At 31.0% G+C, this 57,671-nt stretch carries 54 protein-coding genes, 1 tRNA gene and 2 pseudogenes (1 of these 57 running past the window's edge); 29 read left to right on the top strand and 28 right to left on the bottom strand.

The features are described 5' to 3' along the window. The 15 genes and pseudogenes from R2808_RS07950 to R2808_RS07880 form a co-directional block, all read left to right on the top strand. Positions 1–1,449 carry the 3' portion of an LTA synthase family protein gene (locus tag R2808_RS07950; protein ID WP_371270427.1) on the top strand. 495 nt of this gene lie to the left of the window's left edge, so 1,449 of the gene's 1,944 nt are visible here — the last part of the coding sequence; its start codon lies beyond the left edge, outside the window; it ends in the stop codon at positions 1,447–1,449. 74 nt (positions 1,450–1,523) lie between these two features. Further along, entirely contained in the window at positions 1,524–1,958 is a 435-nt protein-coding gene (locus R2808_RS07945; RefSeq protein WP_371270426.1) for a thioredoxin family protein, read from the top strand. Between the two features lie 363 nt (positions 1,959–2,321). After that, positions 2,322–2,471: a hypothetical protein gene (locus R2808_RS07940; protein ID WP_371270425.1), complete on the top strand. Its 150-nt coding sequence runs from the start codon at positions 2,322–2,324 to the stop codon at positions 2,469–2,471. A gap of 34 nt (positions 2,472–2,505) precedes the next feature. Next, positions 2,506–2,679, top strand: a complete 174-nt coding sequence (locus R2808_RS07935; protein WP_371270430.1) for an FAD:protein FMN transferase — start codon at positions 2,506–2,508, stop codon at positions 2,677–2,679. Beyond that, positions 2,642–2,920: an FAD:protein FMN transferase gene (locus R2808_RS07930; RefSeq protein WP_371270429.1), complete on the top strand. Its 279-nt coding sequence runs from the start codon at positions 2,642–2,644 to the stop codon at positions 2,918–2,920. Before R2808_RS07935 ends, R2808_RS07930 begins: the two co-directional genes overlap by 38 nt. A gap of 48 nt (positions 2,921–2,968) precedes the next feature. Continuing rightward, the gene (locus R2808_RS07925) at positions 2,969–3,178 is read left to right on the top strand and encodes a DUF4266 domain-containing protein (RefSeq protein WP_371270424.1); all 210 of its coding nucleotides are present in this window, start codon (positions 2,969–2,971) and stop codon (positions 3,176–3,178) included. Between the two features lie 19 nt (positions 3,179–3,197). Further along, a complete protein-coding gene (locus tag R2808_RS07920; protein ID WP_371270423.1) occupies positions 3,198–4,514 on the top strand; it encodes a DUF3570 domain-containing protein in 1,317 nt (438 codons plus the stop codon). A 1-nt stretch (position 4,515) separates the two neighbouring features. Continuing rightward, positions 4,516–5,178, top strand: a complete 663-nt coding sequence (locus R2808_RS07915) for a response regulator transcription factor (protein ID WP_371270422.1) — start codon at positions 4,516–4,518, stop codon at positions 5,176–5,178. A gap of 46 nt (positions 5,179–5,224) precedes the next feature. Beyond that, entirely contained in the window at positions 5,225–6,571 is a 1,347-nt protein-coding gene (locus R2808_RS07910) for a sensor histidine kinase (protein ID WP_371270421.1), read from the top strand. 41 nt (positions 6,572–6,612) lie between these two features. Continuing rightward, positions 6,613–6,996 carry a hypothetical protein gene (locus R2808_RS07905; RefSeq protein WP_371270420.1) on the top strand — a complete coding sequence of 128 codons (384 nt, stop codon included), beginning with the start codon at positions 6,613–6,615 and terminating at the stop codon, positions 6,994–6,996. A gap of 76 nt (positions 6,997–7,072) precedes the next feature. Continuing rightward, a complete protein-coding gene (locus R2808_RS07900) occupies positions 7,073–11,395 on the top strand; it encodes a CusA/CzcA family heavy metal efflux RND transporter (RefSeq protein ID WP_371270419.1) in 4,323 nt (1,440 codons plus the stop codon). A gap of 13 nt (positions 11,396–11,408) precedes the next feature. After that, the gene (locus tag R2808_RS07895; protein ID WP_371270418.1) at positions 11,409–12,527 is read left to right on the top strand and encodes an efflux RND transporter periplasmic adaptor subunit; all 1,119 of its coding nucleotides are present in this window, start codon (positions 11,409–11,411) and stop codon (positions 12,525–12,527) included. Between the two features lie 60 nt (positions 12,528–12,587). After that, positions 12,588–13,151 carry a histidinol-phosphatase gene (gene hisB / locus R2808_RS07890; RefSeq protein WP_371270417.1) on the top strand — a complete coding sequence of 188 codons (564 nt, stop codon included), beginning with the start codon at positions 12,588–12,590 and terminating at the stop codon, positions 13,149–13,151. Positions 13,152–13,153: 2 nt separating this feature from the next. After that, a complete protein-coding gene (locus tag R2808_RS07885; RefSeq protein WP_371270416.1) occupies positions 13,154–13,864 on the top strand; it encodes a VIT family protein in 711 nt (236 codons plus the stop codon). Between the two features lie 9 nt (positions 13,865–13,873). Further along, positions 13,874–14,547, top strand: a pseudogene (locus R2808_RS07880) (DUF2461 domain-containing protein). Here R2808_RS07880 and R2808_RS07875 read toward each other — a convergent pair. From R2808_RS07875 to R2808_RS07805, 15 genes and pseudogenes are all read right to left on the bottom strand, one after another. After that, positions 14,544–14,943: pseudogene (locus R2808_RS07875) on the bottom strand (glyoxalase). The pseudogenes R2808_RS07880 and R2808_RS07875 sit on opposite strands and share 4 nt — an antisense overlap. A gap of 93 nt (positions 14,944–15,036) precedes the next feature. Further along, positions 15,037–15,906, bottom strand: a complete 870-nt coding sequence (locus tag R2808_RS07870) for an OmpA family protein (protein WP_371270415.1) — start codon at positions 15,904–15,906, stop codon at positions 15,037–15,039. A 98-nt stretch (positions 15,907–16,004) separates the two neighbouring features. Beyond that, a complete protein-coding gene (locus tag R2808_RS07865; RefSeq protein WP_371270414.1) occupies positions 16,005–16,301 on the bottom strand; it encodes a hypothetical protein in 297 nt (98 codons plus the stop codon). Positions 16,302–16,408: 107 nt separating this feature from the next. Continuing rightward, on the bottom strand, positions 16,409–17,650 hold the full coding sequence (locus R2808_RS07860; RefSeq protein ID WP_371270413.1) for a mechanosensitive ion channel family protein: 1,242 nt from the start codon (positions 17,648–17,650) through the stop codon (positions 16,409–16,411). Continuing rightward, positions 17,651–17,869 carry a DUF3817 domain-containing protein gene (locus R2808_RS07855; RefSeq protein WP_371270412.1) on the bottom strand — a complete coding sequence of 73 codons (219 nt, stop codon included), beginning with the start codon at positions 17,867–17,869 and terminating at the stop codon, positions 17,651–17,653. Positions 17,870–17,932: 63 nt separating this feature from the next. Further along, positions 17,933–18,541 (bottom strand): YqaA family protein, encoded by a 609-nt coding sequence (locus R2808_RS07850; protein ID WP_371270411.1) that lies wholly within the window; start codon positions 18,539–18,541, stop codon positions 17,933–17,935. 98 nt (positions 18,542–18,639) lie between these two features. Beyond that, entirely contained in the window at positions 18,640–19,038 is a 399-nt protein-coding gene (locus R2808_RS07845; RefSeq protein WP_371270410.1) for a hypothetical protein, read from the bottom strand. A gap of 141 nt (positions 19,039–19,179) precedes the next feature. Beyond that, positions 19,180–21,267, bottom strand: coding sequence for a protein-disulfide reductase DsbD family protein (locus R2808_RS07840; protein ID WP_371270409.1), 2,088 nt, complete (start codon positions 21,265–21,267; stop codon positions 19,180–19,182). Beyond that, positions 21,264–22,550 carry a tRNA lysidine(34) synthetase TilS gene (gene tilS, locus R2808_RS07835; protein ID WP_371270408.1) on the bottom strand — a complete coding sequence of 429 codons (1,287 nt, stop codon included), beginning with the start codon at positions 22,548–22,550 and terminating at the stop codon, positions 21,264–21,266. The genes R2808_RS07840 and tilS overlap by 4 nt, the downstream gene beginning before the upstream one ends. 27 nt (positions 22,551–22,577) lie before the next feature. Continuing rightward, positions 22,578–23,000 (bottom strand): VOC family protein, encoded by a 423-nt coding sequence (locus R2808_RS07830; RefSeq protein WP_371270407.1) that lies wholly within the window; start codon positions 22,998–23,000, stop codon positions 22,578–22,580. A gap of 101 nt (positions 23,001–23,101) precedes the next feature. Then, positions 23,102–24,388, bottom strand: a complete 1,287-nt coding sequence (gene pabB, locus R2808_RS07825) for an aminodeoxychorismate synthase component I (RefSeq protein WP_371270406.1) — start codon at positions 24,386–24,388, stop codon at positions 23,102–23,104. Between the two features lie 223 nt (positions 24,389–24,611). Beyond that, positions 24,612–26,015 carry a dihydrolipoyl dehydrogenase gene (gene lpdA, locus R2808_RS07820; protein ID WP_371270405.1) on the bottom strand — a complete coding sequence of 468 codons (1,404 nt, stop codon included), beginning with the start codon at positions 26,013–26,015 and terminating at the stop codon, positions 24,612–24,614. Positions 26,016–26,235: 220 nt separating this feature from the next. After that, positions 26,236–27,237, bottom strand: a complete 1,002-nt coding sequence (locus R2808_RS07815; RefSeq protein WP_371270404.1) for a bestrophin family protein — start codon at positions 27,235–27,237, stop codon at positions 26,236–26,238. A 130-nt stretch (positions 27,238–27,367) separates the two neighbouring features. After that, positions 27,368–27,910, bottom strand: a complete 543-nt coding sequence (locus R2808_RS07810; RefSeq protein WP_371270403.1) for an ion channel — start codon at positions 27,908–27,910, stop codon at positions 27,368–27,370. A gap of 203 nt (positions 27,911–28,113) precedes the next feature. Next, positions 28,114–28,578, bottom strand: a complete 465-nt coding sequence (locus tag R2808_RS07805; RefSeq protein WP_371270402.1) for an Lrp/AsnC family transcriptional regulator — start codon at positions 28,576–28,578, stop codon at positions 28,114–28,116. Between the two features lie 152 nt (positions 28,579–28,730). Here R2808_RS07805 and R2808_RS07800 point away from each other — a divergent pair, with 152 nt between their 5' ends. Next, complete coding sequence (locus R2808_RS07800) at positions 28,731–29,933, top strand: aminotransferase class I/II-fold pyridoxal phosphate-dependent enzyme (RefSeq protein WP_371270401.1); 1,203 nt, start codon at positions 28,731–28,733, stop codon at positions 29,931–29,933. Between the two features lie 66 nt (positions 29,934–29,999). Continuing rightward, a complete protein-coding gene (locus tag R2808_RS07795; protein WP_371270400.1) occupies positions 30,000–32,165 on the top strand; it encodes a DPP IV N-terminal domain-containing protein in 2,166 nt (721 codons plus the stop codon). Positions 32,166–32,195: 30 nt separating this feature from the next. On the opposite strand, the gene R2808_RS07790 is transcribed toward R2808_RS07795, so the two are convergent. Both R2808_RS07790 and R2808_RS07785 read right to left on the bottom strand, forming a co-directional pair. Next, the gene (locus tag R2808_RS07790) at positions 32,196–33,383 is read right to left on the bottom strand and encodes a WG repeat-containing protein (protein ID WP_371270399.1); all 1,188 of its coding nucleotides are present in this window, start codon (positions 33,381–33,383) and stop codon (positions 32,196–32,198) included. Continuing rightward, positions 33,335–34,516, bottom strand: a complete 1,182-nt coding sequence (locus R2808_RS07785) for a hypothetical protein (protein WP_371270398.1) — start codon at positions 34,514–34,516, stop codon at positions 33,335–33,337. The genes R2808_RS07790 and R2808_RS07785 overlap by 49 nt, the downstream gene beginning before the upstream one ends. A 165-nt stretch (positions 34,517–34,681) precedes the next feature. On the opposite strand from R2808_RS07785, the gene R2808_RS07780 reads away from it, so the two are divergent. The 5 genes from R2808_RS07780 (at position 34,682) to R2808_RS07760 (ending at position 37,823) form a co-directional block, all read left to right on the top strand. After that, entirely contained in the window at positions 34,682–35,878 is a 1,197-nt protein-coding gene (locus R2808_RS07780) for an alanine dehydrogenase (protein WP_371270397.1), read from the top strand. Between the two features lie 132 nt (positions 35,879–36,010). Further along, a complete protein-coding gene (locus tag R2808_RS07775; protein ID WP_371270396.1) occupies positions 36,011–36,397 on the top strand; it encodes a DUF4258 domain-containing protein in 387 nt (128 codons plus the stop codon). A gap of 60 nt (positions 36,398–36,457) precedes the next feature. Continuing rightward, positions 36,458–36,532 (top strand) — tRNA-Val (locus R2808_RS07770). Between the two features lie 33 nt (positions 36,533–36,565). Continuing rightward, positions 36,566–36,757 carry a GIY-YIG nuclease family protein gene (locus R2808_RS07765; protein WP_371270395.1) on the top strand — a complete coding sequence of 64 codons (192 nt, stop codon included), beginning with the start codon at positions 36,566–36,568 and terminating at the stop codon, positions 36,755–36,757. A gap of 112 nt (positions 36,758–36,869) precedes the next feature. Next, on the top strand, positions 36,870–37,823 hold the full coding sequence (locus R2808_RS07760; RefSeq protein ID WP_371270394.1) for an isopenicillin N synthase family dioxygenase: 954 nt from the start codon (positions 36,870–36,872) through the stop codon (positions 37,821–37,823). A 58-nt stretch (positions 37,824–37,881) separates the two neighbouring features. Here R2808_RS07760 and R2808_RS07755 read toward each other — a convergent pair whose 3' ends face one another. Beyond that, entirely contained in the window at positions 37,882–38,190 is a 309-nt protein-coding gene (locus R2808_RS07755; RefSeq protein WP_371270393.1) for a hypothetical protein, read from the bottom strand. Positions 38,191–38,617: 427 nt separating this feature from the next. Further along, complete coding sequence (locus R2808_RS07750) at positions 38,618–39,004, bottom strand: hypothetical protein (RefSeq protein ID WP_371270392.1); 387 nt, start codon at positions 39,002–39,004, stop codon at positions 38,618–38,620. A 988-nt stretch (positions 39,005–39,992) separates the two neighbouring features. Here R2808_RS07750 and R2808_RS07745 point away from each other — a divergent pair. Further along, complete coding sequence (locus tag R2808_RS07745; RefSeq protein ID WP_371270391.1) at positions 39,993–40,238, top strand: hypothetical protein; 246 nt, start codon at positions 39,993–39,995, stop codon at positions 40,236–40,238. Between the two features lie 298 nt (positions 40,239–40,536). Here the strand turns inward: R2808_RS07745 and R2808_RS07740 are convergent, their stop codons facing one another. From R2808_RS07740 to gyrA, 5 genes are all read right to left on the bottom strand, one after another. Further along, on the bottom strand, positions 40,537–40,692 hold the full coding sequence (locus R2808_RS07740) for a hypothetical protein (RefSeq protein WP_371270390.1): 156 nt from the start codon (positions 40,690–40,692) through the stop codon (positions 40,537–40,539). A gap of 77 nt (positions 40,693–40,769) precedes the next feature. Next, positions 40,770–40,850 (bottom strand): hypothetical protein, encoded by an 81-nt coding sequence (locus R2808_RS07735; RefSeq protein ID WP_371270428.1) that lies wholly within the window; start codon positions 40,848–40,850, stop codon positions 40,770–40,772. A gap of 1,518 nt (positions 40,851–42,368) precedes the next feature. Beyond that, positions 42,369–42,575 carry a hypothetical protein gene (locus R2808_RS07730; RefSeq protein WP_371270389.1) on the bottom strand — a complete coding sequence of 69 codons (207 nt, stop codon included), beginning with the start codon at positions 42,573–42,575 and terminating at the stop codon, positions 42,369–42,371. 428 nt (positions 42,576–43,003) lie between these two features. Next, complete coding sequence (locus R2808_RS07725; RefSeq protein ID WP_371270387.1) at positions 43,004–44,110, bottom strand: hypothetical protein; 1,107 nt, start codon at positions 44,108–44,110, stop codon at positions 43,004–43,006. A gap of 41 nt (positions 44,111–44,151) precedes the next feature. Continuing rightward, a complete protein-coding gene (gene gyrA / locus R2808_RS07720; protein WP_371270386.1) occupies positions 44,152–46,698 on the bottom strand; it encodes a DNA gyrase subunit A in 2,547 nt (848 codons plus the stop codon). A gap of 247 nt (positions 46,699–46,945) precedes the next feature. On the opposite strand from gyrA, the gene R2808_RS07715 reads away from it, so the two are divergent. The 4 genes from R2808_RS07715 (at position 46,946) to R2808_RS07700 (ending at position 51,481) form a co-directional block, all read left to right on the top strand. Beyond that, positions 46,946–49,495, top strand: a complete 2,550-nt coding sequence (locus tag R2808_RS07715) for an ATP-dependent Clp protease ATP-binding subunit (protein ID WP_371270385.1) — start codon at positions 46,946–46,948, stop codon at positions 49,493–49,495. Positions 49,496–49,567: 72 nt separating this feature from the next. Next, positions 49,568–50,935 (top strand): 30S ribosomal protein S6--L-glutamate ligase, encoded by a 1,368-nt coding sequence (gene rimK, locus R2808_RS07710; protein WP_371270384.1) that lies wholly within the window; start codon positions 49,568–49,570, stop codon positions 50,933–50,935. A 1-nt stretch (position 50,936) separates the two neighbouring features. Continuing rightward, positions 50,937–51,125, top strand: coding sequence for a hypothetical protein (locus R2808_RS07705; protein WP_371270383.1), 189 nt, complete (start codon positions 50,937–50,939; stop codon positions 51,123–51,125). Next, positions 51,122–51,481 (top strand): DUF1304 domain-containing protein, encoded by a 360-nt coding sequence (locus tag R2808_RS07700; RefSeq protein WP_371270382.1) that lies wholly within the window; start codon positions 51,122–51,124, stop codon positions 51,479–51,481. Before R2808_RS07705 ends, R2808_RS07700 begins: the two co-directional genes overlap by 4 nt. Here the strand turns inward: R2808_RS07700 and R2808_RS07695 are convergent. Together R2808_RS07695 and hutH are read right to left on the bottom strand one after the other, a co-directional pair. Beyond that, on the bottom strand, positions 51,450–52,271 hold the full coding sequence (locus R2808_RS07695) for a hypothetical protein (protein ID WP_371270381.1): 822 nt from the start codon (positions 52,269–52,271) through the stop codon (positions 51,450–51,452). The genes R2808_RS07700 and R2808_RS07695 overlap by 32 nt on opposite strands. A 17-nt stretch (positions 52,272–52,288) precedes the next feature. Beyond that, on the bottom strand, positions 52,289–53,794 hold the full coding sequence (gene hutH, locus R2808_RS07690; protein ID WP_371270380.1) for a histidine ammonia-lyase: 1,506 nt from the start codon (positions 53,792–53,794) through the stop codon (positions 52,289–52,291). 167 nt (positions 53,795–53,961) lie between these two features. Between hutH and gcvT the strand changes: the two genes are divergently transcribed. Then, a complete protein-coding gene (gene gcvT, locus R2808_RS07685) occupies positions 53,962–55,044 on the top strand; it encodes a glycine cleavage system aminomethyltransferase GcvT (RefSeq protein ID WP_371270379.1) in 1,083 nt (360 codons plus the stop codon). A 101-nt stretch (positions 55,045–55,145) separates the two neighbouring features. Then, entirely contained in the window at positions 55,146–55,865 is a 720-nt protein-coding gene (locus R2808_RS07680; RefSeq protein WP_371270378.1) for a YebC/PmpR family DNA-binding transcriptional regulator, read from the top strand. Between the two features lie 68 nt (positions 55,866–55,933). On the opposite strand, the gene R2808_RS07675 is transcribed toward R2808_RS07680, so the two are convergent. Next, on the bottom strand, positions 55,934–56,413 hold the full coding sequence (locus R2808_RS07675; protein ID WP_371270377.1) for an Lrp/AsnC family transcriptional regulator: 480 nt from the start codon (positions 56,411–56,413) through the stop codon (positions 55,934–55,936). 42 nt (positions 56,414–56,455) lie between these two features. Then, positions 56,456–57,671, bottom strand: a 1,216-nt coding sequence (locus R2808_RS07670; RefSeq protein ID WP_371270376.1) for a M14 metallopeptidase family protein, incomplete at its 5' end; no start/stop codon positions are given.

The following is a 57,671-nucleotide window of genomic DNA, read 5'->3' as shown; positions in this document are numbered from 1 at the left end:
ACATTTAAAGCTAAAATATCGTTTAAGCAAAAATTAATTGCTTTTTCGGTTTCATTATTACTTTGTTGTTTTTATATCTTTTTTATAAAAAATAGTCAAGCAGAGTGGTCAAATAATCGTTATAGTAACGAAATTTCAAAAGCAGGAATTTATTCATTTTTTTCAGAGTTTAGAAATAACCGACTTGATTATGCTACATTTTACCCTACCATTTCAAACCAAAATGCTTTTAAAAAAGTAAAATCTAATTTTGAAAGTCAACATTTTATTTCAAATGAAGCAACTACTATAAAGCGAATAATTAACGATTCTAATGCTGAAATAAAACCAAATGTAGTATTTATATTGATGGAAAGTATGAGTGCTAGTTTTATGCAATCGTTTGGAAACACAGAAAACATAACGCCTTTTTTAGATAGTATTGCGCACAAAGGAATGCTTTTTAGAAAATTATTTGCAACAGGTAACCGAACTGTTAGAGGAATGGAAGCCGTTACACTTTCATTTCCGCCCACACCAGGACAAAGTATCGTAAAACGACCTAATAATGCTAATTTGTTTACTATTTCTAATGTTTTTAAACAAAAAGGTTATACCTGTAACTTTTTTTACGGTGGCGATGGTTATTTTGATAATATGAATGCTTTTTATGGTGGAAACGGTTTTGCCATTTTTGATAGAGGTAGAGGAAGTATTTTAAATGATGCTATTCATACAACACGAACTAATATTGAAAACAATGAAGTAACTTTTGAAAATGCTTGGGGAATTTGCGACGAAGATATTTACAATAAAATGATTAAAGAAGCTGATAATGAGTTTGCAAAAAAACAGCCTTTTTTAAATTTTATTATGACAACCTCAAATCATAGACCTTATACATATCCAGAGCCATCAATCGATATTCCGTCAGGAACAAATAGAAAAGGGGCTGTAAAATATAGCGATTATGCTTTAGCCCAATTATTTAAAAAAATAAAAACTAAACCTTGGTTTTCAAACACTATATTCGTATTTATTGCAGATCATTGTGCTAGTAGTGCAGGAAAAGATGAAATTGATGTGCAAAATTATCATATACCAGCAATAATATATTCTGAAAAATATATAGAGCCACAAACTGTCGAAAAACTTTGTAGTCAAATAGATATATTTCCTACTTTGTTTTCTACAATGAATTGGTCTTATACATCAAACTTTTTTGGGTCAAATGTACTTTCTGCTAAATATAAACCTCGTGCACTTATTGCTACATATTTAAAATTAGGATTATTGAAACCCAATAATACGGTTTGTATACTGTCTAATAACAAATCAGTAAAACAATACAAATGGAACGAAACAAATAATGAGCTTACACCTATAGAACTTAATAAATCGTTTAAAGAAGAAACAATTTCGTGGTACCAAACTGGCGATTTTTTATTTAATCAAAATAAATTAAATTAAAATTATATTAAGAAACCGTTTTTTATATACTTTATTATTTTTAAAAACGTTATTTTTATATAAATTTTTAAAAAATGAAAAAGATTTTAACTTTAATGCTGTTTAGTTTTGTATCAATAAGTTTTTCACAAAACTGGAATTACAATTTTGACCAAGCAAAAGAGCTAGCAACTAAAGAAAATAAAAATATTATTATGATATTTTCAGGTTCCGATTGGTGTGCACCTTGTATTCGATTAGATAAAAACATTTGGCAATCGGAAGAATTTAAAAAAGTAGCCGATGAAAAATGGGTTTTAGTAAAACTGAATTTTCCCAGAAAAAAAGCCAATCAACTTTCCGAAGAACAAACAGGACACAACCGTGCATTAGCCGAAAAATACAATAAAGAAGGTAGTTTTCCATTAGTAATTGTACTACAGCCTGATGGTAAAGTATTAGGAAAATTAGGCTTTAAAAATGTTAGTCCTTCCGAATATATTGAAATGATTGAAACAGTTATAAAATAAAATTACAAATTAAATAGCGTGCGAATAATAATAATATTTTTTTATAATTGGTTTTAGTTTAGTTTCCCAAGCACAGGTTTTGCATAAGAAAAAAGCTGTGCTTTTAGAAAATCCGTTTGAAATTACTGTTGTAGCTAACGATACGATTCAAGGTGAAAGACTTTGTAATTTAGCCATAATAAGTAAAGCGAGTAGAAAATTTAATTTCCGATTGGATTTCTACTACCGAAATTTCCAATAGTAAATCAAAATGCAGGAATTCAAGCTGTACAAGTTTCACTACCGAAAGTTTTAATTTAGTCGAGCGTGCTTTGACAAATTTCAAAACTTACCAATGGTGCTTTTGATGTAAGCTATGCTTCAATGGATAAAATTTGGAAATTCGATGGTAGTATGCAACAAATGCCGGTGACACCAGAAGCTATAAAAGCATCGGTTGCTCGTGTAGGCTATGAAAAAGTTATTTTAGATAAAACTAACAATACTATTTATTTGCAAGAGATAAAGGAATGAAACTCGGTCTTGGAGGAATAGGCCAAGAGGTTACATTGCAGACAATATTAAAAATTTACTTCAACAGCAAGGCTGTAGTTCGGGTGTTGTAAATGTTTCGGGCGATATTACCACTTGGGGCTATCAAATAGATGGAAAACCATGGACAGTTGCTATTGTAAACCCTATGAATAAAGAAAAAATATTTTGCTACGTTTCCTCTTATTGATAGTGCTGTAGAAACATCAGGAAGTTACGAAAAATATGTTACTTTTAATGGAAAGCGATATTCACATATTATCGATCCGCGAACGGGTTATCCAGCATCGGGTTTGGTAAGTGTTTCAGTATTTGCAAAAAAAACAGAACTAGCCGATGCTCTAGCCACTTCTATTTTTGTAATGGGTAAAGAAGTAGGTATCGATTTTATTAATCAATTGCCTAGTAGAATGTATTGTAGTAACCGATAAAGGCGAAGTATTTACATCAAAAAATATAGATATTAAAAACGAATAATAATGAAAAAATTAGTAATAATCTTTTTGAGTTGTGTAGCATTACAATCGTGTAATACTGTAAAAGAATACGACAAACAATACATTAACGACCCCGAAATGAAACTTTCAGCAAAAACAGTAGAACGCTTTGAAACTAATTTTCAAGTATATAGAGAAGCGGCATCTGGTGCAAATGGAGGAAAAACAGGAGGAGGTTGTGGTTGTAATTAAACCCTAAAAAAACAAATTAATGAAAAGTAAATTAAGCTATATTTTTATTTTAGTAACTTTTGCTTCTTTTGCTCAAGAAACAGATACTACCGAAGTTGCTTATAAAAAACGAGTACTAGAAAGTACAGAAGTCGATTTTTTAATGAGTTATTATAAACAAGATGGTGTGCATTCTGCTGTTTCGGGAGGAAGTGGAATGGAAGAACTTACCGACATTACCCCAACCATTGTAGTAGCCATGCCTTTAAATGACGATGATGTGTTGACTGTTGATGTTGGAATTTCGGCATATTCTTCGGCTTCGTCAGGAAATATTAATCCGTTCGATAGTAACACACCAAGCCCTTGGCAAGCAAGCTCTGGTGCTTCGGCTTCCGATGTGTTAACCACTTTAGTAGCAGGTTACAGCCATAGTTCAGATGATAGAAACACAATTTGGAAAGCGCACATTTCGGGTTCGGTAGAATACGATTATTCTTCAGTTGGATTTGGTGGTGGTTTAACCAAATTGTTTAACGATAAAAATTCGGAATTTAATGTTTCAGCAAATGTTTATTTAGACACTTGGCGACCAATTTATCCGAAAGAGCTACAAGATTTTGCCGATAATGGTTTATCGGGAGGAATCTTCAATTATTTTACAATAAATTCAACTTCCATATTACCATATAATCCTGATGCTTTTGCATTTCACAATAAAAAGAACCGTAATTCCTATTCGTTATCATTAAGTTTTAGTCAAGTTTTAACTACAAAAATTCAATTTTCATTATTTGCCGATGTTTTACAGCAACAAGGTTTATTATCAACGCCTTATCAGCGAATTTATTTTGCTGATAAACCCGATTATTTCGTTAACGAATTTCAGTTAGCAGATGATATTGAACGACTACCCGACAATCGATTTAAGTTACCTATTGGTACACGATGGAATTTTTATATAAACGAACGCTTAACGATACGAACCTATTATCGGTATTATTGGGACAATTGGGGAATTGACTCGCATACGGCAAGTTTAGAAATTCCTGTAAAATTATCTGATCGATTTACGGTTTATCCAATGTATCGTTATTATACACAAAATCAATCGAAATATTTTGCACCCTACGAAGCGCATTTGTCAACTGAAAAATATTATACTTCCGATTACGATTTGTCGAGCTTTAATTCTAATCAATATGGATTAGGTGTAACTTATACCGATATTTTTATGAGTAGCCATATTTGGAAATTTGGTATTAAAAGTATCGATTTGCGTTATAATCATTACAGTCGTTCCGATGGTTTAGATGCAAATATTGTTTCATTTGCCATAAAATTTGTACAACAATAAAATGAAAATATTATTAGTTGAAGACGAAATAGGGATTCAAAACTTTTTAAAGCAAGGTTTAGAAGAAGAGGGCTATAGTATTACAACAGCTTCAACAGGAAAAGAAGGTTTACAATTTTTTGAAAACGAAGCATTCGATTTAATTTTATTAGATTGGATGCTTCCAGAATTTACAGGAATTGAAGTTTGCATAAAAATTAGAGAAATTAACAAGCAAATTCCAATTTTATTTTTAACCGCAAAAGATACCGTTCAAGAAACGATAGAAGGTTTAAAAGCAGGCGCAAACGATTATATTAAAAAGCCTTTTAGTTTTGAAGAATTATTAGAACGTATTAAAATTCATTTTAGAAACAACAAAGAAGAAGCTATTTTAACGCTAGGAAAAATTCAATTAAACAACGATACATTTCAAACTTTTGTAGCTAATGAAGAAGTAAATTTAACACAACGCGAGTTCGAATTGCTTCGGTATTTAATACAAAATAAAGGAAAAGTTTGTTCGCGAACTAGTATTATAGAAGACGTTTGGGATATTCATTTTGAATACGATACTGGTGTAATAGATGTGTTTATGAATGCTATTCGAAAAAAATTAAACTTATCAAAAAACGAAGAATTAATTAAAACAATACGAGGAGTAGGATATATTGCTAATGGTTAACAATTTTTCATTTTCTTTTAGAAATAGAATTGCGTTTTATTATATTTTGAGCACAGCCATTCTCATTGGTTTAGTGTTTTTTGTTATTTACGAATTGGCAGAAATAAATGTAAATGCACATATTAATGAAGAAATTAAAATAGAACAGCAAAAACATTTACAAGATGTTTCTTTCGATGATAATGAAACCTACTTAATTCGTGTAAACCAATGGAAAGCTAGAGAACATAACGAAGCCGATGTTAATCCTGTTTTTATTCAGTTTTACGACACCAATAAAGAACTCATTGATAAATCACCAAATTTAAAAGACAACAATTTACAATTACAACCCGAAGCTACAAACAATACTTTTTACGATACTACATTAAGCGGAAAACCAATTCGACAAATACAAACTACAATAAAAAACAACACTACTACTATTGGTTATATGGTTGTGGCAATGTCGTTAAGCGATGCCGATTTATTAAATGTTTTAAAGAAAATTTTATTAATTTCATTTCCGCTAATTGTAATTATCTTGTTTTTACTGGCTCGTTTTTTTGCGGGTAGAAGTATAGCACCCATTAATACTATAATAAACACTACAAACTCTATTACAAAAGATAATTTACAAGCTCGTATTCCTTTGCCTCAAAATAAAGACGAATTGTATTTGCTTTCCGAAAAAATAAATTCGCTGTTAGATCGAATAGAAAGTGCCATTGAACGCGAAAAACAATTTACTTCCGATGCTTCTCACGAACTACGAACACCTTTGGCCGTAATTAAAGGAACACTTGAAGTTTTAGTGAGGAAACCAAGAACAACAGAAGAATACAACGAAAAAATTAACTTTTGCGTAAAAGAAGTAGATCGATTAAATTATTTGGTTGACCAATTGTTATTATTAGCTCGATTTGAAAATAACAAGCAATCAATAAAAAACGAAGAAGTATTTTTAGAAGCACAAATTTTAGATGTTATTTCTACTTTTTCAACCCAATTAAAAGAAAGAGAAATAAAATTGTCAACAAATTTACTTTCAAATGCAACCATACAATCCGATAGTTATTTAATTTCTATAATTTTAACCAATCTTATTTCGAATGCTATAAAATATTCGAACCCAAAAGGAACAATTACCATTTCATTATTTACAGAAAATAATCAGTTACAATTGCATATTTCAGATGACGGAATTGGAATTTCAGAAGCTAATTTAGCTAAAATATTTGATCCATTTTATCGCATTCAAAATACTAAAACAGCAACAATAAAAGGCACAGGCATTGGTTTATCTATTGTAAAACGCCTTTGTTCTTTATTACATATAAAAATTACTATTTCGAGTACTATTGCTGTTGGCACAACAATAAAACTTATTTTTAACGATACAAAATCTAAGTAAATATTAAGAATTTATCGTTATTTTTATAGTAAATTTGTAAAATGAGAAAAGCAATTGTCTATATACTAATAATTACTTTTTTGTGTGCTAACACAGCAGTAGGACAGTTGTTTAAAATCCCCAATTTGTTAGAACACTATAAAGAACACAAAAAAGACACAACAACTAATAGCATCTCATTCACAACATTTCTAAAACTTCATTACTCAAAAACATCAAAAGAACATCATGGAGAGCATCACGATTTGCCATTTAAAACTTTTGATAATAATGGAACTGTTTTATTTGCCATTTCATTGTTTAAACTTCAGATTGAGATGGTAAAAACAATGATTTCGTGTAAAAATAAATTCTTTTATAACATTTCTATTAAATCAAGTTTGATTAAATCCATTTGGTTACCACCAAAAATAGCTACCATTTAATTTTATAGTATTTTTTATCGCTGTATTTGTTTAACTATGAAACAAATACCTATTATTTACATTAATTAAAATTAAAATGTTAGCAAAAATTATAACCTTTAGTTTAAAAAATAAACTAATAATTTTACTTTTTACATTTACACTTTTTGGGTTTGGATTGTACTCATTATCTAAACTATCAATAGGTGCAGTGCCTGATATTACAAATAATCAAATTCAAATTATAACCACTTCTCAAAACTTATCTACACAAGATATTGAGCAATACATAACAGCTACAATTGAGTTAGAAATGGCAAATTTACCAAGCTTAAAAGAAATTCGTTCGGTTTCAAAATTTGGTTTATCAGTAGTAACTGTTGTTTTCGATGAAGATATGGGAACATATTTGCCGCGCCAATTAGTAGCCGAAAAAATTAAAACAGCCAGTGAAAAAATTCCTGAAAGTTTTGGCTCTCCAGAAATGGGGCCTATTACTACAGGTTTAGGCGAAATTTACCAATATACTTTAGAAGTAAAACCAGAATATGAAAGTAAATATTCAACTACCGATTTGCGAACCATTCAAGATTGGATTGTTAAACGGCATCTTTCGGGAGTAGCGGGTGTTGTCGAAATTAACACTTGGGGTGGCTATTTAAAACAATATGAAATTGCCATTAATTCGGCCAAGTTAAATGCTATGAATATTTCAATAAATGAAGTTTTCGAAGCTATTGACAATAATAATAGCATAGCAGGCGGAAGTTATATAGAAAAAGAAAGCCAAAGTTTTTTTATTCGAGGCGAGGGAAATATAACTTCGTTGGCCGATATTGAGCAAATCGCAGTTAAAACAGCAAATGGCATTCCTGTTTTTATAAAAGATGTAGCCAAAGTAAAATTTGGACACGCCAACCGATTTGGAGCTATTACCGCAAACGGAAAAGGCGAAAAAGTTTTGGGTCAGGTTATGATGCTAAAAGGAGCTAACTCTAAACAAGTAATAGAAGATGTTACCAATAGAGTAGCCGAAGTGCAAAAAATATTACCTAAAGGCGTTTATATAAAACCTGCGTTAGAACGAAGCGAATTGGTTGCTAAAACCACTTTCACAATTGCCGAAAATTTAATTTTAGGTTGCTTAATTGTTATATTTATAGTTGTTTTATTATTAGGAAATTGGCGTTCAGGTTTGGTTGTAGCATCAGTTATTCCATTGTGTTTGCTTTTTGCCATTACGTTTATGAATATTTTTGGAATTGATGCTAATTTAATGAGTTTAGGAGCAATCGATTTCGGAATTATTATAGATGGAGCTGTAATTATTGTTGAGTTTATCGCTTTTCAAATTACTGCTAAAACGGAAAATTTACAGCACTTAAATAAAAAAGACCAGCAAACTGAAATTGATGCGATTACCCAAAAGAGTACTTCAAAAATGATGAATTCTGCTGTTTTTGGGCAGCTAATTATTCTTATTGTATTTATCCCTATTTTAACATTATCTGGAGTTGAAGGAAAAATGTTTAAACCAATGGCACTTACGTTTAGTTTTGCACTTATAGGTGCTATGTTGTTGTGTTTTACTTATGTTCCAGTGATTTCGTCTTTGGTTTTAAAACCACAAAAAATAAATCCTAAATCAATTTCAAACCGATTAATAACGGTGTTAAACAATTGGTACAAGCCTGTAATTACTTGGGCGTTACAAAACACTAAAAAAGTAATGGTAAGTGCTATTGCCGTTTTTGTTTTATCGGTTTTTATTTTCAGTAGAATGGGAGGTGAGTTTATACCTACTTTAGACGAGGGCGATTTTGTAATTCAACCCGTTTTAAAAACAGGAACATCATTGGGTAAAACCATAGAAATTACCACAAAAATTGAAGATATAATTTTAGATAATTTTTCAGAAGTGGAACAAGTGGTTTCTAGAATAGGTGCTGCCGAAGTACCTACTGACCCAATGAGTATGGAGGAAAGCGATATTATTGTAAAGTTGAAACCAAAATCGGAATGGGAAAACGCAGCTTCAAAAGATGATTTAGCCGATAAAATTAAACAAGCCATAACTACTGAAATCCCTAATATGGAACTCGAATTTACACAACCCATAGAAATGCGATTTAACGAATTAATTTCGGGAACGCGTTCTGATGTGGCAGTTAAAATTTTTGGCGATAATTTAGAAATTTTGGCAAAAAAAGCCCACGAAATAGAAGAAGCTATAAAAAATGTTGAGGGTGCTGCCGATATTATTGTAGAAAAAACAGAAGGTTTACCTCAAATGCTTGTAAAATTCAACCGAAGTAAATTAGCTCGTTACGGATTAAATACAAAAGATGTAAACAATTACGTTTCATTAGCTTTTGCAGGAAAAGTTAGCGGACAAGTTTTTGAAGGCGAAAAACGATTCGATATGGTCGTTAGATTAGACAATACAAACAGAAAAAGTATTGATGATTTAAAAAATTTATTTATTTCATTACCTAACCAGCAACAAATTCCATTGCAAGAAGTAGCAGAAGTAACTTATACAACTGGTCCAGCAAAAATATCGAGAGATAATACTAAAAGACGAATTGTAATTGGTATAAATGTAAGAAATCGCGATATGCAAAGTGTGGTTAACGACATACGAAAAATTATAGCCACAAAAATAGATTTACCACCAGGTTACGAAATTACGTATGGTGGTCAGTTTGAAAACTTACAAAGTGCAAAAGCTCGTTTACTAATTGCGGTTCCTATTGCATTATTGTTAATTTTTATTTTACTCTATTTTGCTTTTCATTCGGTAAAAGAAGCTTTAATGATTTACTCGGCAATTCCTTTGGCAACCGTAGGCGGAATATTCTTTTTAGCACTTAGAGATTTACCGTTTAGTATTTCGGCAGGAGTAGGGTTTATTGCTCTTTTTGGTATTGCAGTACTCAACGGAATTGTACTTATAGAACACTTTAACGAAATGAAACAAAATACATTTAATAATATTGACGAAATGATTATAAAAACCGCAACCGATCGTTTACGTCCTGTATTATTAACGGCTGCAGCGGCTGCTTTGGGTTTTTTACCAATGGCAATTTCGGCTTCTGCTGGTGCCGAAGTGCAGCGACCTTTGGCAACTGTTGTTATTGGCGGATTAATAACCGCTACAATTTTAACAATGGTAGTTTTGCCAGTGCTATTTAAAATAGTAGAAACAAAAAGTATAAAAATAAGAGTGAAAAAGAAAACAGCTATTGTAGGGTTTTTGTTGTTTTCTGTTTATTCAAATGCACAAGAAATTCCAAACGAATTGTTTCAATTGCAGCAAGTTGCATTAGAAAATAATAATGTTTTAAAAGCGAAACAATTAGGCATTTCAAAAGCAGAAGAAACTACAAAGTTGGCTTTTACATTAGATAAAACGTCTGTTTATTATGCTTACGATCAAAATAATTTAGCTATTAATAACGAGCCACTAAAAGTTTTTGGTGTACAACAAAATTTCGATTTTCCGACATTATATAAAGCTCGAAAAAATTATTATAAGGCTAATGTTGCTGTAGAAAATGCAAATTTTGAAATTGAAAAAAACAATTTATTTTATCAAGTTGCTTTAGCCTATAACGGAGTTGTATATTGGAAAAATAAGAAAAAGTTATACCAAAAATTAGATAGTTTGTACCAAAGTTTTTCTAAAGGAAGTAACCGCCGATTTGAATTAGGCGAAACCAATTATTTGGAAAAAATTACAGCCGAAGCCAAATATCGCAAAATTGAAACCGAGTTATTTCAAATTGAAAAGCAAATTTTAGCTCAAAATGAACAATTACAAGCCATTTTACAAACAGATTCTACAATTGCTATTTCAAATCAGAAATTAGATAAAATTAATACAACTGAAACTTTAAATGGTAATATCTACAACTCCTATTATCAAAGTATTATAGAATTAAATAAAACAGATATTTCGTTACAGAAACAAAATTGGCTACCTAGTATCAGTGGCGAATATTTTCAAGGAAAAAACACAGGTTTATCGTCATCGTTATACGGATTTCAAGTTGGGTTAACTATTCCGATAGTTTTTTCAGGAACGGCAAAAAAAGTAAAAATTGCGCAATTAGAAGTACAAAAATCAGAGGCAGAGCAACAAAACGCACAACAAAAAATAACACATTTTATACAACAAAAAAATCAAGAATTAGAAAGTTATACAAAAGCTATTCAATACTATGAAACATCGGGTAAAAATTTATCTAAAGAGATTTTAAAAGTTGCCGAAATGAGTTATAAACATGGTGAAATCGATTTTTTTCAGTATGTGCAAAGTTTAGAAAATGCTATTTCAATTGAAGTCGATTATCTTGATAATTTGATTCAGTACAACCAATTATTACTACAAAAAAACTATCTTATTTTTAATTAATATAAAAGAACAGATGAAAAATATAATTTATATACTCTCATTTTTTACCATTTTATCGTGTAAAACTAATAGTGAAGAAGAAATAATAGAACCTGAAATTTCAGATGAAATTCAGATTACGCAAAAGCAATTTTCTAGCAACAATATGACTACTGTAAAACTGCAAGAAGTTGATTTTGCCGATTATATTAAAGCGACAGGAAAAATTGATGTTGCAACACAATATCGGGCTAAAATAGCCTCAATTTTAGGTGGTTATGTAATACAATCTTCCGTCATTATTGGCGATAAAGTAAAAAAAGGACAAGTTTTGGCCACTTTAGAAAATACCGAAATAGTTGATATTCAAAAGGAATTTATTGAAATAGCAGAACGTATCAATTTTTTAAAATCGGAATACAATCGGCAAAAAACTTTGTTTGATGAAAAAATTACATCGCAAAAAAACTATTTAAAAGCAGAAAGCGAGTATAAAGAAGCATTGGGAACGTATAATTCGCTTCGTGAAAAACTCATTATAATTGGATTAAATCCAAACGCAGTAGCAAAAGGAACTATTAGTAAAACACTTTTTGTTACCTCACCTATAAATGGAATTGTAACGCAAAATAATGCAAGTTTAGGAGCTTTTATTTCGGGCGATAATACTATTGTAGAAGTCGTTGATCCGTCGCAATTAGTAGTAAATTTAGCTATTTTTGAACGCGATGTAATGCGATTAAAAGAAAATCAACCCATTTTGTTTAAGGTAACCGAAGTATCTAACGAAACGTTTTCATCGGAAGTTTTTCGCATAGCAAAAGTAATTAACGAAGAAAACAGAACAGTTACGGTTTATGGTAGTTTACAAGATTCGTTAAAGCAAAAACTAGTAGCGGGAATGTTTGTGGAAGCTAAAATAATCGCAAATAATCGCAAGGTTTTGGCTTTACCAAACGAAGCAATTTTTGAAGAAAATGACAAAAAAATGATACTTTTAGTCGATAAAAGTGATAAAAACAGTATAATTTTTAAAAAACAAGAAGTATTTACTGGAATTAAAAATGAACAGTTTACCGAAATTTTACCTGAATCTAAAGTTTCTGCTACAAGCGAAATATTAGAAAAAGGTGTTTATGATGTAGTGGAATAATGCAATTCAAAACAAAATCTAAAGTTAATTTTTTTATCTTTAGTTTCTAAAAATAATTTTATGCAAAAAATTCTATTTGTAGATCGAGATGGAACGATTATAAAAGAAACCGAAGACGAACGTATTGACTCGTTTGAAAAGTTAGCTTTTTACCCCAAAGCACTTCATTATTTGGCTAAAATTTCAAAAAAACTCAATTTTAAAATTGTAATGGTTACCAATCAAGATGGTTTAGGAACCGACTATCTACCTTATGAAAAATTTAATCCAGTTCAAGATTTTGTGGTAAAATCATTTGAAAATGAAGGTGTTATTTTTAAAGAAATTCTAATAGATACAACTTTCCCTAATGAAAATGCTTCAACCCGTAAACCTCAAACTGGTTTAATTACGCATTATATAGAAAATCCAAAATACGATTTGAAACATTCTTTTATGATAGGCGATAGGCTTACAGATGTAGAATTTGCCAAAAACTTCGGAGGGAAAGCGATTTATATAAACGATAAAACCCATTTGGGAACAACTGAAATTTCGGTTAAACAAGAAGAATTACAACCTTTTATCGCAATAGAAACCAATAATTGGAAAAAAATTTATAACTTTTTGAAGAAAAAATCTTAATCATGGATAACCAAACTTCAAACGATTATTTAGACAATCATTATATTAGTAAAAGTAATTGGCTTCGTGCCGCTGTTTTGGGTGCAAACGATGGAATATTATCTACATCGAGTATCGCAATAGGTGTTGCTGCAGCATCTAATTTACGAGAGCCTCTAATTTTAGCTACTTTAGCAGGTTTGGTTGCAGGAGCATTATCAATGGCTGCAGGCGAATACGTTTCGGTAAGTTCGCAAACCGATATTGAAAAAGCCGATATTGAACGTGAAAAAAAAGAATTAGAAGAAATGCCAGAGATTGAGTTACAGCGATTAGCAGAAATTTATGAAAAAAGAGGTTTAAAAAAAGAAACTGCTTTACAGGTAGCTAAAGAGTTAACCAAGCACGATGCCTTAGCAGCACACGTACGAGATGAATTAGGCATAAATGAAATTTCTCAAGCAAATCCATTGCAAGCAGCATTGGCATCGGGAGCTTCTTTTGTTTTTGGAGGAGTTTTACCATTTTTAGTTGCATTATTTGCACCACAAAATAATATGGTTTATACACTTTATATTTCGGCTATACTATTTTTAGGGATAATGGGTGCTTTTGCTGCAAAAGCAGGAGGTTCTAGCATTTTAAAAGCTGTACTACGCATAACTTTTTGGGGCACTATTGCGATGGGATTAACGGCTCTTGTAGGTCGCCTTTTTGGTGTTAATATAGCCTAAAACATAACAATTATGACAATTAATAAAAATATATTCGATTTTTTAAAAGAATTGCATCAAAACAACAACCGAGAGTGGTTTGCTGAAAACAAAAAGCAATATGAAGTTGCTTTACAAAATTCAAAGCTCTTTTTTACAGAAATAAATACCGAATTATCGAAAAATGATAGTATTGAAAAAATGAATATGTTTCGAATTTATCGCGATGTTCGCTTCTCAAAAGATAAATCGCCTTATAAAACCAATTTTGGCGTAAGTTTTTCGCGAACCAAACCCATGCTTCGTGGTGGCTATTATTTACACATAGAACCAAATAATAGTTTTGTTGGCGGTGGTTTTTGGGAACCAAATAAAGAAGATTTGCTTCGAATTCGTAAAGAATTTGAACTTGATGCTTCGGAAATACGAGATATTATTGCCGATAAAAATTTTAAAAAAATGTTTGGAGAATTAGCAGGAGAGGAGTTAAAAACCGCTCCGAAAGGCTTTGATAAAGAACATGCTGATATCGATTTAATTCGCAAGAAACAATTTCTAGTGATGAGAAAACTATCGGATAAAGAAGTTTTATCGTCAACTTTTCAAACGGGGGATTTCTTGCTACTTTTGCAGCCATGCGTCCATTTTTCGATTATATGAGTTCGGTTTTAACGACTAATCTTAATGGTGAAAGCTTGTACTAGTAATTACTTTCTAAAAGTTGCACCTGATTTTTCAACCTCTCTATTAATAAATTCATCATTCTTTTATTAAGTTGCGATGAATTTTGAATATATTCTTTATATTCGGAAATGGTAAATAAGCCAATGATTATTCCTTTTAAAGAATTTCTAAATTTTATATCGCGCTGTATGCTATTTTCAATATACTGCAATTTTTTTTCGGGCGATAACAAATAGAATGTCCCTTTTTGTTTAGTGGCATAATTTTTAAAAACCGCTATAAATAAATCGTTTTGAAATTTTAGAATTGGGCGTAGGGTTGTATTTTGAAATTTTTTCTTCAGAAGTAGAATTATCTAATACTTTTCCAATACTTGTTCCTCGTATTTCTAAAATAGCTTCATCTTTAGTTTTCATAATTTATAAATTATGGTAAGTGTGTATTAAAGATAAAAAAATAACCCTTGAAATTTTTCAAGGGTTATTAAAGTTATTAAGAACTTTTGTTAATTATTTTAATTTAAAAGTAACTCTTCTTACTAAAGCTCTACCTATAGAAGATTCGCCAAATTTGTCGTCTTCTCCTTTTCCATTAACAGACATTCTACTGCTATCTACACCTGCTTTAGTTAATAAATCTTTAACCGCATTTGAACGTTTGTTCGATAAATTTACATTGTAGCTATCGTTACCTATTACGTCTGCAGTACCAATTAACTCAACCGATTTAGAAGGATTAGCTTTTAAGTAATCTGTCATAAAATTAATTGCATCGTAAGATGAAGTAGTAGGAGTAGCTGAGTTGAATGGGAAATAAACATTTATATAACCATTGTTAATCATATCTTCAAAAGAAACACCTTCGTTAGCTGAAGAAACTACAGGTTCGTTTTTGTTTACTAAATTATTGATATAACTTTCATACGAATCTGGAATACCATTTTTGTTGCTATCTAAAGTTTTTCCTTTAGTATCTACTAAGTTTCCACTTGGAGTATTTGGTTCTTCGTCTAAATAATCAGCTACGCCGTCGTTATCAGAATCTTTAATTTTTTCTTCTAATTGTGCTAATCTATTTTCTAAATCAGAAGTTTCTTTAGATTTGTCTTCAAAATACCAATCTGCGTGGTTTTCTTTTTTACCTAAATAAATTGAAAGACCAATTGTTGCATTATATAAAGTACCATTAAAACCTCTATCTTCAATTACATTACCATATATACTATTGTTTCTTCCATCAAAAGTATAATGTTGACTAATATTATTAATCATAGTAAAATCAGCATTTAAAGCTACACGTTTTCCTAATTTAACTTGAGCTGTTAAACCTAGAGGAACATTAAGCATTTCGTCTTTACCTTTAAAGTTGTTAGTTTCCATAAATGAATAACCAAAACCAGCGTGTAATTGTAAGTTAAACCATTTTGCAAATTCTTCGAAGTTTAAAACTCTACCCGCATTTACAACACCTTGTAAACCTACTCTAGTGTAAGTCCCTCAAAATCCATTGGGCTGTGTTTGCCTTCGTAACTATCGTAGCCAAAATCTGCTTTTAAACCAACTTTAGTATTAAACATATAACGAACCCCTGCATCTATATGAAATAGACTAAAGTCTTTAACATAATTATTAACTGTAAAAGGTTGCGTTGGGCGGCTTAAACCTCCGTTTAAATCTACAGACCATCTGTTGTATTCTTTTGCTACACCATCTTGTGCATTTGCAGCTGAAAAAGTTAATGCAACAAGTGAAAGACTTAAAATGATTTTTTTCATTTTTTATTTATTTAGTTCTACTAATTTAATTAGCTGCAAAATTATGCAAAATTGTTTTTTAAAAAAACAAAAAGATATTTTTTATTTTAATTAAAAATAACACTCGCTTAATTTTTTATTTGGTGTGATAAATTAAATTCGAATATTTCTAAATCGAAATATTTAACCGAAGCAATGATATGGTCGAATATATCAGCCATTATGTGCTCGTAGTTTTCCCAAACTTTATCTTTTGAAAAGCAATAAATTTCAATTGGAATACCTTTTTCAGTTGGTTGCAAATGACGAACCATAAGCATCATTTCTTTATTTAAACCTGGATGCGATTGTAAATATTGCATAATATACTTTCTAAACAAGCCTAAATTTGTAAGATTTCTTCCATTTAGTAATAAAGTTTTATCAATATTGTTAGTTTCGTTGTAATTATCAATATCGGTTTGTCGGTGGTTTAAATAGGACGTTAGTTCTTGTATTTTGCTATAATAATTTAATTCTTCGGGTTGTATAAATTTAACCGACGACGATTTAATTAAAATATAACGCTTTATACGTCGGCCGTCTGAGTTTTGCATGCCACGCCAGTTTTTAAAACTATCCGATATAAGGCTGTATGTAGGTATTGTAGTTGTAGTGTTATCAAAATTTCTAACTTTTACAGTAGCTAAGTTAATTTCGATAACATCGCCATCGGCACCAAACTTGTCAATTGTTATCCAATCACCAATACGAACCATATCGTTAACCGATACTGTTATACTGGCAACAAAACCTAAAATAGTGTCGCGAAATACTAATATTATTATTGCCGAAATAGAACCAAATGCCGTTAAAAAGGTAATAGTTTTAATGTTAAATAATATTGACACAAAGGAAAATACTCCAAACATCCACAATACAATAGTTACCACCTGAATATAGCTATCTATGGGTTTATCTTTGTAACGAGGTTTGTGTTTTAAATAATCGCGTAGTGCTCTAAAAACACTTCTTATTATCCATAAAAACAATAAAATAATGTAGATTTTGAGTCCTTTTTCTAAAAATTTATCACTTGTAGAATACTTATCTAAAAGCACTGGAACCGTTAGGTATATAAAATAAAGTGGAAACAAGTGAGCAATGTATTTGGCAGTATTATTGTTTACCAAATAATCATCGAAAGAGGTTTTTGTTTTGTTTGCAACAGTAGTTATGGCTTGTGTTAAAATTTTTTTAGCAATAAAATCAATTATGTAAGCTATAATAATGATAACAATAATATTAGTAAACAAGCCTAAATTAGCAACGGTTTCTTTGTTAAAACCTAAATCGTGAAAAAATGTATCGGCCCAATTTAAAAATTCCATTTACTTTAATTTACTTAAATACTTTTTTTCAATATAAAATGTACCAAAAGGAACAGAGGCTATACCAATTATAAAATAGTCTTTAAATGAGTATTTATTTTCGAATTTAAAATAAGTAGCTAATACAATATAAAAAATAAATAGCATACCGTGTGTAATTCCTATAGGAAAAAGTAGTGTTTTATATAATTCAAAATGTAAAGGTTTAATTACAAGCATATTAAAAAACAGAACAAGTAATGAAACACCTTCTAAAAAAGGCTATAATTTTAAATAATTTTATCATGATAAGGCAGAATATATGGCAAAACCATAAATAACGAAACGAAGTATTCTAAGCGATGCAAATATAAAAAATTGTTTTTGTGGAAAACGAATCATACCTGCAGCTAAACAGGCTATTGCAAATGGAAGTGGGAGTAAAGCACCAACTGCTATTAAAAATCCACCCCATTTTTGCATATTACGTATATGTTTAGACATTCGCCCTTCTAAATAATTATTAATTTTAGGGAGCAATAATAATGTTCTACCTTTATAATACGAAATAATACCACCTGCTAACGATAAAATAGCCAATAACGTTAAGTAGAGTAGTGGGTGTTCGGTGCTTTTTGTCCAAGCAATAAAAATATCTGGAGGTAATAATCCTAATATACTTTCTGAAATAAAAAATAATGTAAACACAAAAGTATCACTAAAATTTTGTGTTACATACAAAAGCATATCATTAACACTAATAACTTTATAATTAATGTATAACAATATTGCTACAATAACAGCAAGCGGAAGCAATGCTTTTTTGGTATTATCCCAAATAAAAGTATAAAAACCAGTATATTTATAATACTGATGCAATAATTTTGCTCGCGATTTTTTTGGTTTAGACATAGATTTCTTTAAAAACACAAAACTATAAACTAGAAACAATAAAAATCGTTAAGAAATAGATAAAATTTAAGTTTAGTTTTATATTATGTAAAATAGAATTAAAACTCTAAAAAGGATTGATTGTAAGCTTTTAAATCGAGAATGTTATTTTTTTTCGATTGATCGGCAATAAGCGATAAAAAGTAAGCAAAGCTTTCCAAATTATTTTCAGAACCAATTGTAGTTTCTAATTCATTTTCTTCATCAAACGAATCGTCTTCTGGGATTGAAATTAAAAAAGCATTGTTGTTTTGTAAATGTTCATAAGCTAATCGTAATGCTTTTGTAACAACAGGATTTTTTTCTTCTAATGAATATTCGCGTATTTCTTTTAATTGATTAATAATTTCGTTAAAATCAATTTTTTTTGAAGTGTTTAAATTTTCTTGAATTTTACTAATTAATTGTAATGCTTTTTTATTTTCCATTATATAAACGATGCTTGATAATTTTTGCAAAAATAGAATTTTAGTCGGTTTTGTTCAAATAAAATGAAATTAAATTTGTAATTTCTTAATGTATATTATTTGAATTATAATATACATTATGTAAAATAAAGTTTTGCAAAACCAAAATTACTATCTGGTTTTATAGGATTATTAAAATTTTGAAATACTTGCTTTCAACCATTCTAAATAATCTTCTTTATTGGTATTGGCAATTGGTTTCTCGGACAAATCCTTACCTTCAGTATCTAAAATAACATATAAAGGTTGCGAATTACTTTTGTATCGTGTTATTTGAAAATCGGTCCATTTATTACCAATAGTCACGATTTCTTTTCCAGTAGTTTTCGAAATGTATTGTTCTTTTTTAGGTAATTCAATTTTTCGATCACATACTAATGAAATAATCACCAATTGCTCTTTTAAGATTGGTAAAATTGCATTATCCGACCAAACTTTATCTTCCATTTGACGACAATTGGCACAAGCATCGCCAGTAAAATCAAGCATAACGGGTTTATTTACTTTTTTTGCAAAAGCTAAGCCGGCTTCATAATCATCAAAAAGGATTAAACCATGTGGACCAATATGTGCATGTTCAGGAATAACTTGATTTGGAATTGAATTATTACCAAAACCACCTTGACTTTCAGCATAATGAATTGGTGGAGTTAAACCACTTAACAATTTTAACGGCGCGCCAAATAATCCTGGTATCATATAAAATGTAAAAGTTGATACTAAAATTGCCATTAGCAATCGACCCACTCCTATTTTATCAGCTTTTTGATAATCATGAGGTAGCATATATTTTCCAAATAAATACAGAGCCCAAGCACCAAAAACAGCAATCCAAATTGCAATAAAAACTTCGCGTTCTAGCCAATGTTTTTGTAACACTAAATCGGCATTTGATAAAAATTTAAAAGCAAAAGCTAATTCCAAAAATCCTAAAGAAACTTTAACCGTATTTAGCCAACCGCCCGATTTTGGCAACGAATTTAACCAACCTGGAAACATAGCAAATAACATAAAAGGCAAAGCAATTGCTAAAGAAAATCCAAACATTCCTACTATTGGTGCTATGCCGCCCTTACCCGCAGCTTCTACTAATAAAGTACCTACAATAGGACCTGTACAAGAAAATGAAACCACAGCCAATGCCAATGCCATAAAAATGATACCTAATACTCCGCCTTTACCCGCTTGATTATCTAATTTTGTAGCCCATGAACTCGGTAATACAATTTCGAAAGCACCCAAAAATGATAAGGCAAACACTACTAATAGCACAAAAAAAGCTACATTAAACCAAACACTAGTTGATAATTCATTTAAAGCTTCAGCACCAAATATGGCGGTAATAACTGAACCTAAAGCAACATAAATGGCAATAATTGATAAACCATAAATAACAGCATTTCGAACACCTTCTGCTTTTGTTTTACTTTGTTTTGTAAAAAAACTTACCGTCATTGGAATCATTGGGAAAATACAAGGCATTAAAAGCGCTGCAAAACCACCAATAAAAGCCAATACAAAAATCCCCCATAAACTACGTTTTTCTTCTTTATTTGAAGTGATTTCGTTGCTAGAAGATGAAGTCATTTTAGTTGAATCATCGATAGTTAACTCTGATGAATTTTCTGCTTTTGTAGTATCAACTGTAGATTCAAAAATAAGTTCTTTTCCATCAGTAGATATTTCTGGAGAAGTAATTGATTTTACTTCTGAAGATTCATCTTTTTTAGGAGTTTCAACCTCTTTTTGTGGTGCTACAGTTCCTTCTTTTTTAATTTCAGGTAATGTAAAAGTAAACGTTTTATCTTGCTGAATACATTGCTCTTTGCAAGCTTGATATTCAACATAAACTTTAACTTCTTTTAAACTAGTATTGGTAACTTTTATTACTTGTTTAAATGTAGCTTTATTTTCAAACAAATACTCGTCAATTTCAAAAATATCATTATACACTTTTTGATATTGGCTTTCTATAGTTTTACCAATTAATTTATAGTTTCCTGCTTGATTTTTATATTCAAAAACAGAAGGAAGCGAGCCACCATCGGGTGTATATTGCGAAAACATATGCCAATGTTCATCAATTGTAGCTTGCATCACCAATTCAAACTCATCGTTTGATTTTTGATTGATTGATGTTTTCCATTTTACTGGATCTAAAAGTTGTGAGTGCGCAACAAAATTTATGAATACGCAACTTAATAAGAATAACTTTTTCATGTATTTACTACTTCTATTTTAAGTATTTGTTGTGTGTTTTCATTTGCCAAAAATCGTTGATCTACGCGCTTACCTATTACCCAAACAATTTCATTATTAGCGGTTAATAACCATTGATTTTGTTTATCATAAAGAGAATATTTTTCGTCTTTAAAAAATTTACTCAGTTTCTTTTTTCCTATCATTCCATTTGGATAAAAATAATCGCCTTCTTCCCATTTTCGAAGATATAAAGGAAAATGTAATTTATCACTATCCACAAAGATACTATTTCGATTAGATTTTCCGATGGTATTAACATTTTTCAAAGTAATATTTAAGGGAAAATTAAGAGATGAAGTTGTTGTTGAAATGCTAAAGATTTGATTTTCGTTATGGACTTTATAGACTATTAATTCGTCTCTATTTTTTAAAATCGTATAATCGTTATTTTCAATAATTTTACCCGTTTGTGAAATTGTTACTAGCCTGTAAATATCATCCCAATTAGTAAATCCATAAGGCTTTAACCATTGAAACAAATACGTTTTCCAATTGGGCAAAATCAATAATTTATTGAGTGCAATTTGAATACTATTATTATGTTTTTCAACAATTTGTTCATAAAGTTGTTCCGAATGGTTATTAACAAATTGTTGATTTTCTAATAAAAAGTTTTGTGTTTTTTGAAAATTTTCTAAAAAAGTAGGATGCAACTCTTTTAATACAGGCACTATTTGATGACGAATTTTATTACGCAAATATTTATCGGATGCGTTACTGCTATCCTCCTTCCACTCTAGCCTATTTTCATTGGCATACGAAATAATTTCGGCTCTAGAAAAGGGTAATAACGGACGAATAATATTTTCATTTTGTTCTGGAATGCCCGTTAAACCATCTATTCCTGTTCCTCTACTCAAATTGATGATAAAAGTTTCTAAATTATCATCGGCATGGTGTGCTGTGAGTAAAAAACCATTTCCTTTTTTTTCAATTTCTTCTTGAAACCACGAATAACGTAATTCTCTAGCTGCTAATTGAATGGATAACTTGTTTGCAATAGCATATTTTTCAGTTTCAAAAAACTTAATTATGTACGGAATTTGCTTTTGCTTACAAAATGTTCTAATAAAATATGTTTCGCTATCACTTTCTTCTCCACGCAACTGAAAATTGCAATGTAAAATTGTAAATTTCAGTTGCGATTGAAGTAATAAATCAACCAAAACCATACTGTCAATACCGCCACTTACTGCAATAAAAATTTTGCTTTCGCATAAGAAAGGAAAATTGTTTTGCATATGATTTTGAAATTTTGCTAACAAAACTTACGATTGACAGTTAATCATCCATTCGATTCCAAATTTATCTCGAAACATACCAAAGTAAATTTTAGGTGCACTTTCGGTAAATGGCACTTCTATGTGTCCATCTTGAGACAATTTATTAAAAATTCGTTCGGCATCATCTTTATTATCAGATTGTAACGCAATTTTACTTCTTGTTTCCAATTCGCTATGTTTTCCTAATTTTTCTGGTGTATCGCTACCCAATAATAATCCGTATTCGCCAATTGGCAAGGCAATGTGCATTAATTTTTCGGTTTCGTGTGGCGCAATAAAATCACCTTCAAAATTAAGATCTTTATAACGCATTACGTTTGTAAACTCTCCTCCAAATACTGATTGGTAAAATGTAAAAGCTTCTTCGGCATTGCCGTTAAAATGAATGTATGGGTTAATTGATAACATATTTTTAGTTTTAAAAGTTAAATGTCAAAAGTCGAAAGTCGAAAGTTGAAAGTTGAAAGTTGAAAGTTGAATGTTTACACTAATTTCCTTTCACTTTTTTACTATCGCAATACCTCAAACATGGCTTTAGCTTTTAGTAAACATTCTTCATATTCTTTTTCAGGGATTGACTTTGCCGTAATGGCGCTTCCTACCGAAAACGAAAGATACTCATTTTTATTATTATACAAAATACTTCGAATAACTACATTAAAATCAAAATCATTATCTGGTGTAAAATAGCCAACTGCTCCACTATACAAACCTCTTTTCGTTTCTTCTAATTCTTCAATAATTTGCATGGCAGAAATTTTTGGTGCACCTGTCATACTTCCCATTGGAAAAGTAGTTTTTATTATTTCAATTGGAGAAATTTCATGACTTATAGTTGAAGTTATAGTTGATATCATTTGATGTACTTGTTTGAAAGTATATACTTTACATAATTCTTCAACTTCTACACTTCCTTTTGCAGCAGTACGAGATAAATCGTTACGAACCAAATCAACAATCATAATATTTTCGGAACGTTCTTTTTCATTTTGCTCTAATTCCTTCTTTATCAAATTGTCTTCTTCTTCAGAAAATCCTCTTCTTGCTGTGCCTTTTATGGGTTGCGAAATTACTTTTTCACCTTCTTTTCGCAAATATCTTTCTGGTGAAGCACTAAGCAAATAATAGTGTTTATTTTTTAAAAAAACCGCAAAAGGTGGTTCGGAAATAGCATTTAATTTTTGATAAACTTCTATTGGATTTATATTAGCATTTTCTGCAAAAAATTCCATACAAAAATTGGCCTCATAAATATTTCCTTTATGAATATGATCCAACATTTTTTGTACTTTATCTAAATACTTTTCTTTTGGAATTTGTTGGTTTATTTGAACTTTAGATTCAACATTCGTAAATGTTGAATCGTAATTATTAATCGAATCAAAATCATCATCAATTTCATCATCAATATAGTTGAGATACTGAATTTCTAATTGATTTCCTTTTATTAAAAATAATTTTTTGGGTTGAAAAAAAAATAAATCGGGAAACTGTAATCCATCAAAATTTGAAGAATTCAGTTGTTCTGTATCATTTTTTAAATCGTAAGACAAATAACCAAATAACCAGTCTTTTGTTTGCGATTGGTATTGCTGTAAATCATCAAACGCATTGAAATAATCGGTTTGAATTGCTGTAAACGCTTCAACGGCAACTAACATATCATAACTACCATAGTTTTGAATATGATTGTTAGTATCAAGCACAACTACTTCCCTACTTTGGCTGGCCCAATGAATGATGCTCTGTTTAAAGGTTTTTAGATTTTGTATTTGTTTTAAAACTTTTGTTCTCAAACTTAATAATATTGTTTAACAAAGAAACAAAAGTTTTAAAATGTCGGCAAGAAAATTATGGATAACTTATAGCCCCGATAGAAATGACACCTTGTAAAGTGGATAGCGAGATAATGGATGGCAAATATGCACTTTGCAACCGCTTCATAATATCTATAGTATTAAAAACAAAAAAGTTTATTGAAACGAATCAATAAACTTTTTTAAGAAATGTATGTTTTTTTTACAAATGCAACGGTCTATTATCAGTAGCCGCTAAAGCAGCTTCTTTTACTGCTTCGGCAAATGTTGGATGCGCATGACTCATACGTGAAATATCTTCGGCACTGGCACGGAACTCCATAGCGGTTACCGCCTCAGCAATTAAATCGGCACAACGTGCACCAATCATGTGAACACCTAAAACTTCATCCGTTTTAGCATCGGCTAAGATTTTTACAAATCCATCAATATCGCCACCAGCTCTAGCTCTACCTAAAGCTCGGAAAGGAAAATTACCAGCTTTGTAAGCCACGCCATCTGCTTTTAGCTGCTCTTCCGTTTTACCCACTGCCGCAACTTCTGGCCATGTATATACCACACCTGGAATTAAATTATAATCGATATGGGGTTTTTGTCCCGCTAAATATTCGGCAACCATAACGCCTTCTTCTTCGGCTTTGTGAGCTAACATAGCACCACGAACAACATCGCCAATGGCATAAATATTTGCAGCTGTAGTTTGTAAATGATCATTTACAACCACTTGCCCTCTTTCACTTACTTGAACACCTGCTTTTTCTGCTTGTAATCCTTCAGTAAATGGGCGACGTCCAACAGCAACTAAACAGTAATCGCCTTCAAGCACTAATTCTTTACCTTTTGCATCATCAGCTTTAACAGTAACTGCATTTCCGTTGCGCGTTACTTCTTTAACTTTGTGCGAAGTGTAGAATTTCATGCCTTGTTTTTTCAATACTTTCGTTAATTCTTTAGACAACGCACCGTCCATACCTGGAATAATTCGATCCATGTATTCTACTACTGAAACTTGCGCTCCTAATCGAAGATATACTTGCCCTAATTCGATACCGATAACGCCACCACCAATAATTACCAAATGCTTAGGCACTTCGGGTAATTTTAATGCTTCGGTTGACGTAATTACACGTTCTTTATCAATAGTAATAAAAGGTAATGACGAAGGTTTTGAACCTGTTGCAATAATGGTATGTTTTGATTCAATTACATTTGAAGTACCATCATTTTTAGTGATTTTAATTGAAGTTGCACTTTCAAATGAACCAACGCCTTCAAAAACTTCAATTTTATTTTTATCCATTAAAAACTTAACACCACTACATGTTTGATCGACCACAGTTTGTTTGCGCTCAATCATTTTTTGTAGATTGATTTTTACATCGCCAGCTACTTCAATACCGTGATCGGCAAAGTGTTGCAACTCTTCATAATGATGTGAAGATGCTAATAAAGCTTTAGAAGGAATACACCCTACATTTAAGCAAGTTCCGCCTAAAGTACTATACTTTTCAATGATAGCAGTTTTAAATCCTAATTGTGCACAACGAATAGCTGCTACATAGCCGCCTGGCCCCGAACCGATAACGGTTACATCAAATTGACTCATATTGTATTTTATTATAGTAGTTATTTTTAAATTGAGTACAAAAGTACTGTTTTTTTGTTTAATGTTTTGTTTTTTAGCAATTAGCTTTTAGTAATTAGCGAAATAGTCAATTACGAATTGAGAATTACGTTGAGTGGGATTCCTACGGAATGACAAGATGAGGGTAACGGTTTGTAGCAGTACGCTAACTTGTTACCCCGTAGGAATATGGATTTTGTTGTTACATTTGCGTATGGCTTCGTACTTCAAAAGGTTTTGGAATATCGGCATCGTTTTCACCCAAGTTTTGTCGCAAATCTATTTCGATACCACGAGCAATAGCCGAAATAGGCACATCGTTTGCTGAGCCTTCAAATGGGTTTTCGCCTACTCTACCAATACGATTCATGGTATAAAAAACCCACATCACCATTACCGAAAAAGGAACAGACAACCACACCATCCAATCGGGACAAATAAAGTCATTTTTTTGAGCTAATTTGGTAGCAATTTCACCAAATTGAGCTGTCATAGCTAAAGGTAAAATCAATAAAAAAGTCCAAGTAAAATAAGCCATCATTGAGGCAAACTGCCGTGGATAAGGAAAATTTTTAATTCGTTCCGATTTTCCTTGGTGGGTAGTTAATTCTTCTAATGTATTTTCTAATTCTAAGAATGAAAATTCCCACAACAAGCCTTCTTCTTTTAATTCACGTAAATGCTTTGATTGTAAGTATAACAAAGCAGTTTGCTTATTTGTTTTGGCTGAAATATATTGAAATTCTTCTTCAGATAAATAATTTTTAATAATGGTATAAAAATCTTCATTAAACTCAGGAACATAAATCATATTTGCCCATTCTTTATTGGTATGTTCATTCATTATATATTCCCACATACGAGGTTGGCGCATGGCATAACGAAGGGCAGTTAACCAGGCAATATGGCGGTGAATTAAGGTTTTTTTAATTTCAAATAATTCGGCATCAGAACGCTTTACTTTTGCGTGGTCATTGTTTATAAAATCTTGCACCATAATACCAAAAGTTCGTGAACTATTAACAATACCACCCCAAATTTGACGGGCTTCCCAAATACGTGAATAAGCAGCGTTGCTTTGAAAACCAATTATAAACGCAACAGCAGTACCAATCAAAGCAACGGGTGTAAACGGAAACTGAATGATATTGTCGGAATACACATAAAGTGCGGTTTCGGCAACTGAAATGAGTATGAAATACATTGTTTCAACTCTTGTCCATAATACCATTTCTTTGAGAGGAAAAATCTTTTTGATGTACATTTTTAAATTTTATTTAGAAAAATATTGTATTAATTATTGATTAATAAATTTTACTGTTATTTATAAAACATTATTCTTTTTTATTTTTAATCAAATTGGGTGCGAAATTACTAATTAAAATACCTGTTAAAACAACGGTATAAAAAGTACCGATTAAACCCATTAAAGCTGTGATTAACTTGGTATAATGTGCAGTTGGAGCAATATCACCAAAACCAATTGTAGTTAAACTTACGGTAACAAAATATACCAAATTAGTAAAATTAACTGAAGCATTTTGGGTTAATTCAATGTTTAAACATTCGGGATTTTTATAAAATAAAAACTGAAACAAAAATGCAAAAACTTCAATTAACAATAAAAAACCACAACCAGCAGCAGATAAAACATCGGTAGAAAAAACCACAGGATTTATTAAAAAAAAGAAAATTTGATAAAAAATAAAGGCAAAAAAAATTGTATAAACACAACTAACAATTAGTAAAAACAGAATTTTATCTTGAAATAATTGTACTGAAGCAGGTAATGCAATAACAGCAAAAAGTAAAATATTTTTAATAATTCTTGCTCTTTTACTTTTTTCAGAAAAAACTCCTACACTTGTTATTCCCAAAATAATCATGTTAATTGGCCATATTACTCGCAAATAATAATCTAAATCTGTTACGAAAATTCCGATAAACAAATGCTGTAATAATCCAAATAACAAAAATTCGTATTTATGAGAAAAAATACTACGTCTGAATTTATTAAAATGTTTTTTCAAAATAATTATACTAAAAAATGAATGCAAAAATAGAAAATTACATTATTCTTTTAAAAATCCCAAGTAAAAGCAGTTGTATTTTTTACTTCGCCAATCATAAAAGTGCTGTGGGTGCTGCCAATATCTTTAATAGTAGTCAATTTTGTAACCATAAATTCGCGGTATTCTTCCATATTTTTAACCAAAATTTTAAGTATATAATCATAATCGCCACTCACATGATAACACTCTAAAACTTCGTTTAATTTGATAATTTCTTTTTCAAAATGCTTAATGAAATCGATGTTATGTTGTGCCAATTTTACGTGACAAAACACCACAAAATTTTTGTCAATTTTGTTTTTATCCAATAAAGTTACATAGTTTTTTATTATTGCTTCTCGCTCCAATTTTTTTATGCGCTCAAAAACTGCGGTAACTGATAAATTCAATTTTAAAGCCAATTCTTTATTGGTCAATTTGGCATTATTTTGAATTAAATTTAATAATTTTTTATCTGTAGCGTCTAACTTCATGATTAATTTTTAGGTAGAAGTTTCAAAATTAATAAATATTAGAAAAATAATCTAATATTTTTAATATTTTAGAATAATATTCTATTTTAAACGATATCTATTGAAAAATAATTTACAAATTATGATATTTGCTTAAAACTAATCTAAAAAACATGAGCAAATTTAATCCAGCTGATCACATACAAGATTTACAATACTTTGGCGAATTTGGTGGTGTAAATCCATCAATTTCAGACAGTTCAACCTATACCTTTTTATCTGCAAAAACCATGTTCGATACCTTTGAAGGAAATGCAGAAGGTTGCTATTTGTATTCACGTCATTCATCGCCATCCAATTTATATCTTGGGCAAGCATTAGCTGCTATGGAAGGTACTGAAGCCGCAAATGTTGCTGCATCGGGTATGGGTGCTATTACGCCAGTTATCATGCAATTATGTGGTGCTGGTGATCATGTGGTGTCGAGCCGTACAATTTATGGTGGAACGTATGCGTTTTTAAAGAATTTTGCTCCAAAATTTAACATTCAAACCACTTTTGTTGACATTACCAAACTAGAAATTGTAGAAGCCGCAATAACACCAAATACCAAAGTTTTGTACTGCGAAACAGTGAGCAATCCTCTTTTAGAAGTGGCTGATATTGCTGCTTTAGCAACTTTAGCTAAAAAACACAATTTAAAATTGGTTGTCGATAATACATTTTCACCGCTATCTGTTGCGCCAGCAAAATTGGGTGCCGATGTTGTTATTCATAGTTTAACAAAATTTATCAATGGAAGTAGTGATACCGTAGGTGGTGTAATTTGTGGTACGCAACAGTTTATTGACGATTTACGCAATGTAAACAATGGCGCAAGTATGCTTTTAGGGCCAACAATGGATAGTTTACGTGCCGCTAGCATTATGAAAAATTTGCGCACGTTACATATTCGCATGAAACAACACAGTTATAACGCATCTTATTTGGCTGAAAAATTTGAAAATGATGGCATAAAAACAGTTTATCCAGGATTAAAAAGCCATCCAAGTCATGAGGTTTATAAAAATATGATTAATCCAGAATATGGTTTTGGCGGAATGCTAACAATAGATGTCGGCAGTCTTGATAAAGCTAATGAATTGATGGAATTAATGCAACATAACAATTTAGGATATCTTGCAGTTAGTTTAGGTTTTTATAAAACATTATTTAGTGCACCAGGAACGTCTACTTCTTCAGAAATTCCATTGGAAGAACAAAAAGAAATGGGCTTAAGTGATGGATTAATTCGTTTTTCAATTGGTTTAGATAATGATATAGAACGAACCTATACTAAAATGAAAGCTTGCATGCAATCGTTAAATATTTTATAATTAAAAGTCGGTTTTTAGCCGACTTTTTTTGTTTTTACCTATTTTTGAAATTCTAAATTTAACAAAATGAAAAAATACAGCTTACTTCTTCTTTTATTTAATTTGGCAGTTTTTGCTCAAAATTTTACTATTGAAGAAACTGTTTTTGGTCCAAGAAAATATGCTCCAGAAACACTACAAATGTTGCAATGGAAACCAAACAGTCATTCGCTAGTATATTTAAGTAATGATTTTCAAAAACTATTAGAAAAAAGCGAATTATCAAATTGGCAAGAAAAAACGATTTTAACTTTAGATGAATTTCAAAAAATAGTTTTACAAAAATTTCCATATGATGAATTTAATCTAAGAAATTTACCTTATGATTTTAAATGGAAAAATCAAGATGTAATTGAAACTCAGATTAATGGTAAAAATCATAATTATTTTATCGAATTAGATGTAACAAATAAAAAAATAATTCATGAAACTGCTTATCTTTCACAAGGTACAGAAGCTATAAAAGCAGGTAATAAAGTAGCTTGGCTTGACAATAACAACATTATTATTACTGATGAAAATGGATTTAAAGCGGTAACAACCGATACTGACAAAGGTATTGTAAACGGAAACAGTTATGTTCATCGTCAAGAATTTGGAATTAATAAAGGAATGTGGTGGAACGAAACCGGTGATAAATTGGCGTATTATCGTAAAGACGAAACCATGGTGGGCAACTACCCTATTATAAATTGGAACGAACGCGAAGCTGTAAACAACGATATTAAATATCCAATGGCAGGTATGACTAGTGAACAAGTAACATTGGTGATTTATGATATAAAATCAGATAAAAATGTAACTATTAAAACTGGTGAACCCAAAGAACACTATTTAACCATGATTTCTTGGGAACCAAGTGGTAAACATATTTTTATTGGTGTACTAAATCGTGAACAAAATCATTTAAAATTCAATAAATATAATGCAGAAACTGGTGATTTTGTTAAAACATTATTCGAAGAAAAAGCAACAACTTGGGTAGAACCACAACACGATTTAATTTTTGTTCCTAACCATCCCGAAGAGTTTATTTACCAAACTGATTATAAAGGTTTTAATCAAATGTATTTGTACAATACTGATGGAAAATTGTTGAAAAACCTTGGCTATAATGATGTGATAGTTTCCGAATTTTTAGGATTTGACGAAAAAGGCGAAAAGATTAATTATATTGGAGTTACCAATAATGGTTTAGATCGTCAATTGTTTCAAGTCGATTTAAAATCTGGAAAAACAATACAAATTACATCAGTTTCGGGTATGCATAATGCAAACCTTTCTTCAGACGGTTTACTGTATTTTGATCAATATTCTAATACTACAACACCAAATAAAATTACCGTTCAATCAACTAAAAATAAAAAAGCTGCTTATACTTTAGTAGATGCCAAAAATCCATTTTTAGGTAAAATTGATTTGCCAAAAATGGAATTGGTAACAATCACTTCGGCAGATGGAAAAACACCTTTAAATGGACGTATTATTTATCCTTTAAATTTTGATGCAAACAAAAAATATCCAGTAATGGTTTATGTTTACGGTGGTTCGCATGCTCAGTTGGTTCAAAATAGATGGCTAGCTGGTGGCGGTTATTTCGATTATTATATGGCACAAAATGGTTATGTGGTTTTCACACTTGATAATCGTGGAAGCGACAACCGAGGCAAACATTTTTGTGAAGTAAACCACCGTCAATTGGGTGTTAATGAAATGGCTGATCAAATGAAAGGCATTGATTTCTTAAAATCAAAATCGTTTGTTGATACTGATAGAATTGGTGTTTTTGGTTGGAGTTTTGGTGGCTTTATGACTACTACATTAATGACGAATCAACAAGATACATTTAAAGTAGGTGTTGCTGGTGGTCCAGTTATCGATTGGAAATATTATGAAATAATGTATGGTGAAAGATATATGGATATGCCTCAAGAAAACCCAGAAGGTTACGAAAAAACATCACTTTTAAACAAAGCAAAAGATTTAAAAGGAAAATTATTGATTATTCATGGTGCACAAGATCCTGTTGTAGTACAACAAAACAGTATGAATTTTGTTGAAGAATGTATTAAAGCTGGAAAGCAAGTAGATTATTTCTTATATCCTAATCATGAACACAATGTACGTGGAAAAGATAGAATACATATGTATCAAAAAATTGCTACTTACTTTGATGATTATCTGAAAAAATAAAAGAATAAAGGTTGGCTTTAAAGCCAACCTTTATTCTTTAAATTCTATTGCATTTTGTCCAATGTAAAACCAATTTTTTGGATTATCTAAATATACTGGAATTATTGTAAACGCATCATCAGTATATGGCTGTATTGAAAATCCATCATTTAATTTACCCGCATACTTAGGTTCTATTAGTATTTTTGTTTTTATAAAATAAAACCCGGTTTTTGTATTGTTCTCTAAATAAATTACTTGGTTTCTCCCCGTAATTTTATCATATTTAGCGGGGATAATTTCCGTTCCATCTTCGAAAACGAGCCCTACTTTACCGTTTTTAGTAAATGTTAAATAATTTTCTTCGGTTCTTGTTTTAGAATTATACATTTTAAGTAAAACAGTAGGCTCGGTATCATATTTTGGTGTAATTTCATTTTTTGATTCAACATTTACAAAACCATATTTTCCATTTTTAACTGTAAAAAGTAAATTATTTCGAAATCGATAAACAGGATAAACTCTGTCGTATTTTTTAGCTAAATTATCTAAATTAAAATCATCTTTTGTGCTATTAACTTCTACTGTTTCAATATCTTCTATTTCTGATGTGGCTACTTCTTGTACTAAATATGTTTTGGTTGCTTCATCTTCAGATACAGTAACTATTTTGTATTGTGTTTCGGTGTCGTTTACAACTTTAAATTTTAAAGAATTGTTACGATAGTCTATATAATGAATTTGGTCGTACATAACAGGAATTAAAATAGTTCCTGTATAATCTATTATGCCTATTTTATTAGTTTTTTCAACTAAAAAAGTATCGTATTTTGCATATTCAATTCGGTTATAAATAGCAGGTATAATAAAGCCTACATTGGGTTTATATAAGCCATATTTTTCAGTATTATTTTTAACAATAAAGTTGGGATAATAAAAGTCGATGTATGAAAATTCTATTGGAACAACTATTTTACCATTTTGGTTTATTATTCCACATTTAGCATTTTGATAAACTTGTGCATACGTATCGCTATTAGTGTTAAAAACGGAAACACTATCGTATTTTGGTTCTATAATTATTTTTCCTTCGGTAGTAGCATAACCCCATACATTTCCTTTTTTATACGGAATAGGTTGTGCATTAATAAAGCAGCTACAAAATAGTACAATTAACAATCGAAAAGACATTATTTCGCTATTAATGTATAAGTCTGATTTGTTTTTTCTATGGTGCATATTTTTTTAAGTGTTCCCAAATCTTTGGTTAGCATTAATTGTTCTTTTATAAAACCATTGGGCGAATTAATATTTTTTATATCAGGGTAACTTTCATCTACTATTAGTTTTATAATTGAAAATTCATCGGTTCGTCCTGTAAAATAAACCGTTTCAGCTCCATTTTTAGACATTTTTTTATACGGATTATAAGTTGTACAAATATCTTCTATTGTAAACGACTCGGCATTTGTAATTTTTAATTCTGTTCCATTTTTTTCGCAATCATAAAGTACTGCATCGTTTAGATTATAGTATCGGTATTTTTTTATTTTACTTTGTCTATCGTTATATATCATTAAAACACTGGTGTTTTCGCTATTAATTAATTCTGTAATAGTGTCGTTAACTATAATTTTTCCTTTTTTGTCATAATACATTCTGTTGTTAGTTACGCTGTAAGTAAAATCGATAGTTTTAGAAAAATTTTTATACTCAATTTTTGTAGTTAACGAATCTTTTTGTTGCTTGCATTTTAAATACGCTTTATTTTTTTCGTAAAATGTTGTGCAAACATCGCTTAACAAATAGTGGGTAGATTCATTTTCTTTTTTTAATTCGTCTGCCGTAAACTCTACATTATTGTAAGAAAAAGCAATAACATTTTCATTTTCGGGTAAATTATTTAAAAATCCTATTTTTCGCAAATTATCGGTTAATTCGTTAGTTGCAAACGCTGTGCTTGTCCAAATTTTTAGGTTTAAATTTTCATTTCCAAAAACCCAACCCTGAACTTTTTTGTCAAAAATTGTTTTTGAACTCGCATCTTTGTAAAAAAAACCTTTGGGAAACGCTTCATTTATGGTTAAATATTCTAAAGAATCTTTATAACGAATAACCACTACTCCATATTCTTTAAAATAAGAAAAAACTTTAGCATTTTCATTGCTGTCGTATAAAAGTTTGTTTGCTACAAAAATAGTTTCGTTATTTAGAAAACTTAGTTTAAATTTTACACCATTACTAGTGTTTTCTAAATTTTTTTCTTTTAAAGATGTTAAAAAAATATCCGAATTATAATTAACTTTAAAAACTTCATTTTGAGCCAATGCAAGTTGTGTAATAATAAGAAAAATAGATAGTTTTTTTAGCATTTTTTCAATTTGTAATAGTTACGGCTTTTAAAACAACGAATATACACAATAATTAAATGAAATTTAGCTTTTTATTGACTTCTATTTATCATAAAACTTAAAAAGATTTTCTTTTTAAAATTCAAAAAAATTACTAAATTGGCACATCTAATAATTCTATAAAATATGCCAATATATAGTCCGTTTTCTAAATCGCAGCTATTGCCACAAGAAGAAATGCTTGAAGTTGCTAAACATAAAAGTGAATTATTTATTGGTGTACCACAAGAAACTTCCTATCAAGAAAGGCGTATTTGCTTAACTCCCGAAGCTGTAGCCTCGTTAACATCTCACGGACACAGGGTTTTAATAGAATCGAAAGCAGGCGAAAGCGCTAGTTTTTCAGACAAAGAATATAGCGATGCTGGTGCCGAAATTACAAACGACACCAAAAAAGTTTTTGCTTGCCCTATAGTTTTAAAAGTAGAACCACCTACGCTACCCGAAATTGAAATGATGAATCCACAAACCATTGTTATTTCGGCCATACAACTTAAAACCCAACGCAAACAATATTTTGAAGCGTTAACAGCAAAACGCATTACGGCTCTAGCTTTCGAATTTATTAAAGACGAAGACGGTTCGTATCCTGCTGTAAAATCGTTATCCGAAATTGCCGGAATAGCATCTATACACATAGCGGCCGAAATGATGATTAATCAAAACATTGGAAAAGGATTGTTATTTGGCAATGTTACAGGTGTGCGCCCAACCGATGTAGTTATTTTAGGCGCAGGAACAGTTGCCGAATTTGCAGCTCGTACAGCACTAGGGCTTGGTGCAAATGTAAAAGTTTTCGATAATTCGATAAGTAAACTTCGTCGCTTACAAAATTTATTAAACCAACGTATTTTTACTTCTACCCTACAAGAAAAAACATTATTAAAAGCGCTTATGCGTTGCGATGTTGTTATTGGCGCTATGCGCGGAAAAAATAGAGCTCCAGTAATTGTAACCGAAACTATGGTAGAAAACATGAAAAAAGGAGCTGTTATTGTAGACGTTAGCATTGATACTGGCGGCTGTTTCGAAACTTCCGAAATTACAACACACGACAAACCAACTTTTATAAAACACAATATTATTCATTATTGCGTGCCTAATATTCCGTCGCGCTACTCTAAAACAGCATCAACTACAATAAGCAATATTTTAACACCTTACCTAATTCAAATTGCAGACGATGGTGGCTTAGAAAGTGCTATTCGCTGTAACAAAGGACTCAAAAACGGAATATACTGCTACCACGGATTATTAACAAACAAAGCCATTGCCGATTGGTTCAACATCGATTTTCGCGATATTAATTTATTAGTGTTTTAGAGCATTCCCTCTTACAAAGTATAATTTTTGCAAGAGGTCGCGTTATTCGCTATATCTTTTTTGTAAACAAAAAAGGATGCCGCTACTACCGCTAATGCAAAATATAATAGTATTTTTGCAAAAAATATTACTATGAATATACGCATTCGTGTAGCTTATTATTTGTTAGGGCTATTTATAGGAGTTATAGGTGTTGCTTATTTTTTAACCGAAAAAGCCGAATCTCGTGGTGTTGAGTTTTGTTACTTTCCAAATTGTAGAGTACTACAAGATTTGCGAAAAAAACCATTGCAAATTTCTACCGAAGCACAAAATACACTTACTGCAAATTGGGTAACCTTAGACGATATTAAAAAAACATTGCGCTACGGCGATGTCGATTTTTCAAAAAGCAACAAACCATTTAAAAACGGTAAACTATATATAATAGAAGGTAAAAACACTAATAATGAAGCTATTATAGTAACCATGGTAAACTACACCAATAAGGCTTTACTTGATAAAATTGAAAAAAAATAGTTTTTATAAAATAATTGCTTGTAAATATAAAAAATCAGTGTATATTTGCATTCGCAATAAGGGCGATTAGCTCAGTTGGTTCAGAGCACCTCGTTTACACCGAGGGGGTCGGGGGTTCGAATCCCTCATCGCCCACAGATATAGAATTATAAAAAACGCCAAGTTTCCTTGTGCGTTTTTTTTGTTTTTAGATTTAGCGAGATTACTTTATTTGAGAAAATTGGAGGTTGCTTTAAATACTTTATTTTTTATGTTTATATTTTGCATTCTCTAGGTTTCGATAAGTATTACATTGGGCAAACAAATGCTATTCAAAATCGATTAAACCATCATAATTCTGCATGTAATAAAGTATTTTAAAAAAAACTTTCACTAAAGCTATGCTTTATTTATAATTAACAAGGTTTTTTAGTATTTGGATTTTCTACAATAAAATTGTATGTTTGATATATAATTATTTAGTATAATAAAAATGCAAAAAATACCTAGTGTTGACTTGCGTGATTTCCTATCGGATGACCCGGTACGCAAACAGAAATTTGTAAATGAAATCGGAAAAGCTTATGAAGAAATAGGTTTTGTAGCCTTAAAAGGGCATTTTTTAGACGATAAATTAGTTGATGAACTGTACAGTGAAATTCGAAACTTTTTTAATCTTCCAGTAGAAGTAAAAGAAAAGTATGAAATTCCAGGTATCGGTGGCCAGCGTGGTTATGTTTCTTTTGGCAAAGAGCATGCTAAAGGTCGTTCTGCGGGCGATTTAAAAGAATTTTGGCATTTTGGCCAGTATGTTTCTGAAGGTTCAAAATGGGAAGGAGAATATCCCGACAATGTTGAAGTTAAAGAATTACCAAAGTTTAATGCCGTAGGAAAACAAGCTTACCAAATGTTAGAAAAAACGGGTATATACGTGTTACGAGCATTAGCCCTTCACATAGGATTGGATGAGTTTTATTTTGATAATTATATTAAAGATGGAAATTCTATTTTACGTCCTATTCACTACCCACCTATTACAGATGAGCCTAAAGATGGTGCTGTTAGAGCTGCCGCACATGGCGATATTAATTTAATTACATTATTAATGGGTGCGCAAGGTAAAGGTTTACAAGTACAGAATCATAATGGCGATTGGATTGATGCTATGGCGCAACCCGATGAATTAATGATTAATGTAGGCGATATGCTTTCAAGACATACCAATAACAAATTAAAATCTACTATCCATCAGGTAGTTAATCCGCCTAGAGAACTTTGGGGTACATCGCGCTACTCTATTCCGTTTTTTATGCACCCAGTAAGCGATATGAAACTTGATTGCTTATCACAATGTATAGATGAAAACAATCCAAAATTATATGATGATATTACTGCTGGCGAGTTTTTGCACGAACGATTAGTAGATTTAGGTTTAATTAAAAAGTAATTCTATTTGTGTTTATAATTAAAAAAGGCTGTTTTAATAAAACAGCCTTTTTTAATTATTAGATAAGCGGTGGTTCTATAGGGTCAATATCATCAGATTCATTATTTTTTTCCTTTTCAATATTTTCTTCTTTATTAAACATTAGACCAACCATCATTATTAATGCCGATAGTACAATAACTTGTACAATAAGTGCTTTATTTACAATAGGAATTTTACTTGCTTCGGGAATACTTAAGAAAAGTAAAATGGTAATTAATCCGCGCGGTGCAATAAACAATAAAGGCATTAGTTTTACTTTAAATAATTTTAATTGAATAGCTCTTACAATGTAAATTACAGCTAAAATACCTAATGCAATACTCAATAGTATATGGATTTAAAATTTCTTCTGTTTTCATTAAAAACCCGAATAACAAGAAAAATAACGACCGAATTAAAAGCAGCTTCTACGACCAACTCTTTAAATTTTGTTACCTCTTTATCTAAAACTCTTGGTTTAAGTTTTTGAATAAGTTTAAATTGTTCCAATTGGTCAAAGTTTCCAATAAATAATCCAAATAAAATAATAAAAATTAAAGCCGGAAGATGATAAATCTCGGCAATAGCAAAAATGAGTATTATAAGTAAAACTATTGGTGCAAACTTTACGTGATGATCTATTCTACTTAGTAAAAAGCTAAAAATACAGTAGCAATAAATGAAATATAAACAACATAATAAGTACTTGCAACCCAAAATTTCCAATAGTATCTAAATTAATAACCGAATTTTAAAAGTTACAAAATTAAAGGCTAAAACACCAAAATATCGGAAAGATCACTTTCATAAATTGCAAATTCTTTATTAAAAACATTTAAATTTCCTACACTAGAAATGGCAATAGCACTACTTATAATACAAAGCGGAATGGCATTTAAAATACCATCTTTATAACTAGCATCTAAAAAATAATAAAAAAAATGTCCTATTGCTAACGCAGTAACAATAAGTGGTATAATAGCCGTTACAAAAGTTTTGGTTACAAAAGGTAATTTGCGTTTGTCTAAATCGAGCTCAAGCGAACCTTCTAAAACAATAAGTACTAAACCTACTGTTCCTAAAATGGGTAAAAGCGGATTTAATTCGGGAACAATTATATGGAAAATATCGGTTGCTTGCCGCACACCCCAACCTAACAATAGTAAAAGTATTACCGATGGAATTTTCGTTTTGCTCGAAGTTACTGTAATGATAGGCTAACAATAATAATACACAAATGGTAATAATTATAGCAAAATTCATATGTTTTGATTTTAGCAATATAAAAAATGTTTTCTAATTTTAAGTTTTAAAAAAGTAACATTTTTTATATTTTTGCAGTAACAATTTGTTTATGATAAACCCTTCTATAAACGGCTGGATTGATAAATTTTTAAACGAAAATTTAAACAATTTTGTTCCTTACGAAACTGATTATAAAGAAATTTTATGACGATACCCGAACCTCGGGTTTTATTTACGGTTATACAGTTTATATTCCGGTTACAAAGAGAAATTTTTAGAAGGAAATTCGCAAATAGAAATAACTAAAATAGCTTTACTTAATGCTTTGTTCGGCATTTTTAGATTGGTAAAAAAATCTGATGATTTTTCTGTTTTTCTTACTGATGCTGTAGCATTTTACAAAACTATCCAGCATGAAAATTATTTCTTTCTAAGCAAATTATTACCATCGGGTTCTATAAGCAATAAACTAGAAGAAATTATTAATAATAGATATACAAACTAATGCTAATATTATTAGCAAAACTTTTCGCACATTATAACAAATGCGTTACTTTTTATTGATGTTTTGGCGTTTCATTACTATTTAATTCATAATAAAATAAATACTCCAAATACATTAAAGATTTTGAAATGTGTTGTTTAAATTTAGTTGTTTTAGCATTCTTAAGTTAAATTGAATAAAAGCGAATACGATGAACTTTTAATTAAATTATTTCAAAACTCGCTGCGTTATACTAAATTTTGCCAATTGAAAAAACCTACACTAAACGATTTAAATTGGAATAATTTTACACATATTGTTGAAAAATTATATTTGCTTGATTTGGTTGAAATGGCTTATGGAGTGATGAAGAACTACAAACGGAAGAACTTTCCTTTTTAAAAACAATTGCTCAAAAAATGCAACTAAATAACTACGATGTTACCCAAAGTTGTAAAAATATAGACGCTTTTATAGCGACTTACAAAAGTGAAATTCCATACTTTAATTATTCGAATCCTGTAAAACATTTCTATTTACAAACTAATAAAACCGTAACCAAACTGGTAAATAGAAACAAAAAAAGACTTGTAAAAGAAATATCGAGTAAAGAATTACCGGTTTTGTTGGTAAAATCTACTTCCGGAGAGCTAGATGAAAACTGAAAAGAAAGCAAAAAACAGCTACTCGATATTTGTAAAACAATTCCATCGTTAACTATTTTTTTACTTCCATGGCGGATTATTGTTACCAATATTATCAAAATATATTCCGCAATTGTTACCTTCTGTTTTTTAATGAAAATTTAGAAGATTAAGTTAACTTATAAATTTCATAATATTAGCCAAGATACTTTCAAAATCGATATTTAAATCAATTAATTTCTCCGGAATGAATATCGAAAACCACCGTGAACACTAATTTTTCCATCGGCAAAAGCCTTTTGTACTGCCGCAGTTTTAATTACATTAATACATTGTTCTTCAACATTTGTTCAACTAGCCTATTATAGCGCTTACCTTCGTCTTCAATTGCGTTTAATTCATCTTTATGAATACGATATACATCGCGAATATTTTGCAACCAAGGATTAGTAATACCTAAATCTGCCGATTGCATAGCGGCTTTTACACCACCGCAATAATAATGTCCGCAAACTACAACGTGGTTAACTTTTTAAATGCGTTACCGCATATTCAAATTACCGACATTGAATTTAAATCGGCATTTGGAACCACATTTGCTATGTTTCTATGCACAAACATCGCCTGGTGCAACGACCCATTAATTCTTCGGCGGGTTACACGACTATCGGCAATACCAATATATAATATTTCGGGGCTTTGTCCTTCAGATAGACATTAAAATAATTGGCATCTAAATCTAATTTAGATTTTACCCAATCTTTATTTTTTTTTCAAAATTTTCTCAATATTCACGGTTTCGTTATTTAGTTTGTATTGGTTTGGTAAAAAAAATTCTATAAAACTATGTGGGTTTTCCACGTTTCCTCTTTCCGAAATTAGATAAATATCACTGCTTTATTTCTGGCTTGTATAATAAAATCTTCTTAATACTTCTAATTACATCATAATCTAAATAGGTTGTTTTGCTAATATTTAATTCTAAACGAATATCATGCGGTAAGTTAAACAATTCTTTTGAATTGCCGCTTTGTTTAAAAATGTAATTTCTTCTGCCAAAGTCATTTTTACAATTGGTTTATTTTCATTCTCTTCAATATGCAAAAAATGGGAATTTTGATAGCTTTTTATAGCAATTACCACTAAACCTGCGCCCAAACCTAGCGCGACACCTATTAATAAATCGGTAAAAACAATTCCTACAACTGTTATTATAAATGGAATAAATTGCTTCCAACCTAATGTGTATTACTTTTTTTGAACAAACTTGGCTTGGCTAACTTGTATCCTACAATTAATAAAACAGTCGAGAAAGTGAATTTTTTATTTAATATAGCAGGGAAATTAAAAATTACCGACAAAAGCAATAAAAATCCGTGTATAATGGTTGATAGTTTTGTTTTTCCGCCCGATTGCATGTTGCATTGAACTACAACAATAACCTCCAAGAGGCAAACCTCCTATTGATCCGAAATCATATTTCCTATACCTTGAGCAAAAAGTTCTTTATTTGCAGGCGTTACATTTTTTCTTGGATCTAACTTATCGGTTGCTTCAACACTTAAAAGTTTCTATACTAGCTACAATGGCTAATGTAAAAGCAGTTACCCAAACTTTATAATTGCCTATAACATTTAAATTTGGCGAACTAAATTGGTTAAAAAATCGGAAACATTTGAATTGGAACACTTACTAAATGTGTTGCACCAATAGAAAGCACATCGTTATTCATAGTGGCTAGGTAAAAACAATACCTAAAACAACTACAACTAGCGGACCTTGTATAACTTTAAAATTTTCCTTTTTAGAGAGCACATTATCCCAAAAAATAAGAATAATCAAACTAATTAAACCAATTAAAGCAGCTCCGATTAATGTGTTCTAAAGTATTAAATAATTCTAAGAAATGTATTGCTTCCATCGTGTTCAAAAATTCTAAATCCTTAAGCCGATTGTCTGTCGTAGCCAAAAAAGTTAGGTATTTATTTCTTTTAAAATAATAATAATACCAATACCCGTAAGCATTCCTTTAATTACAGACGATGGAAGTAGCCAATAATACCTGCTTTTGCGAAACCTAAAATAATTTTGAAAACTCCTGCAATTACTACTGCTAATAAAAAGTTTTCATCCACCTAAATCTCAATATTGCTACAAAAACAATCGCAGCGACCAGCTGCAAAATAATAACTCTACCTTTGAACCACTTAAAGCGCCCACTAGTACACCACCAATAATACCAGCTATTACACCAGAAAATAATGGTGCACCACTAGCTAAAGCAATACCTAAACATAACGTAATATTACAAAATACGACTATACTCGCTGGTAAGTCATTTTTTAAATATTTAAACATAAAGTATTTATAAAGTTATTAATTACATAAAAAATGCGACTGTAATTACAATAAATTAGAGAAGTAAAAATAGATGCTAAAAAGTACCTTACATGATTCGTTAGTATACAAAATGGGGTATAATGTAAAGATGTACAAAAAATCTGAAAAAATATAAGGTTCATTGTGTACTACTTTTAACTCGTTAAAAATTATAGTATTTTCCTCTTCTTCAGATACATTATAAAAATATGAAACATCTACATCTTTATGTAACACACTTATAATAGTAGGCGTTGCTAAAAACGAGATGAATAAAAAAAGCGTTATTTTTATAAAAATATTCATTGTTACAAATTTACAAATTACAACTTTAAAAAAGAGTAAAATGTTACAAAAAAAAACAGCACTTATAAAGTGCTGTTTTTATATATATATTAATGAAATTATTACTTAACTGTTGCTGCTTTGTCTTTTTGACCCACAACTTCATAACTCATTTTTAAAAGGTTTTTTGTGTTTTGGTCATCAGGGTTTAGAGAATAAGCTTTTTCAAAACTTGGTAATGCTTTTTCAAAAACTCCTTTTCTTTTTGCCATTAACTCATCGTATTTTGTTTTATTATCTAAATTGTTATTAATTTCATCTACTAACTTTTGATCGTCTTTTAACAATTCGTAAGCTTCATTAAAATAAATACGAGCTTCTTCATTTTTAACTTCTTGATCGTTAGGATTTAATTCTCGAGCTTGAGCTAATATTTTTTTAGCTTTTTCTAAATTTCCGTTACTCGAAGCTAAAATGCCTAACATTCTGTAAACTTCTGGTTTTTTTGTTACTACTTTTTCATCTCTAGGTTTTTCATGTGTTCCTAAAGCAATTGCTTTTACGCGAGCATCTCGGTTTGGAAAAGTTTCTTCCTCATCAGAAACTTTGCTTTTTGCATAATAAATTGTACCATTATTAAGGTAATCGCTATCTTTTAACTCGTCGTATAATTTTTCGGCTAATTTATAATTTTTTGATTGAACTGCCGATATAGCTGCATTTTCTAATTCTTGTCCTTGCCCTTTTGGATCAAAAGTATATAGTAAATAGAAAAAACCTGAAGCCTGTTCAAATTGCGAAGCATTGTACGCTTGATTTCCTATTGTTTTTAATTGGGTTATAAATTGATTTTTTTCTTGTACTAAATCATCATAATATATTTTCTTACCAACTTTGGTTTCATATGCCATAGTAGCGTCTATAACTTCTCCGTATTCTTTAACAAAACTAGGTGTATATAGTTTTAATTGATCCATTGGGGTAGCCTTATCGCCTTTAGCATAGAGCTCTAAAGTAGGATACATTACTTTATAAAATTTAGCATAAACGGCTTGGTCTTCGTCTAAACTCATTCCTTCTAAAGAGGCTAAATTACTTTTAAATTCTGCTAAATCTTTTTCGGAAACCGATTCTTTTCCGTAAATTTTCTTTAATGTTTTTAACTCATCTTTTTGAGCAAATGTTGTTAGCGAAATAAAGGTAACAACAAGTAATACTATTTTTTTCATTTTTCTAAAGTTTTAAAAAAGCCCAAATTTTGGGCTTTTATTTATTCTTGAGTTTCGTTATTGTTTTCAGAAGAATCAAATTCTGTACCATTTTCTTCTTCCGTTATCGTTTCGTCTTGTTCTTCTTCGCGAAGCACTTTTGTTACCGCTGCAATAGAGTCGTTTCCTTTAATATTTATTAATCGAACACCTTGTGTAGCTCTACCCATTACACGTAAATCGTCAACACGCATACGAATAGTTAGACCTGATTTGTTGATTATCATTAAGTCATCTTCATCGGTAACGGCTTTAATAGCTATTAATTGACCTGTTTTATCGGTAATATTTAAGGTTTTTACGCCTTTTCCACCACGATTTGTAATACGATATACATCTTCGCCATCGTCATCTACTAATTTGGTTCGTTTGCCATAGCCATTTTCGGTTACTACTAATACTTGCGATTCGTTTACTTCATCTTTATCAATAGAAATCATTCCGATAACTTCATCAGCATCATCGGCTAAAGTTATACCACGAACTCCAGAAGCTGTTCTACCCATTGGTCGTGTTTTTTCTTCTTCAAAGCGAACAATTTTTCCTGATTTTCCAGCTAATAAAACTTGGCTATTTCCAGTGGTTAATTTTGCTTCTAGTAACTCATCATCTTCGCGAATCGTAATGGCGTTAATTCCATTTTGGCGCGGACGCGAATATTGTTCTAAAGGTGTTTTTTTAACGATACCTTTTTTAGTAGCCATAATAACGAAGTTATTATTTATGTAGTCTTCGTCTTTTAAATCTTTGGTACAAATAAAGGCTTTTACCTTATCGTCTTGTTCTATGTTAATAAGATTTTGAATAGCTCTACCTTTACTAGCTTTTGTTCCCTCTGGAATTTCATATACACGCATCCAGAAACATTTTCCTTTTTGGGTAAAAAACAACAAATACTGATGATTTGTAGCTACAAATAAATGTTCTAAGAAATCTTGATCGCGAGTGGCAGTTCCTTTTTGTCCAACTCCTCCTCTATTTTGTGTTTTATATTCCGATAAAGAAGTTCGTTTAACATAACCTGCGTGCGAAATGGTAATAACCACTTGTTCATCGGCAATTAAGTCTTCAATACTTACATCGCCACCTGCATATTCGATTACAGAACGGCGTTCGTCGCCATATTTTTCTCTAACTTCTACCAATTCTTCTTTAATAATATCCATTCGGCGTTCTTTTCTTGCCAAAATGTCTTTTAAATCTTTTATGGTTTCCATTAACTCGTCATACTCACTACGTAACTTGTCTTGTTCTAGTCCTGTTAATTGGCGTAAACGCATTTCTACAATAGCACGTGCTTGAATTTCTGATAATTCAAAACGTTCCATTAATTTAGTTCTTGCTTCTTCTGCATTTGATGAAGCTCGAATTATTGCAATTACTTCGTCTATATTATCGGAAGCAATAATTAATCCTTCTAAAATATGAGCACGTTCTTCTGCTTTGCGCAATTCAAACTCGGTACGGCGCGTTACTACATCGTGTCTATGCTCTACAAAATGATGAATTAAATCTTTTAAATTCAACATTTCTGGACGACCTTTTACAAGTGCTATGTTATTTACACTAAAAGACGATTGTAATTGTGTATATTTATATAAGGTATTTAAAACAATATTAGGAACCGCATCGCGCTTTAATTCATATACAATTCGCATTCCTTTTCTATCGGATTCATCGCGAATTGTAGCAATACCTTCAATTTTTTTATCGTTTACCAAATCGGCCGTTTTTTTAATCATTTCGGCTTTGTTAACTTGGTATGGAATTTCGGTTACAATAATAGCTTCGCGCCCATTAGATTCTTCAAAATTAGCCTTAGCACGCATTACAATACGGCCACGCCCTGTTTTAAATGCTTCTCGAACACCTTCATAACCATAAATAATACCGCCTGTAGGAAAATCTGGAGCTTTAATATGTTCCATTAACTCGTCAATCTCGATATCATTATTGTCAATATAAGCTAATGTTCCATTAACAACTTCAGTTAAATTATGAGGTGGCATATTTGTGGCCATACCTACTGCTATACCCGAAGTACCGTTAATTAATAAAGTAGGAATTCTAGTAGGTAATACCGTTGGTTCTTTATATTCGTCAGAAAAGTTTAATTGATGATCTACAGTATCTTTATCAATATCGGCTAGCATATCTTCCGATATTTTTTGCATACGCGCTTCTGTATAACGCATTGCCGCAGGGCTATCGCCATCTACAGAACCGTAATTTCCTTGGCCATCAACCATTAAATAACGTAAGCTCCATTCTTGAGCCATACGCACCATAGTATCGTAAACTGAAGAATCGCCGTGAGGATGATATTTACCTAAAACTTCACCAACTATTGTGGCCGATTTTTTATAAGCCACGTTTGAACGCACGCCTAAAGTGTGCATACCATATAAAACTCTTCGGTGTACTGGTTTTAAACCGTCTCTAACATCAGGAAGCGCACGTGACACAATTACCGACATCGAGTAATCGATGTAGGCTGATTTCATTTCATCTTCAATGTTAATAGGAATTAACTTTTCTCCGTCAGACATAAGTATCTAAATTTATCTTAATTAATTAAACGTGCCAATATACGGCTTTTTACTAATTTATTAAGCCTATATTTAAAAGAAATTAGACGAGTTATTAACAATTTTTATTGAAAAAAATATTTCAGCATTTAAACCTTTCACTATCAAAATATTATTTTTTGTCAATTCGTCAGTTACCTTACAAAAGGTATGTTTTTTGTATAATATAACGAAAACTTATTATCTTTACATTTAAGATTATTATATTATGGATGAAAATTTTTCGCCACGAGTAAAAGATGTTATTACATATAGCAAAGAAGAAGCCCTGCGCCTAGGTCACGATTTTATAGGTACCGAACATTTAATGTTAGGGCTGCTTCGCGAAGGTCAAGGTAAGGCTATGAACATATTAAACAATATGGCAGTTGATTTTGATTTGTTACGAAGAAAAGTTGAAGTTCTAAGCCCTGCAAATACAATAGGCGTTCAGAGTAACGATAAAAAAAATCTCCATTTAACGCGCCAAGCAGAACGCGCTATAAAAACTACTTTTTTAGAAGCTAAACTATTCAACAGCAACATAATTAGTACAGCTCATTTATTATTATGTATTTTACGCAATGAAAATGACCCTACAACAAAGTTATTAAACAAATTAAAAATAGATTACGAAACTGTTAAAGAACAATATATTACTATGTTAGCAAACGAAAACGATTATATAGAAAATTTACCAAAAGCCGAGTCGTTTAGCGATGATAACGACAATGAAGACACTCCAAAAGAAGGCGGTTTTAATCCGCCTGCACAGGGAAATAAATCAACTAAGAAATCGAAAACACCTGTTTTAGATAATTTTGGTCGCGATTTAACCGAATTAGCCGAAGAAGGAAAACTAGACCCCGTTGTAGGTAGAGAAAAAGAAATTGAACGCGTTTCGCAAATTTTAAGCCGAAGAAAAAAGAACAATCCTTTACTTATAGGAGAACCCGGTGTAGGAAAATCTGCCATAGCCGAAGGTTTAGCATTAATGATTGTAAAGAAAAAAGTATCACGCATTTTATTTAATAAACGTGTAGTTACTTTAGATTTAGCCAGTTTAGTAGCAGGTACAAAATACCGTGGCCAGTTTGAAGAACGTATGAAAGCCGTAATGAACGAGCTTGAAAAAAATGACGATATTATTCTATTTATTGACGAAATTCACACTATAGTTGGTGCAGGTGGCGCAACAGGTTCATTAGATGCGTCTAATATGTTTAAACCTGCACTTGCCAGAGGCGAAATTCAATGTATTGGCGCTACTACTTTAGACGAATACCGCCAGTACATTGAAAAAGATGGTGCTTTAGAACGACGCTTTCAAAAAGTTGTAGTTGAACCTACTTCTGTTGAAGAAACCATTACTATTTTAAACAATATTAAAGGTAAATACGAAGATCATCATAACGTAATTTACACCCCAGAAGCCGTTGAGGCTTGTGTAAAATTAACAAGCCGTTATATGACCGATCGTTTTCTTCCAGATAAAGCTATTGATGCGTTAGACGAAGCAGGCTCTCGAGTACATATAACAAATATTGATGTTCCTAAACAAATTTTAGAACTAGAACGCGAATTAGAAGATGTTCGCACCAAAAAAAGTGAAGTTGTTAAAAAACAGAAGTATGAAGATGCCGCTAAACTTCGCGACGACGAGAAAAAGATTGAAAAAGATTTAGCTATTGCCCAAGAAAAATGGGAAGAAGAATCAAAAAACAATCGTGTTACAGTTACCGAAGATAATGTTGCCGACGTGGTTTCAATGATGACAGGAATTCCTGTTAATAGAATTGCTCAAACTGAAAGTAATAAATTAGCTAAACTACCCGAACTAATTAAAGGTAAGGTAATTGGTCAAGATGAAGCGGTTGGTAAAATTGCTAAAGCCATTCAACGAAATCGTGCAGGATTAAAAGACCCTAATAAACCTATTGGCTCTTTTATCTTTTTAGGACAAACAGGCGTTGGTAAAACTCAATTAGCAAAAGTTTTAGCAAAAGAACTATTCGATTCGGAAGACGCTTTGGTTAGAATAGATATGAGTGAATATATGGAAAAATTTGCTATTTCACGTCTAATTGGTGCTCCTCCAGGTTATGTAGGTTACGAGGAAGGTGGACAACTAACCGAAAAAGTTCGTAGAAAGCCTTATGCCGTTGTACTATTAGATGAAATTGAAAAAGCACACCCCGATGTATTTAATATGTTGCTTCAAGTTTTAGACGATGGGCATTTAACCGATAGTTTAGGTCGAAAAATAGATTTTAGAAATACTATTATTATTATGACATCTAACGTTGGTGCACGTCAGTTAAAAGATTTTGGTCAAGGTGTTGGTTTCGGCACATCGGCAAAAACAGCGCAAGCCGACGATAATGCTAAAGGAATTATTGAAAATGCACTTAAAAAAGCATTTGCTCCAGAATTCTTAAACCGAATTGACGATGTAATTGTATTTAACCCATTAGAAAAAGAAGATATTGATAAAATTATCGATATTGAAATGGAAAAATTATATGCTCGCATTAAAGACTTGGGTTATACGCTTAAACTTTCTGAAAAAGCTAAAGATTATATTGCCGATAAAGGTTTTGATAAGCAGTTTGGTGCTCGCCCATTAAAACGAGCCATTCAAAAGTATGTTGAAGATGCTTTAGCCGAAGAAATTATTACTTCTAAAATTCATGAAGGCGACGAAATTTTTATGGATTTAGATGAAAAAGCAGAAGAACTCACAATAGCAATTCAAAAAAAAGAAAATCCTGCTAATTAGCAGGATTTTTTATTTACCAACATATAATTTCAAAAAAAGTAGTACATTAGAATTAAATTTCAAAACCAATAAATGAACGAAAAAGTAATTATAGGAAGCGAAGAATGGTGTTCTTTCCCTACGCTAGGTATACCAACGGTTAAAGCTCGAATCGATTCGGGTGCAAAAACGTCGTCGCTACACGCAATTAATATTAAAACTTTTCAAAGAAATGGAGAAGAATGGGTAAAATTTGATATTAATCCTATTCAAAATAACACAAAAGCTACTATACACTGCGAAGCAAAATTAGTTGACCAGCGTATTGTTAAAAGTTCGAGTGGTTTTCGCGAAAAACGCTATGTTATTAAAACCAAACTAAAAATTGGGATAAAAGAATGGGATATTGAAGTTACCCTTACCAATAGAGATTCTATGGGGTTTCGTATGCTTCTAGGACGAGAAGCTATGGTAGGCAGAATTTTGGTTGACCCAGAAGCAAAATACCGTTTAGGACAACCCACAACCGAAGAACTTAAACAATATTATTATGCTGAAACGGATACCAAAAAAGGATTAAAAATTGGATTACTAGCTAGTAATCCAGAATTGTATAGCAACAAACGTATTATTGAAGCTGGCGAAATGCGTGGGCACGAAATGCACTTTTTAAACTTAAAATATTGCTATATGAAGCTCGATGCTGAAACGCCCGAAATTCATTATCGTGGTGGTAAAGTTTTAGAAGGATTTGATGCAGTAATTCCACGTATTCGTCCAAGTATGACGTATTATGGTTGTGCCTTAACACGTCAGTTTGAAGCTTTAAAAGTTTTTGCATTAAACAATGCGGCTGCCATTACACAATCGCGCGACAAACTTTTTTCGTTACAATTGTTATTAAATAATGGTGTTGATATTCCTACTACAGGTTTTGCAAATTCGCCTTTAGATACGGACGATTTAATAAAAATGGTGGGCGGCTCGCCTTTAATTGTAAAACTTTTAGAAGGAACACAAGGAAAAGGCGTGGTTTTAGCCGAAACCAAAAAAGCTGCCGAATCGGTTATTAATGCTTTTAAAAGTTTAAATGCCAATATTTTAGTTCAAGAATTTATTAAAGAAGCTAACGGAAAAGATTTACGACTTTTTGTAGTAGATGGCAAAGTAGTTGCCGCTATGCAACGCGAAGCTGCGCCAGGCGAATTTAGAGCTAATATTCATATGGGCGGTTCGGCTTCGGTTGTAAAAGTTACTTCTGAAGAAAAGAAAATTGCCATAAAGGCGGCAAAAGCAATGAATTTAAAAGTAGCTGGCGTTGATATTATTCGTTCATCAAAAGGACCATTATTATTAGAAGTAAACTCTTCTCCTGGTTTAGAAGGTATAGAAGGTGCTACTCAAAAAGATATTGCGGGTGAAATGATTAAAGCAATTGAAAAAAACTTTAAATGGAAATAATATGAAAAGCAAATATAGTGTACCTTTAGCTTTATTTATACTCGGAATGCTTATTGTAATTGTAGGTGCTTATATTCGATTACTAAAATGGGAATACGCAAATGTTTTTCTTGTTATAGGAATGATGTGCGAAGCTGCAGGACTAATTCTTTTAATTAGAATTTTATTGAAAAATTTAAAAAATAAATGATACTAATTGCCAAAGTTTTAATCGTAATCATAGCACTACTCCATAGCTATTTCTTAGTTCTAGAAATGTTTTTATGGACCACTCGTGGGCCAAAAGTGTTTCGTAATTTTCCTAAAGATTTATTTGAACCAACTAAAACCTTAGCTGCTAATCAAGGTTTGTATAATGGATTTCTTGCCGCTGGATTATTATGGTCATTATTCATTTCAGATGAAATGTGGCAAAAAAATATAGCGCTTTTCTTTTTAGGTTGTGTTGCTATTGCAGGAATTTATGGTGCTTTAACAGCAAGTAAAAAGATTTTTTATATTCAGGCTTTGCCTGCTATTGTGGCGATTGTTTTTTTAACCTTTTAGTAGTCTTAATTATAACTCCAGTGCTTTTACTTAATTCCTCTTTAAGTTTCTTGGAAATAAAAATTCCATTTATTCCAAAAATATTTAATTTAAATAAATCATAATCTGGAAAATTATTTGTCAAAAATATTTCAGAAGCAAAAACATATACTTCATTGTCTTGATTTAATTTTCTAAAATTCTTAATCTCATCAAGACTATTAAATTCAACTTTTTCTCTAGTATCAAATTCTAATAATCCTTTTTGAGCATAAAAATTACTTTTTTTAAAATCAATAAAATTTTCAATACTAGCATCATTTACAAGAAAAAAATAATTAATACTATTATTTTCATTTTGAGTAGCTTGAAATTTAAAAGTATTATATTTTCCAATATTAAATTTTGTTATTAACTGTCTGGTTATATCATTAATTAATAAGCCATATTGTTCAAGAAAACTACCTTTAATGAAGTCAGTAAATTTAGAAGATTTGAATAATTCCATTTGACCTATTTCAGGTAATTCTTTAGGAATATTATTATCTTTTAATAAATCATGAAAATCATTTACTGAGCCAAACTTTGGAATTTCAATTTTTAATTCTGACTTTTTATCCCAATTTTCAAATAAAATGTTCATGTTTTTAACTGCTGGACTAATCCAGTTTTTTATTTGATCACCGGTTTTTTTATTTCCTACTAATTCTAATTCAAAAAAATCATCTGATTCATTTTGATTAAAAAAAAAGGAATTTTCTTGTTCTTTCCAAGTTTCGGCAACTTGCTCAAATATTGACTTTGATTTCATACTCAATATATTTTCAACTACAAAATCTCCTCATCCACTTGAAGCGTCTGCAAATAGCTGATAGATTTTTCAATATCGTAATGTAATAATCGGTCAACTTCTACAACTGGTACTTCTTCTCTGTACGATTTTAAGAACATTTCGATAAACGCACTCGATTGTAACGGACGTCTAAATTCAATAGCTTGTGAAGCATTTAATAATTCAATTGCTAAAATACGCTCTAAATTTTCAACAATACGCAATGTTTTAGTTGCTGCATTTGCTCCCATACTTACATGATCTTCTTGTCCGTTACTCGAAACAATACTATCAACACTCGCTGGAGTTGCCAATTGTTTGTTTTGACTTACAATACTTGCCGCAGTATATTGCGGAATCATAAATCCTGAATTCAAACCTGGATCTTTTACTAAGAAAGCTGGTAATTCGCGTAAACCCGATATTAACTGGTAGGTTCTTCTTTCTGAAATACTTCCCAATTCTGCTAACGCTATTCCTAAGAAATCTAATGCTAAAGCCAAAGGTTGTCCGTGGAAATTTCCACCCGAAATAATTTGGTCTTCAGCCACAAAAATATTTGGATTATCTGTAACCGAATTAATTTCTGTACGGAAAACACGTTTCACATAATCAATAGTATCTTTACTTGCTCCGTGAACTTGCGGAATACAACGAAATGAATACGGATCTTGAACATGTTTTTTAGGTTGGTCAATAATTTCACTTCCATCTAACAAATCGCGCATGCGTTCAGCGGTTTGAATTTGCCCTTTGTGCGGACGAACTAAATGAATCAAATCGGTAAAGGGTTCTATTCGTCCATCAAAACCTTCTAAAGAAATGGCGCCAATTACATCTGCTAAATACGATAATTTACAAGCTTTTATTAAACTATAAACGCCGTAAGCACTCATAAATTGTGTTCCATTTAATAAGGCTAAACCTTCTTTTGATTTTAATTGGATAGATTTCCAACCAAATTTTTCTAGCATTTTACTCGAAGGTTGGCGGAAACCATCAACATATACTTCGCCTTCACCAATTAGAGGTAATGATAAATGCGCTAAAGGTGCTAAATCGCCCGATGCACCAAGTGAACCTAATTCGTAAACTACTGGTAAAACATCGTTGTTGTAAAAATCAATTAACCGTTCAACCGTTTCTAATTGCACTCCAGAGTTGCCATAACTCAACGACTGAATTTTAAGCAACAACATTATTTTTATAACTTCATGCGGCACTTCTGCTCCAGTTCCACAAGCGTGCGATTTTACTAAGTTTTCTTGAAGTTTTGTTAAATTCTCATTAGAAATTTTTACATTATATAAGGAGCCAAATCCTGTATTTATTCCGTAAATCGGACGTTCATTGGTTTCCATTTTTTTATCTAAATACGTACGACATTTTACGATTAACGCACTTGCTTCTTCAGATAAGGCTAATTTTTGCCCTTGAGAAATAATTTCGTTTATACGTTCTATTGATAATAAATCTGAGCTAATATAATGTGTTGGTTCCATTGGTATATTTTAAGACTTCAAAATTCAGTAAACAATTATAAAAATGCAAGATTTGTTGATAAGATTAACAATAAATTATTTATTTAAAAATAAAACTACAAAATCGAACTCAATTTTTGAAGAATTTTAAATAAATTAGCGCATTCAAATTTTTGACATTTTATGTAATGAAAAACACAGCTTTAACACATATTCACGAACAATTAGGAGCAAAAATGGTTCCATTTGCAGGTTATAATATGCCTGTACAATATGAAGGCGTAAACGCCGAACACGAAACGGTACGAAATGGCGTAGGTGTATTTGATGTTTCGCATATGGGCGAATTTTTATTAACCGGACCAAAAGCATTAGATTTAATTCAAAAAGTAACGTCTAACGATGCTTCTGCTTTAACTATTGGTCGTGCGCAATATTCTTGTATGCCAAATGCAAATGGCGGAATTGTGGACGATTTAATTATTTACAAAATTAAAGACGAACAATATCTATTAGTGGTTAATGCTTCCAATATTGAAAAAGATTGGAATTGGATTACTTCTCATAATGATATGGGCGTTGAAATGCGTGATTTATCGGAAGATTATTCATTGTTAGCCATTCAAGGACCAAAAGCTGTGGAAGCTATGCAAAGTTTAACTTCGGTTGATTTATCGCAAATTAAATATTACCATTTTGAGGTAGCTGATTTTGCTGGAATTGAACATGTAATTATTTCGGCGACTGGTTATACAGGTTCTGGTGGATTTGAAATTTATTGTAAAAATTCAGAAGTAGAACAAGTTTGGACTAAAGTTTTTGAAGCTGGTGCTTCTTTTGGAATCAAACCAATAGGTTTAGCAGCACGTGATACTTTACGTTTAGAAATGGGATTCTGTTTATATGGAAACGATATTGACGATACTACTTCGCCACTGGAAGCTGGTTTAGGTTGGATTACAAAATTTACAAAAGATTTTATCAACTCTGAAAATCTTAAAAAACAAAAAGAAGAAGGTGTTTCTAGAAAATTAGTTGCATTTGAGTTATTAGAACGAGGAATTCCACGTCACGATTATGAAATTGTAGATGCAAACGGAAATGTTATTGGTAGGGTAACTTCTGGAACGCAATCTCCTTCTTTAGGAAAAGCCATTGGCTTAGGTTATGTTCCTACGGAATTAGCTGCCGAAGGAAGCGAAATTTACATTCGCATTCGAAATAAAGATATTAAAGCACAAGTTGTAAAATTGCCGTTTTATAAAAAGTAATTTGCTAAAGAGTAATTAGCAAAATTTTGTTTTAAATATTGAAAAAAATTACTTTTGCAATCAATATAAAACTTGAACATTTAAACTTGAAATAAAAAGAAATGGGAAGAGCGTTTGAATTTAGAAAAGCACGAAAAATGAAACGTTGGTCGGCAATGGCCAAAACGTTTACAAGAATTGGGAAAGATATTGTAATGGCAGTTAAAGAAGGTGGCCCAAATCCTGAAACTAACTCGCGATTACGAGCTGTTATTCAAAATGCAAAGGCAGCTAATATGCCAAAAGACAATGTAGAACGAGCTATTAAAAAAGCATCAGATAAAGATACTGCCAATTTTAAAGAGGTTTTATTTGAAGGCTATGCGCCACACGGAATTGCTATTTTAATAGAAACCGCTACTGATAATAACAATAGAACGGTTGCTAATATTAGAAGTTACTTTAACAAATGTAATGGAACTATGGGTACGCAAGGTTCGGTAGAATTTATGTTTGATCATACCTGTAATTTCAGAATTCCAGCAGAAGGTTTAGATGTAGAAGAACTAGAATTAGAAATGATAGATTTTGGTGTGGAAGAAATTTTTGCCGATGAAGATGGCATTGTAATGTATGCGCCATTTGAAAGTTTTGGAACCATTCAAAAAGAATTAGAAAATCGCGAACTAGAAATTTTATCTTCGGGTTTCGATAGAATTCCACAAGTAACTAAAGAACTTACAGCAGAGCAAGTTGCCGATGTAGAAAAATTGTTAGAAAAAATTGAAGAAGATGACGATGTGATGAATGTTTTTCATAATATGAAAGATAACGATAATTAAAAATTGAAAACCATAAAAAAAGGCGTTAATTGTATAATTAACGCCTTTTTTGTGTTCTTATAATTTTACTACATTTCTTTAAAAATAGTGTGCATTAAACGTGTTTTATCGTTGATGCTTTCTTCTAACGATATCATTGTTTCGGTTCTATATACACCCTCAATATCATCTATTTTAAAAATAACTTCTTTTGCGTGTTTTGTATCGCGAGCTCTTATTTTACAGAAAATATTAAACTTTCCTGTTGTTACGTGTGCAACAGTTACATAAGGAATTTCGCTAATTCTTTCAATTACAAATTTTGTTTGCGATGTATTGTGTAAAAACACACCAACGTAAGCAATAAACGAATAACCAAGCTTTTCATAATCTAACGTTAACGACGATCCTTGAATAATGCCTGCGTCTTCCATTTTTTTAACACGAACGTGAACGGTACCAGCAGAAATTAGCAATTTTTTTGCTATATCTGTAAATGGAATTCTGGTATTGTTGATTAACATATCTAATATTTGGTGATCAACTTCATCTAATTTAAACTTCCCCATTTTGCTTTAATTATTTTCTTTAACTATAATTTCTTTAACGTATTACTCATTAATTTGTTGTAATCCATTACGAAATAGTAGCGTGTTTGCTAGCGAAAAATCTGCTCTTTTACCTATTTTAGGCATATTTTCGCCTTCACATTCAAATAATTTCTCTTTACCATCGTACTCAAAATGTCCGTAAAAATCATTTTCGAGTGCTAATGCAACTATTTTAGCTACAAATTCAATTTTTTTATGAACTAAATGCTCTTCGTAATGAGCTGCAAAGTTAATTGTTTTTTCAGAATTCTTATCTAAAATTTTAATATTTTTATAATAAAAATCATAAAAACACTTTTTATTTTGAGGAATTTTCAAATATTTATCCAATTCATTATCAACTATAACGTTTTCGTTAGTTGTAGAAAAAACCTGTAATAAAGCTATAAATACAAATTTTCGTACTTCATCTCGTTGATAATCGTTTTGAAAATGTCCTGCTTCAAATAAAATTGTTGGTACATTTTGTGTCATTAAATAATCGCCTATGCAATTATCGTTAAAACTATCATCAAAACGTCCTATTTGATTTGGAATATAATTTGATAGTTCATTAGCTATTGTATTGATTATTTGCACAGCCTGCAAACGGGTTTCGTTATAATCTCTAGTAGCATTATAAGCCGGAGCTAAAAACGACATAGTAGCAGGCAAACCTGTGTTTTCTGTACCAAAAATAGTACGTTGGTCGTGTAAGTTTAAGCATAAATCAGGCTGAAACTCTTTGCAAATAGCTCTTAAAACCTTGCTTTCGGGCTGTGTGTTGTTTTTTGCATCTCTATTTAAATCAATCTTATTGGCATTCTCTCGTGTATATAATTCGGCACCATCAGGATTCAAAATAGGAATAATTACTACTGTATAACTGTTGTATATGGTTTGCGCTAAACTATTATTAGATTGTAAAAAATTAATAAAATCGAGTACACCTTTTGTAGTTGTCGATTCGTTTCCGTGCATTTGCGACCACATTAAAACCTTTTTTTTCCCTTTTCCGAAAGAAATAGAATAAATAGGTTTTTGTAAAACAGAATGGCCTATAATTTTTGTAGAAAATCTTTTACTTGAAAGCGATTCCATAAAGGGTTTTATATGCTGTAAAGTAACATAGCGCTTTGTAATTTCTGTTACTAAAAAATGTGTTGCGAGTTGTAGTGAATTCATAAGTTTTAATTGTGTTACAAATGTAAACAAGTTATTATTTACAATTGTAAAC

The organism is Flavobacterium sp. (assembly GCF_041392005.1).
Lineage (GTDB): Bacteria > Bacteroidota > Bacteroidia > Flavobacteriales > Flavobacteriaceae > Flavobacterium.
Note: the sequence above shows the minus strand (reverse complement) of the source record. Positions and strands in the feature narration are given on the sequence as shown.

Excerpts from the sequence above, each read along its gene's own strand:
- R2808_RS07945 (WP_371270426.1), top strand. The coding sequence starts at position 1,524 with ATGAAAAAGATTTTAACTTTAATGCTGTTTAGTTTTGTATCAATAAGT.
- R2808_RS07940 (WP_371270425.1), top strand. The coding sequence starts at position 2,322 with ATGGATAAAATTTGGAAATTCGATGGTAGTATGCAACAAATGCCGGTG.
- R2808_RS07925 (WP_371270424.1), top strand. The coding sequence starts at position 2,969 with ATGAAAAAATTAGTAATAATCTTTTTGAGTTGTGTAGCATTACAATCG.
- R2808_RS07920 (WP_371270423.1), top strand. The coding sequence starts at position 3,198 with ATGAAAAGTAAATTAAGCTATATTTTTATTTTAGTAACTTTTGCTTCT.
- R2808_RS07915 (WP_371270422.1), top strand. The coding sequence starts at position 4,516 with ATGAAAATATTATTAGTTGAAGACGAAATAGGGATTCAAAACTTTTTA.
- R2808_RS07905 (WP_371270420.1), top strand. The coding sequence starts at position 6,613 with ATGAGAAAAGCAATTGTCTATATACTAATAATTACTTTTTTGTGTGCT.
- R2808_RS07900 (WP_371270419.1), top strand. The coding sequence starts at position 7,073 with ATGTTAGCAAAAATTATAACCTTTAGTTTAAAAAATAAACTAATAATT.
- R2808_RS07895 (WP_371270418.1), top strand. The coding sequence starts at position 11,409 with ATGAAAAATATAATTTATATACTCTCATTTTTTACCATTTTATCGTGT.
- hisB (WP_371270417.1), top strand. The coding sequence starts at position 12,588 with ATGCAAAAAATTCTATTTGTAGATCGAGATGGAACGATTATAAAAGAA.
- R2808_RS07885 (WP_371270416.1), top strand. The coding sequence starts at position 13,154 with ATGGATAACCAAACTTCAAACGATTATTTAGACAATCATTATATTAGT.
- R2808_RS07870 (WP_371270415.1), bottom strand. The coding sequence starts at position 15,906 with ATGGAAACTAACAACTTTAAAGGTAAAGACGAAATGCTTAATGTTCCT.
- R2808_RS07865 (WP_371270414.1), bottom strand. The coding sequence starts at position 16,301 with ATGAAAAAAATCATTTTAAGTCTTTCACTTGTTGCATTAACTTTTTCA.
- R2808_RS07860 (WP_371270413.1), bottom strand. The coding sequence starts at position 17,650 with ATGGAATTTTTAAATTGGGCCGATACATTTTTTCACGATTTAGGTTTT.
- R2808_RS07855 (WP_371270412.1), bottom strand. The coding sequence starts at position 17,869 with ATGCTTGTAATTAAACCTTTACATTTTGAATTATATAAAACACTACTT.
- R2808_RS07850 (WP_371270411.1), bottom strand. The coding sequence starts at position 18,541 with ATGTCTAAACCAAAAAAATCGCGAGCAAAATTATTGCATCAGTATTAT.
- R2808_RS07840 (WP_371270409.1), bottom strand. The coding sequence starts at position 21,267 with ATGAAAAAGTTATTCTTATTAAGTTGCGTATTCATAAATTTTGTTGCG.
- tilS (WP_371270408.1), bottom strand. The coding sequence starts at position 22,550 with ATGCAAAACAATTTTCCTTTCTTATGCGAAAGCAAAATTTTTATTGCA.
- R2808_RS07830 (WP_371270407.1), bottom strand. The coding sequence starts at position 23,000 with ATGTTATCAATTAACCCATACATTCATTTTAACGGCAATGCCGAAGAA.
- lpdA (WP_371270405.1), bottom strand. The coding sequence starts at position 26,015 with ATGAGTCAATTTGATGTAACCGTTATCGGTTCGGGGCCAGGCGGCTAT.
- R2808_RS07815 (WP_371270404.1), bottom strand. The coding sequence starts at position 27,237 with ATGTATTTCATACTCATTTCAGTTGCCGAAACCGCACTTTATGTGTAT.
- R2808_RS07805 (WP_371270402.1), bottom strand. The coding sequence starts at position 28,578 with ATGAAGTTAGACGCTACAGATAAAAAATTATTAAATTTAATTCAAAAT.
- R2808_RS07800 (WP_371270401.1), top strand. The coding sequence starts at position 28,731 with ATGAGCAAATTTAATCCAGCTGATCACATACAAGATTTACAATACTTT.
- R2808_RS07795 (WP_371270400.1), top strand. The coding sequence starts at position 30,000 with ATGAAAAAATACAGCTTACTTCTTCTTTTATTTAATTTGGCAGTTTTT.
- R2808_RS07790 (WP_371270399.1), bottom strand. The coding sequence starts at position 33,383 with ATGCACCATAGAAAAAACAAATCAGACTTATACATTAATAGCGAAATA.
- R2808_RS07785 (WP_371270398.1), bottom strand. The coding sequence starts at position 34,516 with ATGCTAAAAAAACTATCTATTTTTCTTATTATTACACAACTTGCATTG.
- R2808_RS07780 (WP_371270397.1), top strand. The coding sequence starts at position 34,682 with ATGCCAATATATAGTCCGTTTTCTAAATCGCAGCTATTGCCACAAGAA.
- R2808_RS07775 (WP_371270396.1), top strand. The coding sequence starts at position 36,011 with ATGAATATACGCATTCGTGTAGCTTATTATTTGTTAGGGCTATTTATA.
- R2808_RS07760 (WP_371270394.1), top strand. The coding sequence starts at position 36,870 with ATGCAAAAAATACCTAGTGTTGACTTGCGTGATTTCCTATCGGATGAC.
- R2808_RS07745 (WP_371270391.1), top strand. The coding sequence starts at position 39,993 with ATGCAACTAAATAACTACGATGTTACCCAAAGTTGTAAAAATATAGAC.
- R2808_RS07740 (WP_371270390.1), bottom strand. The coding sequence starts at position 40,692 with ATGCAATCGGCAGATTTAGGTATTACTAATCCTTGGTTGCAAAATATT.
- R2808_RS07730 (WP_371270389.1), bottom strand. The coding sequence starts at position 42,575 with ATGTTTAAATATTTAAAAAATGACTTACCAGCGAGTATAGTCGTATTT.
- R2808_RS07725 (WP_371270387.1), bottom strand. The coding sequence starts at position 44,110 with ATGAAAAAAATAGTATTACTTGTTGTTACCTTTATTTCGCTAACAACA.
- gyrA (WP_371270386.1), bottom strand. The coding sequence starts at position 46,698 with ATGTCTGACGGAGAAAAGTTAATTCCTATTAACATTGAAGATGAAATG.
- R2808_RS07715 (WP_371270385.1), top strand. The coding sequence starts at position 46,946 with ATGGATGAAAATTTTTCGCCACGAGTAAAAGATGTTATTACATATAGC.
- rimK (WP_371270384.1), top strand. The coding sequence starts at position 49,568 with ATGAACGAAAAAGTAATTATAGGAAGCGAAGAATGGTGTTCTTTCCCT.
- R2808_RS07705 (WP_371270383.1), top strand. The coding sequence starts at position 50,937 with ATGAAAAGCAAATATAGTGTACCTTTAGCTTTATTTATACTCGGAATG.
- R2808_RS07700 (WP_371270382.1), top strand. The coding sequence starts at position 51,122 with ATGATACTAATTGCCAAAGTTTTAATCGTAATCATAGCACTACTCCAT.
- R2808_RS07695 (WP_371270381.1), bottom strand. The coding sequence starts at position 52,271 with ATGAAATCAAAGTCAATATTTGAGCAAGTTGCCGAAACTTGGAAAGAA.
- hutH (WP_371270380.1), bottom strand. The coding sequence starts at position 53,794 with ATGGAACCAACACATTATATTAGCTCAGATTTATTATCAATAGAACGT.
- gcvT (WP_371270379.1), top strand. The coding sequence starts at position 53,962 with ATGAAAAACACAGCTTTAACACATATTCACGAACAATTAGGAGCAAAA.
- R2808_RS07680 (WP_371270378.1), top strand. The coding sequence starts at position 55,146 with ATGGGAAGAGCGTTTGAATTTAGAAAAGCACGAAAAATGAAACGTTGG.
- R2808_RS07675 (WP_371270377.1), bottom strand. The coding sequence starts at position 56,413 with ATGGGGAAGTTTAAATTAGATGAAGTTGATCACCAAATATTAGATATG.